General features: G+C 40.7%; 52 protein-coding genes and 1 tRNA gene (2 of these 53 only partly in view). 48 read left to right on the top strand and 5 right to left on the bottom strand.

The genetic code is table 11. The annotated features are described in order from the left end of the window. The 13 genes from bhn_RS04755 to bhn_RS04815 form a co-directional block, all read left to right on the top strand. Positions 1-754: the 3' portion of a polysaccharide deacetylase family protein gene (locus bhn_RS04755; protein ID WP_071175611.1), read on the top strand. The gene continues 209 nt to the left of window position 1, outside the view; 754 of the gene's 963 nt are visible here — the last part of the coding sequence; the start codon falls outside the window, past its left edge; the stop codon is at positions 752-754. A 29-nt stretch (positions 755-783) separates the two neighbouring features. Beyond that, positions 784-1,788, top strand: a complete 1,005-nt coding sequence (locus bhn_RS04760; protein ID WP_071175612.1) for a polymer-forming cytoskeletal protein — start codon at positions 784-786, stop codon at positions 1,786-1,788. Between the two features lie 26 nt (positions 1,789-1,814). Next, complete coding sequence (gene pyrH / locus bhn_RS04765; protein WP_071175613.1) at positions 1,815-2,510, top strand: UMP kinase; 696 nt, start codon at positions 1,815-1,817, stop codon at positions 2,508-2,510. A 27-nt stretch (positions 2,511-2,537) separates the two neighbouring features. After that, on the top strand, positions 2,538-3,089 hold the full coding sequence (frr, locus tag bhn_RS04770; protein WP_071175614.1) for a ribosome recycling factor: 552 nt from the start codon (positions 2,538-2,540) through the stop codon (positions 3,087-3,089). Between the two features lie 15 nt (positions 3,090-3,104). Next, positions 3,105-3,818: an isoprenyl transferase gene (locus bhn_RS04775; RefSeq protein WP_071177434.1), complete on the top strand. Its 714-nt coding sequence runs from the start codon at positions 3,105-3,107 to the stop codon at positions 3,816-3,818. Positions 3,819-3,842: 24 nt separating this feature from the next. Further along, entirely contained in the window at positions 3,843-4,667 is an 825-nt protein-coding gene (locus bhn_RS04780) for a phosphatidate cytidylyltransferase (protein WP_083385723.1), read from the top strand. 191 nt (positions 4,668-4,858) lie between these two features. Then, complete coding sequence (locus bhn_RS04785) at positions 4,859-6,001, top strand: 1-deoxy-D-xylulose-5-phosphate reductoisomerase (RefSeq protein WP_071175616.1); 1,143 nt, start codon at positions 4,859-4,861, stop codon at positions 5,999-6,001. A gap of 7 nt (positions 6,002-6,008) precedes the next feature. Then, positions 6,009-7,061 carry an RIP metalloprotease RseP gene (rseP, locus tag bhn_RS04790; RefSeq protein WP_083385725.1) on the top strand — a complete coding sequence of 351 codons (1,053 nt, stop codon included), beginning with the start codon at positions 6,009-6,011 and terminating at the stop codon, positions 7,059-7,061. Between the two features lie 19 nt (positions 7,062-7,080). Next, the gene (gene ispG, locus bhn_RS04795; protein WP_071175617.1) at positions 7,081-8,136 is read left to right on the top strand and encodes a flavodoxin-dependent (E)-4-hydroxy-3-methylbut-2-enyl-diphosphate synthase; all 1,056 of its coding nucleotides are present in this window, start codon (positions 7,081-7,083) and stop codon (positions 8,134-8,136) included. A gap of 35 nt (positions 8,137-8,171) precedes the next feature. After that, positions 8,172-12,701, top strand: coding sequence for a PolC-type DNA polymerase III (locus bhn_RS04800; protein ID WP_071175618.1), 4,530 nt, complete (start codon positions 8,172-8,174; stop codon positions 12,699-12,701). A 585-nt stretch (positions 12,702-13,286) separates the two neighbouring features. Further along, on the top strand, positions 13,287-13,736 hold the full coding sequence (locus bhn_RS04805; RefSeq protein WP_071175619.1) for a GNAT family N-acetyltransferase: 450 nt from the start codon (positions 13,287-13,289) through the stop codon (positions 13,734-13,736). Between the two features lie 131 nt (positions 13,737-13,867). Then, a complete protein-coding gene (locus tag bhn_RS04810; protein WP_071175620.1) occupies positions 13,868-14,872 on the top strand; it encodes a serine hydrolase domain-containing protein in 1,005 nt (334 codons plus the stop codon). 199 nt (positions 14,873-15,071) lie between these two features. Beyond that, complete coding sequence (locus bhn_RS04815) at positions 15,072-15,536, top strand: Hsp20/alpha crystallin family protein (protein WP_071175621.1); 465 nt, start codon at positions 15,072-15,074, stop codon at positions 15,534-15,536. A gap of 79 nt (positions 15,537-15,615) precedes the next feature. Here bhn_RS04815 and bhn_RS04820 read toward each other — a convergent pair whose 3' ends face one another. Genes bhn_RS04820 through bhn_RS04830 form a run of 3 tightly spaced genes read right to left on the bottom strand, consistent with a single transcriptional unit; the run spans position 15,616 to position 17,995 of the window. Continuing rightward, positions 15,616-16,488 carry a histidine kinase dimerization/phospho-acceptor domain-containing protein gene (locus bhn_RS04820; protein WP_083385729.1) on the bottom strand — a complete coding sequence of 291 codons (873 nt, stop codon included), beginning with the start codon at positions 16,486-16,488 and terminating at the stop codon, positions 15,616-15,618. After that, the gene (locus tag bhn_RS04825; protein ID WP_071175623.1) at positions 16,452-17,111 is read right to left on the bottom strand and encodes a response regulator transcription factor; all 660 of its coding nucleotides are present in this window, start codon (positions 17,109-17,111) and stop codon (positions 16,452-16,454) included. Before bhn_RS04825 ends, bhn_RS04820 begins: the two co-directional genes overlap by 37 nt. A gap of 29 nt (positions 17,112-17,140) precedes the next feature. Continuing rightward, positions 17,141-17,995, bottom strand: a complete 855-nt coding sequence (locus bhn_RS04830) for a TraX family protein (RefSeq protein WP_071175624.1) — start codon at positions 17,993-17,995, stop codon at positions 17,141-17,143. Between the two features lie 247 nt (positions 17,996-18,242). Between bhn_RS04830 and bhn_RS04835 the strand changes: the two genes are divergently transcribed. Next, entirely contained in the window at positions 18,243-18,893 is a 651-nt protein-coding gene (locus tag bhn_RS04835) for a phosphatase PAP2 family protein (RefSeq protein WP_071175625.1), read from the top strand. Here bhn_RS04835 and bhn_RS04840 read toward each other — a convergent pair. Beyond that, complete coding sequence (locus bhn_RS04840; protein WP_071175626.1) at positions 18,890-20,236, bottom strand: MATE family efflux transporter; 1,347 nt, start codon at positions 20,234-20,236, stop codon at positions 18,890-18,892. The two genes, bhn_RS04835 and bhn_RS04840, sit on opposite strands and share 4 nt — an antisense overlap. Before the next feature lie 131 nt (positions 20,237-20,367). Here bhn_RS04840 and bhn_RS04845 point away from each other — a divergent pair, with 131 nt between their 5' ends. The 3 genes from bhn_RS04845 to bhn_RS04855 all read left to right on the top strand — a co-directional run bounded on the left by bhn_RS04845 (position 20,368) and on the right by bhn_RS04855 (position 23,512). Beyond that, positions 20,368-21,282 carry a LysR family transcriptional regulator gene (locus tag bhn_RS04845; RefSeq protein ID WP_071175627.1) on the top strand — a complete coding sequence of 305 codons (915 nt, stop codon included), beginning with the start codon at positions 20,368-20,370 and terminating at the stop codon, positions 21,280-21,282. 205 nt (positions 21,283-21,487) lie between these two features. Beyond that, positions 21,488-22,423, top strand: coding sequence for a cysteine synthase A (gene cysK / locus bhn_RS04850; protein ID WP_071175628.1), 936 nt, complete (start codon positions 21,488-21,490; stop codon positions 22,421-22,423). Positions 22,424-22,609: 186 nt separating this feature from the next. Continuing rightward, positions 22,610-23,512, top strand: a complete 903-nt coding sequence (locus tag bhn_RS04855; protein ID WP_071175629.1) for a LysR family transcriptional regulator — start codon at positions 22,610-22,612, stop codon at positions 23,510-23,512. A 29-nt stretch (positions 23,513-23,541) separates the two neighbouring features. Here bhn_RS04855 and bhn_RS04860 read toward each other — a convergent pair whose 3' ends face one another. Then, a complete protein-coding gene (locus bhn_RS04860) occupies positions 23,542-24,393 on the bottom strand; it encodes an AraC family transcriptional regulator (protein WP_083385731.1) in 852 nt (283 codons plus the stop codon). Positions 24,394-24,518: 125 nt separating this feature from the next. Here bhn_RS04860 and bhn_RS04865 point away from each other — a divergent pair, with 125 nt between their 5' ends. The 31 genes from bhn_RS04865 to bhn_RS05015 all read left to right on the top strand — a co-directional run. After that, a complete protein-coding gene (locus bhn_RS04865) occupies positions 24,519-25,898 on the top strand; it encodes an MATE family efflux transporter (protein WP_236845965.1) in 1,380 nt (459 codons plus the stop codon). A gap of 91 nt (positions 25,899-25,989) precedes the next feature. Beyond that, positions 25,990-27,738, top strand: a complete 1,749-nt coding sequence (locus bhn_RS04870; RefSeq protein WP_071175632.1) for a hypothetical protein — start codon at positions 25,990-25,992, stop codon at positions 27,736-27,738. Between the two features lie 63 nt (positions 27,739-27,801). After that, complete coding sequence (locus bhn_RS04875; protein ID WP_071175633.1) at positions 27,802-28,704, top strand: hypothetical protein; 903 nt, start codon at positions 27,802-27,804, stop codon at positions 28,702-28,704. A gap of 30 nt (positions 28,705-28,734) precedes the next feature. Beyond that, on the top strand, positions 28,735-29,694 hold the full coding sequence (locus tag bhn_RS04880) for a D-2-hydroxyacid dehydrogenase (protein ID WP_083385733.1): 960 nt from the start codon (positions 28,735-28,737) through the stop codon (positions 29,692-29,694). A 256-nt stretch (positions 29,695-29,950) separates the two neighbouring features. Then, positions 29,951-30,022: transfer RNA gene (locus tag bhn_RS04885), tRNA-Glu, on the top strand. A 550-nt stretch (positions 30,023-30,572) separates the two neighbouring features. Then, complete coding sequence (locus bhn_RS04890) at positions 30,573-31,337, top strand: PDDEXK family nuclease (protein WP_071175634.1); 765 nt, start codon at positions 30,573-30,575, stop codon at positions 31,335-31,337. Between the two features lie 996 nt (positions 31,338-32,333). Continuing rightward, entirely contained in the window at positions 32,334-32,795 is a 462-nt protein-coding gene (locus bhn_RS04895) for a ribosome maturation factor RimP (RefSeq protein WP_071175635.1), read from the top strand. Between the two features lie 25 nt (positions 32,796-32,820). Beyond that, on the top strand, positions 32,821-33,978 hold the full coding sequence (gene nusA, locus bhn_RS04900) for a transcription termination factor NusA (protein ID WP_071175636.1): 1,158 nt from the start codon (positions 32,821-32,823) through the stop codon (positions 33,976-33,978). 1 nt (position 33,979) lies between these two features. Continuing rightward, positions 33,980-34,237 (top strand): RNase P modulator RnpM, encoded by a 258-nt coding sequence (gene rnpM / locus bhn_RS04905; RefSeq protein ID WP_083385735.1) that lies wholly within the window; start codon positions 33,980-33,982, stop codon positions 34,235-34,237. Between the two features lies 1 nt (position 34,238). Next, positions 34,239-34,568 carry a L7Ae/L30e/S12e/Gadd45 family ribosomal protein gene (locus bhn_RS04910; RefSeq protein WP_408608004.1) on the top strand — a complete coding sequence of 110 codons (330 nt, stop codon included), beginning with the start codon at positions 34,239-34,241 and terminating at the stop codon, positions 34,566-34,568. After that, a complete protein-coding gene (gene infB, locus bhn_RS04915) occupies positions 34,569-37,457 on the top strand; it encodes a translation initiation factor IF-2 (protein ID WP_083385738.1) in 2,889 nt (962 codons plus the stop codon). Between the two features lie 36 nt (positions 37,458-37,493). Further along, positions 37,494-37,931, top strand: coding sequence for a 30S ribosome-binding factor RbfA (gene rbfA, locus bhn_RS04920; protein WP_071175638.1), 438 nt, complete (start codon positions 37,494-37,496; stop codon positions 37,929-37,931). Next, positions 37,928-38,878, top strand: a complete 951-nt coding sequence (locus bhn_RS04925) for a DHH family phosphoesterase (RefSeq protein ID WP_071175639.1) — start codon at positions 37,928-37,930, stop codon at positions 38,876-38,878. The genes rbfA and bhn_RS04925 overlap by 4 nt, the downstream gene beginning before the upstream one ends. A gap of 69 nt (positions 38,879-38,947) precedes the next feature. Continuing rightward, entirely contained in the window at positions 38,948-39,904 is a 957-nt protein-coding gene (gene truB, locus bhn_RS04930) for a tRNA pseudouridine(55) synthase TruB (protein WP_071175640.1), read from the top strand. 10 nt (positions 39,905-39,914) lie between these two features. Continuing rightward, positions 39,915-40,823: a bifunctional riboflavin kinase/FAD synthetase gene (locus bhn_RS04935; RefSeq protein WP_071175641.1), complete on the top strand. Its 909-nt coding sequence runs from the start codon at positions 39,915-39,917 to the stop codon at positions 40,821-40,823. A gap of 18 nt (positions 40,824-40,841) precedes the next feature. Next, entirely contained in the window at positions 40,842-41,780 is a 939-nt protein-coding gene (locus bhn_RS04940) for an AEC family transporter (RefSeq protein WP_071175642.1), read from the top strand. 60 nt (positions 41,781-41,840) lie between these two features. Then, complete coding sequence (locus tag bhn_RS04945; RefSeq protein ID WP_071175643.1) at positions 41,841-43,535, top strand: phospho-sugar mutase; 1,695 nt, start codon at positions 41,841-41,843, stop codon at positions 43,533-43,535. 158 nt (positions 43,536-43,693) lie between these two features. After that, positions 43,694-43,891, top strand: a complete 198-nt coding sequence (locus tag bhn_RS04950; protein WP_071175644.1) for a PspC domain-containing protein — start codon at positions 43,694-43,696, stop codon at positions 43,889-43,891. 178 nt (positions 43,892-44,069) lie between these two features. After that, on the top strand, positions 44,070-45,137 hold the full coding sequence (locus bhn_RS04955; protein ID WP_071175645.1) for a DUF3137 domain-containing protein: 1,068 nt from the start codon (positions 44,070-44,072) through the stop codon (positions 45,135-45,137). A gap of 3 nt (positions 45,138-45,140) precedes the next feature. Continuing rightward, a complete protein-coding gene (locus bhn_RS04960) occupies positions 45,141-45,746 on the top strand; it encodes a LemA family protein (RefSeq protein WP_071175646.1) in 606 nt (201 codons plus the stop codon). A gap of 159 nt (positions 45,747-45,905) precedes the next feature. Then, a complete protein-coding gene (rpsO, locus tag bhn_RS04965; protein WP_071175647.1) occupies positions 45,906-46,172 on the top strand; it encodes a 30S ribosomal protein S15 in 267 nt (88 codons plus the stop codon). 234 nt (positions 46,173-46,406) lie between these two features. Then, a complete protein-coding gene (locus bhn_RS04970) occupies positions 46,407-48,497 on the top strand; it encodes a polyribonucleotide nucleotidyltransferase (protein WP_071175648.1) in 2,091 nt (696 codons plus the stop codon). A 274-nt stretch (positions 48,498-48,771) separates the two neighbouring features. Beyond that, complete coding sequence (locus tag bhn_RS04975) at positions 48,772-50,376, top strand: peptide chain release factor 3 (protein ID WP_071175649.1); 1,605 nt, start codon at positions 48,772-48,774, stop codon at positions 50,374-50,376. Between the two features lie 15 nt (positions 50,377-50,391). Then, a complete protein-coding gene (locus bhn_RS04980) occupies positions 50,392-51,828 on the top strand; it encodes a transglutaminase domain-containing protein (RefSeq protein ID WP_148661918.1) in 1,437 nt (478 codons plus the stop codon). Between the two features lie 83 nt (positions 51,829-51,911). Next, positions 51,912-52,265 (top strand): Asp23/Gls24 family envelope stress response protein, encoded by a 354-nt coding sequence (locus tag bhn_RS04985; protein WP_071175651.1) that lies wholly within the window; start codon positions 51,912-51,914, stop codon positions 52,263-52,265. Between the two features lie 18 nt (positions 52,266-52,283). Next, a complete protein-coding gene (nusB, locus tag bhn_RS04990; protein WP_071177439.1) occupies positions 52,284-52,685 on the top strand; it encodes a transcription antitermination factor NusB in 402 nt (133 codons plus the stop codon). Then, positions 52,675-53,901, top strand: coding sequence for an exodeoxyribonuclease VII large subunit (gene xseA / locus bhn_RS04995; protein WP_083385742.1), 1,227 nt, complete (start codon positions 52,675-52,677; stop codon positions 53,899-53,901). The genes nusB and xseA overlap by 11 nt, the downstream gene beginning before the upstream one ends. Next, entirely contained in the window at positions 53,882-54,115 is a 234-nt protein-coding gene (xseB, locus tag bhn_RS05000) for an exodeoxyribonuclease VII small subunit (RefSeq protein ID WP_071175653.1), read from the top strand. Before xseA ends, xseB begins: the two co-directional genes overlap by 20 nt. Next, the gene (locus bhn_RS05005) at positions 54,115-55,041 is read left to right on the top strand and encodes a polyprenyl synthetase family protein (protein WP_071175654.1); all 927 of its coding nucleotides are present in this window, start codon (positions 54,115-54,117) and stop codon (positions 55,039-55,041) included. Before xseB ends, bhn_RS05005 begins: the two co-directional genes overlap by 1 nt. Before the next feature lie 16 nt (positions 55,042-55,057). Next, the gene (dxs, locus tag bhn_RS05010) at positions 55,058-56,908 is read left to right on the top strand and encodes a 1-deoxy-D-xylulose-5-phosphate synthase (RefSeq protein WP_071175655.1); all 1,851 of its coding nucleotides are present in this window, start codon (positions 55,058-55,060) and stop codon (positions 56,906-56,908) included. 6 nt (positions 56,909-56,914) lie between these two features. Continuing rightward, positions 56,915-57,671: the 5' portion of a TlyA family RNA methyltransferase gene (locus tag bhn_RS05015; protein WP_071175656.1), read on the top strand. It continues 143 nt past the right edge of the window; 757 of the gene's 900 nt are visible here — the first part of the coding sequence; the start codon lies at positions 56,915-56,917; its stop codon lies beyond the right edge, outside the window.

Consider the following 57,671-nt stretch of genomic DNA (forward strand, 5'->3'; position numbering starts at 1 on the left):
TGAGAAGTCCATTTTAGCGGCTTCGGATTCGGGAGATAGTGGAGGAGATACAAGCGCTGAGTACGGCGAAATCCAGTGGGATTATGGTGTTGCCAATACCAGCGGAGCTCAGAACCCTGAAGATATTGAGGGGACGAGGTATGTCTATCTTACTTTTGATGATGGCCCTAGCTCTTCAACTGGAGAGATACTTGATATATTAGATCAGTATGGTGTCCAAGCTACCTTCTTTGTTTGTGGCAAGCCAGATTCCAAGTATACAGATTTATATAAGCGAATTGTGGATGAGGGACATACTCTTGGTATGCACTCCTATAGTCACAGTTACAAAGATATATATGCGTCACTTGATTCTTTCAAAGATGATTTCAAGAAGATCAAGATCTTTTTGTATGATACGACGGATGTTGATTCCATATTTTACAGATTCCCTGGTGGAAGTTCCAATAAGGTCATCAAGGATGATATAGCAGAGTATGAGAAATTTCTTGATGAACAAGGCGTAACATATTTTGACTGGAATGTATCTGCCAATGATGACAAGGCAGGGGCTACAAAGGAAACAGTCTACAACAACATCATAAGTAATATACCTAAGTACAAGCATTGCGTAGTGCTCATGCATGACGCGGCTGACAAGAAGTACACAGTTGAGGCATTACCTGAGATCATAGAAGCGATCCAGGCAATGGATGACACAGTGATAGTACCGATAACTGAGGATACGTTACCGGTTCAACATATCAAAAAATAATCTAGAAAGTATGAATGGAGGATGTCAGGATGGGATTTTTTTCTGAGTTAAAGAGCGATCTATCTCAGGCTGTAAATACACTCATGCCAGAAGATAAGCTTGCAGAAGCAGACAATCTTGATAAAGAAAATCAGAAAGAAGATTCTGCAAAAGAGTTAAGACCTGAGAAGGTCGATATCGACAGCATGTTGAATCGTCTTGATGATATTAAACTTGATGATATCGGATCTGCAGAGGATGAAGAGAAGGTATCAGAGGAAGTAGAAAAAGTAGAAGAGATAGTTGATGAGTCAGTTGCAGATGAACCTGAGACAGTTGAGCCAGAGGAGTCTCCGGTTGAAGAGACTGTAGAGGAACCAGCTAAGGAAGCTGAAGACGAGGTTGCAGAGATCGAAGAACTCGAGCAGAAGATCGAAGAGCAGACAGCTGTTGAGACAGCATTTGAGGAACCTAAGAGTGCAATTGAAGCTATCAATTCACAGCACATTGATGAGTACATTGCAGAGAGCAATGTATCAGATACAACAACTAATTATGGGGGGGAAGAGAATATGGAATTCGAACAGCAGACACCAACAGATGAAACAGCTAGCATTACTGAAGGAATGGTCATTAATGGTGACATTCAGACAACAGGATCACTTGATCTTGTAGGAAAGGTTACAGGTAACATCCAGTGCCTTGGAAAACTTAATGTAACAGGTGAGATCACAGGTGATTCAGAAGCAGCAGAGATTTATGCTGAGGCAGCAAGAATCACAGGTGAAGTTAAGAGTAAGGGTAGCGTAAAGGTTGGCCAGAGCACAGTTATCGTTGGTAACATCTTTGGATCAAGCGCAGTTATCGCAGGTGCTGTTAAGGGCGACATCGACGTTCACGGACCAGTTGTTCTTGATACAACAGCTATCGTAATGGGTAACATCAAGTCTCAGTCAGTACAGATCAACAATGGTGCTGTTATCGAAGGTATGTGCTCACAGGCATATGCTGATGTTAATCCATCAGAGTTCTTCGAAGGACTTAAGAATAAGTAATTTTTATCAAGTAAAATGGAGATATTATGAGAGTATTATTAAAACTCAGCGGAGAAGCGCTTGCTGGTGATAAAAAAACAGGCTTCGATGAAGAAACCGTAAGAAAGGTAGCACTTCAGGTCAAGCAGCTTACTGATAAGGGAACACAGGTAGGTATCGTTATCGGTGGCGGCAATTTCTGGAGAGGTAGAACCAGCGAGAACATTGATCGCGTTAAGGCTGATCAGATTGGCATGCTTGCTACAATCATGAATTGTATCTATGTATCAGAAATATTCAGAAGTGAAGGTATGATGACTAACATCCTTACTCCTTTTGAATGTGGATCATTTACAAAGCTCTTTTCAAAGGATCGAGCAAACAAGTATTTCGAAAAGGGTATGGTTGTATTCTTTGCAGGCGGCACAGGTCATCCATATTTCTCAACTGATACAGGAGTTGTTTTAAGGGCTATTGAGGTAGAGGCTGATTACCTCCTTCTTGCTAAGGCAATCGACGGAGTATATGACAGCGATCCAGCCAAGAACCCAAATGCTAAGAGATATGACACTATTTCAATCGATGATGTAGTTGCTCAGAATCTTCAGGTAGTAGATATGACAGCTTCTATCCTTGCAAGAGACAATAAGGTTCCTATGAGAGTATTTTCTCTTCAGGAAGAAAACAGCATTGTGAAGGCAGCAGATGGAAATTTCAATGGAACAACAGTTACTGTTGACTAATGATTGGAATTTTAAGGAGGAATAGGTATGAACGAGAAATTAAAAGAATATAGCGAAAAAATGCAGAAATCCTTCGACTTTCTTAAGGAGGATCTTGCTTCTATCCGTGCTGGAAGAGCTAATCCACACGTACTTGATAAAATCAAGGTAGATTACTATGGTACACCAACACCACTTAATCAGGTTGGTAACATTTCTGTTCCAGAGGCTAGGATCATTCAGATCGCACCTTGGGACAAGGCTCTTATTAAGGATATTGAGAAAGCACTTATGACATCAGAGCTTGGTATCACTCCAAGTAATGATGGTGCTATCATCAGACTTGTTTTCCCAGAGCTTACTGAGGAACGCAGAAAACAGCTTGCTAAGGATATCCGTAAGAAGGGTGAGGACGCTAAGGTTGCAGTTAGAAACGTAAGACGTGACGGTAACGATGCGTTAAAGAAGCTTAAGGGCTCAGATGTTTCTGAGGATGAGATCAATGATCTTAACGAGGAACTTCAGAAACTCACTGACAAGTTCATCAAGGATATTGATGCAGCTATTGAAGAAAAGAATAAAGAGATCATGACGGTATAAGCTATGGAAGAAGTTATGAATGTACCTGAGCATGTGGCTATCATCTTGGATGGTAATGGAAGGTGGGCCAAGGAAAAGGGAATGCCTCGAAATTACGGACACATGCAGGGAGCTAAAGCTGTTGAGGATATCTTGGTAGATGCCAGAGACATCGGTATCAAGTATCTTACAGTTTATGCATTTTCAACAGAAAACTGGACTCGCCCTGAGGCAGAGGTTTCTGCCCTTATGACGATCTTGCGTAATTACTTAAAGACCAGTATCAAGAAGTCAATGAAAAACAATGTGCGCTGCCGAGTTATCGGTGAGCGCAGTGCTCTTTCAGATGACATCCAGAAAGCTATTGGTGAACTTGAAGAGGCAACCGCTGGCAATACAGGTCTTACATTTACTATTGCCATTAACTACGGCAGTAGAGATGAAATTACACGTTCAGTTAGAAAGATTGCAGAGAAGGTCAAGGCAGGAGAGGTTCTCCCAGAGGATATATCTGAGAAGATGATCGCTGAGAACCTTGATACAAACTATCTTCCTGATCCAGATCTTCTTATCAGAACATGTAATGAGCAGAGAATTTCCAATTATCTGCTATGGCAGTGTGCTTATACGGAGTTTTACTTTACTCCTGTGGCATGGCCAGATTTTAATAAGGCTGAGCTGCTCAAAGCTGTAGAAGCTTACAGCAAGAGAACCCGCAAGTTTGGCGGCCTCAAGACAGATCAGATCTAAAGATAATAAGGCTAGGACTAAATATTGAAGACAAGAGTTATTAGTGGAATCGTTATTGCCCTGGTACTTGCTGGAGTGCTTATTCCTGGGGGATATCTGTTGGCAGCGGTTCTGACAATAGTTTCATTTATCAGCTATTTTGAACTCACAAGAGCAACAGGGGTTCATGAGGACAACAAGAAAGTTAATGCACTGGAAGCTTGTGGCTATGCGTCGATCATTGTTCACTACGTACAGATGATACTTGTAAAGAGTCATAAGTATTTTGTCTTTTCTATCTTGTTTGCTTTCTTTCTAATAATGGTATGCTATGTGCTTAGTTTTCCTAAGTTCAAGTCAGTTCAGGCGGTGGCAGCATTTTTCTGCTTCGTTTATGCCCCTGTCAGTATGTCTTTTGTATACCTGCTTAGAATGAGACCTTATGGGCAGTACTTTGCTTGGATTCCTTTTATTGCCTGGGTATGTGACACTTGCGCATATTTTGCAGGAAGGGCTTTCGGTAAGCATAAGCTGGCACCTGTTCTTTCCCCAAAGAAGACTATAGAAGGCTCAATTGGAGGAATTCTAGGTTCTGTGATTGTGGGAGCAATATTTGGTTATGTGCTTTATGTAAATGCAACTCATGATAAAGCAGTCATCTTTGTGCTTGTGATTATAACATTCGTAGGAAGTATCATAGCTCAGCTTGGTGATCTGCTTGCTTCAGGAATCAAGAGAGATCATGAGATCAAGGACTATGGCAAGATCATTCCTGGTCACGGCGGTATAATGGATCGTTTTGACAGTGTAATATTTGTAATTCCTTGCGTATACTTTTTAGCAGCAGTGCTATTTCCACTTATGCAATAAAAAAGAAGTGATCAGTTTTCTGATCACTTCTTTTTTTATTGCATGTAATATCACTTCAATTTAAGCTCTACAGCCTCTTCCCCACCAGCAAGCATTTAGCCTTGTGAATTGAAATAGTTCTTTGTATAGGAAAAAAAGCTCCTAAGTGGTATAGTAAGAGGTAGTTTATTTTTTTAAGGATAGGTTATTTTATGAAGAGAAAAATAGTACTTTTGGGCTCTACTGGTTCAATTGGAACCCAGACTTTAGATGTAGTTAGAAATAATAATACTGAACTTGAGGTAGTGGGACTTGCTGCCAATAGGAGTGTAGATGCTGTTGAGAAGCAGGTCAGAGAATTTAAGCCGAAGTATGTCTGCATGTTTGATGAGAATGCTGCAAAGGACATGAAAGACAGACTTGCTGACCTTGATGTAAAGGTTTACGGAGGAATGGAAGGTCTTTTGGAAATTGTTTCTGTTCCGGAAGCAGACACTGTACTTACAGCTGTTGTAGGTATGATCGGTATTAAGCCTACTATCAGAGCTATTGAGAGCGGCAAAGATATTGCTCTTGCCAATAAAGAGACACTTGTGTGCGCAGGCCATATCATCATGCCACTTGCTGCAAAGATGGGAGTTAAGATCCTTCCAGTAGATAGTGAGCATAGCGCAATTTTCCAGTCTATGAATGGTGAGCCTAAAGATAAGGTAGAGAAGATTCTTTTGACAGCCAGTGGCGGCCCATTTAGAGGTAAAAAAAGAAGTGAACTTGAGAGCATGACAGCTGCGGACGCACTTAAGCATCCAAACTGGGATATGGGACCAAAGGTTACTATTGATTCTTCATCTTTAGTTAATAAAGGACTTGAAGTAATGGAGGCAAGATGGCTCTTTGATGTATCACTTGATAATATTCAGGTTCTGATACATCCTCAGAGCATTATTCATAGTGCAGTTCAGTACTGCGATGGAGCTGTTATGGCGCAGCTTGGTGTGCCTGATATGAAGCTTCCTATCCAGTACGCACTTTTTTACCCGGACAGAAGACCTATGGCTGAAAAGAGACTTGATCTCTTTGAACTTGGAAGTCTTACTTTTGAAAAGCCTGACACTGACACCTTTAGAGGACTTAAGCTTGCCTTTGATGCTGCTTATGCCGGCGGCAGCATGCCTACAGTATTTAATGCTGCAAATGAGATGGCAGTTCGCAGATTTTTGAAGGGGGATATCAGATATCTTCAGATCTATGATATGATCGAGGAAGCTATGAGACATCACAAGAAAATAGAAAATCCTGATGTGGCAGCTATCCTTGCTGCAGAAAAAGAGACTTACGACTTCTTGGAGGCATAAATCTTATATGTTAATTAGTGTGATTATATTCTTTGTAATATTTGGAATACTGGTTACGTCCCATGAATTTGGACACTTTATCATTGCTAAATCTGGCGGTATCAGAGTCAACGAATTCTTTGTAGGAATGGGACCAACTATTTGGAAGAAAAAGAAGGGGGATACCTTATACAGTATCAAACTTCTTCCAATCGGCGGCGCTTGTGTGTTTGACGGAATGGATCCTGTAGAAGAGGAAAAAGAAGGCTATGATGAGCACTCATTTTTGAATGCTTCTGTATGGCGCAGAATCGCAACGCTTTTTGCAGGACCATTTGCAAACTTTATCATTGCTTATATCCTTGCAGTTATCTTAGTAAGCTTTTCTGCCTGGAATTTCCCTGTGATCAACGAGCTGACAGAGGATTCAGCTGCCCAGGAAGCAGGAATGCAGCCTGGTGACAAGATCATCAGTGTTGACGGTGAAAAGGTTTACATGGCAGGCGAGGTTACACTTATCTCCCAGTTCGCTGAAGGCTCTCCGATGGATATCGTATATGAGAGAGATGGACAGATCTATGAGACAACACTTACTCCAAAGTACAGTGCAGAAGCTGGAAGATACTACATGGGTGTTTATCTTGGAGAGTTTGGTGAGATCAAAGGACCACAGGCTCTTAAGTATGCCTGGTATGAAGTAAGATATTATTTTAAGACCACATACAGAAGCCTTGCTCTTTTGTTTAAGGGTAAGCTTTCAAGGGATGATGTTTCTGGACCTGTAGGAATGGTCAAGATCGTAGATGATGCTTATCAGGAGACCAAGCCTTATGGTATATCTTCAGTGATACTTACCATGCTTTCTCTTACAGTTCTTTTATCAGTTAACCTTGGAGTAATGAACCTTCTGCCACTTCCTGCGCTTGATGGAGGAAGACTGGTGTTCCAGTTCATTGAGGTTATATTTGGTAAAAAAGTACCACCAGAGAAGGAAGGATTCGTGCACATGATTGGTATGATCGCACTTCTGGGCCTGATGGTATTTGTACTGTTTAATGATATTACAAAGTTTACACGTTGATAATAGAAGAGGTTTAATGATGGCATATAGAGATAATACGAAAGTCATAAAAATTGGCGATAGAGTGATCGGTGGTGGCAATCCTATACTTATTCAGTCTATGACTAACACTAGAACTGAAGATGTACAGGCTACAGTTGCCCAGATCAAGAGACTTGAAGAGGCTGGATGTGAAATCATCAGATGCACAGTTCCTAATGAGGAGGCGGCTCTTGCTCTTAAGGAAATCAAAAAAGAGATCCATATTCCTCTTGTTGCTGATATCCACTTTGATTACAAGATGGCCATTGCTGCAATGGAAAATGGTGCTGACAAGATCAGGATCAATCCTGGTAATATTGGCTCAAAGGATAGGATCGCTGCAGTTGTAAGCTGTGCCAAGGAGAGAAATATTCCTATCAGAGTTGGCGTTAACAGCGGCTCTTTAGAAAAGAATCTAGTTGAGAAGTACGGCGGAGTAACAGCAGAAGGACTTGTAGAGAGCGCTTTGGACAAGATCGGAATTATTGAGGATCTTGGCTACGATAACATGGTTGTTAGTATCAAGTCTTCAAATGTTATGCTCTGCGTCAAGGCTCATGAGCTTCTTGCTCAGAAATGTCAGTATCCGCTTCACGTAGGAATAACAGAGGCTGGAACAGTTTATGGCGGAAATATCAAGTCATCAGTTGGGCTTGGAATTATCTTAAATGAAGGCATCGGCGATACTATCAGAGTATCTTTATCAGGTGATCCTGTAGAAGAGATCAAGACAGCCAAGACAATCCTCAGAACTCTTGATATCAGAAAGGGCGGTATCGAGGTTGTATCCTGTCCCACTTGCGGCAGGACCAAGATTGACCTTATCGGACTTGCCAATCAGGTTGAGACCATGGTTCAGAACTACGACCTTAATATCAAGGTTGCTGTTATGGGATGCGCTGTAAATGGCCCTGGAGAAGCTAAAGAAGCTGATATAGGAATTGCCGGAGGCATCGGGGAAGGACTTCTTATCAAGAACGGAGAAGTTGTGAAAAAAGTGCCTGAGGATCAGCTCCTTGCAGTCCTTAAGGATGAACTTGATCACTGGAAGTGATCGCTTAACGAGATTTTTGTTAGGGGAAGAGAAACGTGTCAAAATCTTTTTTTGAGGTATTTCCTGCTCTTAAATTAGACGCTCATACCAAAGAGATCATGGAACAGACCATGGTTGAAAAGGTGTCTACCACAAGAAAACAGGATTTTATCAGAGTATATATATCAAGTAATAAGTTAATAGAAAAAGAAGATATCTATAAAACTGAGACAGGTATCAAAAAGCAGCTTTTCGGCAATCAAGATCTTACGGTCAAGATCTATGAAAAGTTTTCTCTTTCTGCTCAGTACACTCCAGAGAATCTTATTGACATTTATAAAGACAGCATCGAGATGGAACTTAAAGACTATGACCATATGGAATATAGTCTTTTTCGTTCTGCTTCTTTTGTATATCCAAATGACAAAAGCGTTGTCATAAAGCTTGAAGACAGCGTAGTAGGCAAAAAGAAGGCTCCTGATCTTGTACGAGTACTTGATAAGATCATCAATGAAAGATGCGGACTATCTGTTGATATAACACCTGAATTTGTTGAGGTAGAAAAAGAAACCAAAGAACCTGATTATTCTTCAGAGTCAGCCAAGATGGCTAAAAAGCTTGAAGCTGCTGAGGCAGAGTCAGAGGAAAAGAAAAAGCAGAAGGAAGAAAAAGAAGCTAAGGAAGCCGCAGCAAAGGCAGAAGCTGAGAAAACGCCAGAGCCTCAAAAGAGTTCAAACGGCGCTGCAACTCCTTCCTTTACCAAGGGCAAATGGGCAGGCAAAAAGGGCGACTTCGGCGGAAGCTACAAGAAGTCAGATAATCCTGATGTTGTATTTGGACGTGACTTTGACGATGAGACCATGAAGCTTTCAGATCTTATCGGAGAGCTTGGCGAAGTAACTATACATGGTCAGGTCATAGCCTTTGATAAAAGAGATATCAGAAACGAGAAGAGTATTCTTATCTTCGATATTACTGACTTTACAGATTCCATAACAGTCAAGATGTTCGTTAAGACTGAAGATGTACCTGATATCACCAAGGACATCAAGCCTGGTGCATTTCTTAAGCTCAAAGGTATAGCAGCTGTGGATAAGTTTGACCATGAGCTGTCTATCCAGTCTGTTGTAGGAGTCAAGAAGATACCTGACTTTACAAGTAAGCGAGTAGATAGAGCTGATGTAAAGCGTGTTGAACTTCACTGCCATACCAAGATGAGTGATATGGATGGTGTTTCTGAGGTAAAAGACATTGTAAAGCAAGCCTACAAATGGGGCATGCCAGGTATCGCCATCACTGATCACGGTGTTGTTCAGTCCCTTACTATAGCCAACCACGTGTGGGAAGACCTTTTTAGTGATGAAAAGAAACGAAGAAAAGAAGCTGGAGAACCTCCTATCGAGAGACAGGATTTCTTTAAGCTTGTTCTTGGTGTAGAAGCATATCTTGTAGACGACCTCAAAGAGATTGTAGTAAATGACAAGGGACAGCCCCTTGATGACACTACTTTTGTAGTATTTGACATTGAGACAACAGGTTTTTCACCTATTAAGAATAAGATCATTGAGATTGGCGCTGTTAAGATCAGAAATGGTGAGATCATAGACAGATTCTCAGAGTTTATTAATCCACAGGTCCCAATTCCTTACAGGATTGAGAAACTCACAAGTATCACAGATGAGATGGTAATGGATGCCCCTACAAGAGAGGTCATCATTCCTCAGTTTGTGGAGTTCTGTAAAGATGCAGTACTTGTAGGACATAACGTAGGCTTTGATATCAGCTTTATCAATCAGAACTGTAAAGAACTTGGAATTGATGTGGACTACACAACAGTAGATACCCTCTGGCTTTCAAGGTATTTCTTCCCACTTCAGGCTAAGCATACTCTTGATGCAGTTGCCAAGACTCTTAACGTAGTTCTTGATCACCATCACAGAGCTGTTGATGATGCTGAGTGTACAGCCCTTATCTTTAACAAGTTTATTCCTATGTTAAAAGAGCAGAAGGCTCAGAATCTTACTGATGTAAATATTTTAGGTAAGCCAACCAAGGAGATGATAAGACATCTTCGTCCAAACCACTGCATCATCCTTGCCAAGAACACTCTTGGAAGAGTTAATCTTTATACTCTTGTCAGTGAATCACACATTGACTACTTTAGAAGATTTCCTCTTATTCCTAAGAGTGAGCTGATAAAGCATAGAGAAGGACTCATTGTTGGTAGTGCCTGCTGCGCTGGTGAACTATACGGTGCTGTGGTGGAAGGAAGGCCGCCAGAAGAGATCGCAAGACTTGTGGACTTTTATGATTACCTTGAGATCCAGCCTGTTGGCAATAACCACTTCATGGTTGATTCCGAGAGATACGAAGACATTAACAGTGATGACGATATCAGAGACATCAACAAAGAAATCGTAAGACTTGGTGAGCAGTTCAATAAGCCTGTTGTGGCTACCTGCGATGCCCATTTCTTAAATCCAGAAGATGAGATATACAGGACTATCATCATGGCCGGCAAAGGTATGAATGATGAGGAGCCGGCACCTCTTTTCCTAAGAACTACAGAGGAGATGATGGAGGAGTTCGATTATCTTGGTGGCGACAAGGCAAAAGAGATAGTAATAGACAATACCAGAAAGATTCTTGATATGTGCGATAGTATCTCGCCGGTTCGACCTGATAAGTGCGCCCCTGTCATTGAAAATTCTGATGAGATCCTGACCAAGATCTGTTACGACAAGGCTCATGAGATCTACGGTGAGAATCTTCCTGAGATAGTAAAAGAGCGACTTGAAAGAGAGCTTAACTCTATTATCAAGAACGGTTTCGCGGTTATGTATATCATTGCCCAGAAGCTGGTTTGGAAGTCCAATGAGGACGGATATCTGGTAGGTTCCAGAGGTTCTGTAGGATCTTCCTTCGTTGCGTTTACATCAGGTATTACGGAGGTTAACTCCCTTAGTCCGCACTATGTGTGCCCTAAGTGTAAATACTCTGATTTTGATTCTGAAGACGTACTTAAGTACGCCGGTAATTCAGGTTGTGATATGCCGGATAAGAGATGCCCTAAGTGCGGCGCCATGATGAACAAGGATGGCTTTGATATTCCTTTCGAGACCTTCCTTGGATTCAAGGGTGATAAAGAGCCTGATATCGACCTTAACTTCTCTGGAGAGTATCAGTCCAAGGCCCACAAGTATACGGAAGTTATCTTTGGCTATGGACAGACCTTCAGAGCTGGAACAATTGCGGCTCTTGCGGACAAGACTGCTTATGGTTTCGTCAAAAAATATTATGATGGAATCGGGGCCAGCAAGAGAAAATGTGAGATAAACAGAATAGTTCAGGGATGTACCGGTATCAGACGTGGTACAGGTCAGCACCCTGGTGGAATCATAGTACTTCCTGTTGGAGAGGATATTAACTCATTCTGTCCTGTTCAGCATCCTGCTAACGATATGACAACAGCTACTATTACAACACACTACGATTACCACTCAATTGATCATAACCTGTTAAAACTCGATATTCTCGGCCACGATGATCCTACCATGATCAGATTCCTTCAGGATTGTACAGGCCTTGATCCTAAGACCGTACCTCTTGATGACAAGAATGTAATGAGTTTGTTTATGAATACAACTGCTCTTGGAGTAACTCCTGAGCAGCTTGGCGGCACCAAGCTAGGATGTCTTGGACTTCCTGAGTTTGGTACTGACTTCGCTATGCAGATGGTTATCGATGCACATCCTACATCATTGTCCCACCTTATCCGTATTTCAGGTCTTTCACATGGTACGGACGTTTGGCTTGGCAATGCCCAGACCCTCATTCAGGAAGGCAAGGCTACTATCGATACCTGTATCTGTTGTCGAGACGATATCATGATCTACCTGATCCAGAAGGGAATGGACAAGTCACTTTCCTTCAAGACCATGGAGTCAGTTCGTAAAGGTAAGGGACTTAAGCCGGAGATGGAAGAAGCTATGATCGCAGCTGGCGTTCCTGACTGGTATATCTGGTCCTGCAAAAAGATCAAGTACATGTTCCCTAAGGCGCATGCGGCTGCGTACGTTATGATGGCCTGGAGAATTGCTTACTTTAAGGTTTACGTGCCACAGGCTTTCTATGCTGCCTGGTTTAGTATAAGAGCTAAGGCCTTCAACTACGAGCACATGTGTCAGGGTGAGAATCACCTTCATGCTATCATGCGTGAGTACAACAATAAGAAGGATGAGCTTACAAATGCTCAGCAGGCTGAGTATGGCGATATGAGACTTGTAGAGGAAATGTACGAGAGAGGAATTGAGTTCCTTCCTATCGATATATTCAAGGTTAAGTCTCGTGAGTTCCAGGTAATTGGAGACAAGATCATGCCATCCCTTACCAGTATCGATGGTATGGGTGAAAAAGCTGCAGACCAGATCGTGGAGGCAGCCAAGGACGGACCATTCCTTTCAAAGGATGATTTCAAGCAAAGAACCAAGTGCCCACAGACAGTAATGGAGAAGATGGCTGATATGGGACTTCTGGGAGACATTCCAGACTCCAACCAGATCAGTATCTTTGACTTTATGAAGTAAGGGGCTTTTTGGAATTAAAAGGTGGTTATGTTGTGGATGGGCTTTTTGGAGCTTTGTAATCATTTTGCTGACGCTCTCGCTTCGTGAAAAACGTAGCAGTACTAGGCTTATAAAGGACATAAGCCAAGTACTGACGTTTTTCAAGACAGCAAAATTGCTTACAAAGTCTCCAAAAAGCCCGTCTACTGCATGCACTTTTAACTCTAAAAAGCCTAGGTACTGCCTACATTATAGATTCTATGAAATAGGCAGTGAGATTTGGAGGAGTTTTACTGCCTATTTTTGTAATTGATGAAAAGTGGCAGTTGATTTTAGAGAAGGGATTCTGCCTAAATTGAGAAAATGAGAATATAGGCAGTTGAATTGAAGGTGGTTGTACTGCCTAAATTTTGAATATGTAAAAGAGGCAGTTTTACAGAGGTGAAATAAACTGCCTCTTTTGTTAAATGTGTAATTTAGGCAGAAGGACAAGCTAAAAAAGCACTGCCTATATCTATAGAATGGAAATAGAGGCAGAAGAAAAGAAATAATTAGTAAAATTCCAGTTTTATAGACGATGACAAATCGCAATTTGTGAGGATGTTTATGAAGGTTATGATATGCGAGAATGCGGATTGGCTACTGTCAGAAGAAGCGTTTTCAATCTATGCTTCCTGTATGTATCATCCGGCATACAAGGACTATAAAGGACAGATGGATGACCTGTTATGCGATCCGTCGACAAAAGTATTTGTATATGAAAATCAAGGCAGGAAAACAGGTATGATAATCCTGAAGTTTTCAGATGCTGCCGCGGAAATCATTGGAATAGCCGTATCTGTTGATGCTCGCCGTAAGGGAATCGGAAAACAACTGATCCGGCGTGTAATGGAATTGGATGATCTGGAATGCGTCAAAGCCCAAACTGATGATGATTCGATTGGTTTTTACCGCAAATGCGGCTTTTCGGAGGAGAAGATCGTCATTGAATACCCTGACGGGCCAGCAGTTCGATATAACTGCGTTCTGCATAAACAGACAACTTCAAATTTGTAGGGAGATTAACTTCCAGTTTTATTCGCTATATCTTTGACTACATATTTTTTAAGATTTTTCTTGAAAAAGATTTTTAATTCGATTAGCCTTTTCTTAGGACGTCCGAATCTTTCCTAAGAGGAGGCTTTTTTATGAATAAAGAACAACTTCATAGGTACATTTCCCAGAGCAGCGGTAATGAGAGTAATGTCTGCCAGATCTATGCTATCAAAGATGGCGAGGTAGCACTTGATGATTGCTGGCATGGATTCAAGACACTTGATGCGATGAATGTAAATTCTGTGACCAAAGGAGTTATGGGACTTCTTGCAGGAATTGCACTGGATAAGGGCTATCTCAAGAATTTGGATCAAAAGGTGATGGATTTTTTCCCTGATTATACCGTAAAGCGTGGTGAGAAGACCATATACGATGTTACGATCAGGCATCTCCTTACTATGACAGCTCCATATAAAGGTAAGTCAGAACCCTGGAAGAAGGTGTGTACTTCACAGGACTTTACTCTTGCGATACTTGATTATCTTGGAGGCCGCAGTGGAATCACTGGTGAGTTTAGGTATGCTACCCTTGGCATTCAGATTCTGGCAGGAATAATCGAGAGAGCTACTGGTGAGAAATGCATAGATTTTGCCAACAAAAATCTCTTTGAGCCACTTGGGCTTCCAGAGCGAATACTACACGGTGACAGTTCCAAAGAAGATCAGTTTGATTTCTTTATGAACAAGAATCCCAGGAAATACGAGTGGTACTCTGACCCTCAGGGTACAGTTACGGCTGGCTGGGGATTATGTATGTCGGCAAGAGACATGGCTGTGATCGGCGCGATGGTGCTAGGTGGTGGCTTGTATAATGGAAAAAGAATTATCTCAGAAGAATACTTGAAAGACATGCTGGCACCTCACATTAAGCTTGGTGAGCGATTCGGCTTCATGAACTATGGTTACTTATGGTACAAGCCCTTCGATGATAAAGAGGTATATGCAGCGATTGGCGACAGCGGAAACATCATCTATGTTAACAAAGAGATAAATGTATCTGTGGGAATGACAGGCACATTCAAGCCAAGGATCTTTGATCGTGTGGAATTCATAGAGAAAAAGGTCTTGCCAGCTATAAGAACTGCTTACAGATATTAATTCTGTATTGAAGAATACAATATCTTTTTATCCAAATTAGCACTCTAGGTTGACGAGTGCTAATTTTGGTGTTATACCATAAGTAGAACAAAGGAACAGAGAAGACCGTTAGGACTTAGAGGTTCCAATGATCCAAACCCTCCGTCCCAATGCTCAATAACAGTTAACAAATTGTTTTTGTGCAAAGGAGGTAAGCATTATGTTAGCACCTAGTATTTTTGAAGAGAATTTTATTGATGATCTGTTCGGATTCCCTTACATGAAGGAATTTGGCAACATGGAACATGACATGGAGCGTAAGCTCTATGGCAGAAAGGCATCAAGGATGATGAAGACTGATATCCGGGAAAAAGATGATAATTACGAGATTTCAGTAGACCTTCCTGGATTCAAGAAAGAAGACATTACAGTAGAACTTGATAATGGCTACATCACCATCAATGCTTCTAAGAATCTTGACAAGGATGAAGATAACAAAAAAGGCAAACTCCTCAGACAGGAACGTTATGCTGGATCTATGACAAGAAGCTTCTATGTTGGCGAGAATGTTGAAAAAGAAGATGTCGATGCAAATTACAGACATGGTGTTCTCAATCTGACGATTCCTAAAAAGGCGATAGAGAAAAAAATCCCGGAAAAGAATCTGATAGCCATTGAAGGCTAATACATAATATCACTCTTTCAGCCCTCCACTACTCATACAGTAGTGGAGGGCCGTTTCAATTATATATCCTCATTTGCCGCTACTTTTCAAGAATATCAAGAACGCTCAGGGCAATCTTTTCAGAATTACGAACTATGGCTTCAAGGCTTTCCTTGGACTCTTCATCGCAGTCTTTCTCCATGAGAAGATCTGCGTTTCCTCTGATGACAGTCAGAGGAGTCTTGAGGTCATGGGCTATCTGAGCCATCTGAGCCTTTGAATCCTGTTCTTTTTTCCATTTTTCTTCCATGGTGGCAACAAGCTCTTTGTGCATGCCTTCAGTTGCAATATTTATCTGATCAAGCTCGTAGATGCCTGTGTTTATGGCTGATACGCTAAGGTCTTGTCTCTTTAGGCTCTCTGTATAATCAAATACTTTTCTAAGGCTACTTTTGATCTTTTTGACCAGAACCACAGTTGGAATCAGGACTTCCAACAGGTATGCAAGGGCTAAGCCAAAAAGGAACAGGTACTCGTAAGGTGCACTTACGCAGTAGTGAATAAATGCGCTTTCGTCTGCAGCATCCATACGCAGATAAACATCCTGGCCTTTTAGCATTCTGCCATTTTCAGGACTAGATTCCTTAGCGAATTTACGAAGCGCCTTCTCCTTGGAAGGTGATACCTTTGCAAAGATTTCTTTTCCGTCAGCTGAGATCATGATAATATCTGCCCCTTCTGGGAAAAGAGCTGTGTTTATCTCGCCGCTTTCCTGACAATCATAGATCCAGGCTTCCACTGCCTTTTCTACATTATCTGCGGCATAAGAGCTTTCTCCTTTAAGGAAGAAAGAAATAAACATGATAGCAACGAGAGTAGTAAATCCAATCAACACGCAGACAATTGCAATATAAATGCCAATCATACGGCTTATAGTCATGCTTCTTTTTTCCATCTGTAACCAATTCCCCATACTGTTTCAATAACGCTTCCTGCGCCTGATAGCTTTCTTCTAAGATTCTTGATGTGTTCAGTTACTGCTGATTCATCGCCATCCTTATCAAAGCCATAGATCTTTTCATAAATCTGTTCCTTGGAAAAGACCTGTCCCTTGTTCCTTATAAGGAGCATAGCGATGTCAAATTCGCTCTTGGTAAGTGATAGTTCTTTTCCATCAACCTGGACGAGCCTGGAGTCAGGGTAAATACTGATATTTCCGTCCTTGATGCACGCACTGTGATCACGCTTATCACGCCTTATGTGGGCGGCAACCCTGGCCCTAAGCTCAGCGATGGCGAAAGGCTTTCTGATATAATCATCAGCGCCAATGGACAGACCATAGATAACGTCTTCTTCAAGAGCCTTGGCGCTTAAGAAGATGATGGGAGCATCAGTCTTGTCACGGATCCTACTTAAAAGAGAATACCCATCTTCACCAGGCATCATCACATCCGTGATCAAGAGGTCGTAGTCTGCAAGGCTTTCTGGAATCTCCTCAAAGGGTCTGTGCACTGTTGTCACTTCATAATCTGAAGAGAGAGCCTTTTTGATTAGTATCAGAATGTCTTTTTCGTCATCAATTACTAGTAATTTCATTAAATATCGTCCCCACAGGGTGTTAGTTTTTAGAATAATGCATAGGCAATAAGTGATATGCCATATAACACGTAGATGTGGGCTGGGTAAAAGAGGTAAAAGAACCTTGAATTTCCATGGCCACGCTCTCCATTATAGCAGAGCATGAATATTGCTGAAAAGACTGACATCCATTCATAGGCTTCAAATATAAGAGTGTGAACATTAAATGATCCAATAGCAAGTGACACAAGTCCAATTCCGTACAAGAGCTCAAAGATAACAAATGCGTAGATTCTTGCGTTCTTATTCTTGCAAAAACTAAACAGATATAGGATCATGCCTTCAATAAGTGTAAGAGTTCCGCCATCTTGGATCATGGTATGAAGTGGAAGAATCGTGAAGTTGATCAGGCTTGCAAGGATATTAACTGTATGGTTATCTGTATATGGTATATATACAAAGTATATAAAGAGATATGGCAGTATAACTGGGATTACTACAGCCAGGATTCCAATAAGGAATTTCTTTTGTCTGATAAGTTCAATTCCCATAAGTACTACTAGAAGTACCACAAAGCTTGTAAGCATAGCGTTTGCAGGTATGAAACCATCGCCTCTTACTGCAAAGTCAAGTACATTGTAAAAGCCGAATCGTATGAGACCCATGATTATTGAGATAGAGTAGATCTTAAGAAAATATTTCTTTTTGTCATGTGTGTGTGTGAAGCCTTCTACGAGGCAGAACAGGAATAAAGGAGCTGCCAGTCTGCCGAGCCATGAGAACCAAATAGGAATCATGCCTGTGAATTCAAAGAAGTAGTGAATGTGGTCTAACACCATAAATATAAGAGCCAGGTATTTTAGTTCAAATCCTGTGAGACCTTTTTTAAGTAAGTTTTTCATTTTGATTTCCTCCAATATAAGGCGCAGTGCCTTTGTTTTTCTGTATTTCGCTTTCTATGGTTAGAAGGATATCAGGCAATTATAAGGAATTTATAAGGATATTAAAAAAAATAGAAATTGTTACCATCCCCAAACTGTGAATGGTAACCAGAAATTAAGAAAAGTTCTTTTTTTATGTGGGGATAAAAGGTATAGTAGTAGGTGAGTCAGTACAAAGAGTCTTTGAAAGACCTTATAAGGAGAAAAAATGAAGAAAAGAAATAGTTTAGTACAGGGAATCATTTATTTAGCATTATTCGTAGTGCTGATAATACTAGTTAAGACAGTGGATGTTGCAGCAATTGGCCCAGAGAATACAGAGATTGGTCTGTCACATATCAATCAGACAGTACATGAAGTTTTTGGAATCAATATGTTTTGGTACAAGCTTACAGAGGTGTTTGGAATACTTGCACTCTTGGTTGTAGCCATATTTGCAGTGATGGGACTTGTTCAGCTTATTAAGAGAAAGAGCATCGCAAAGGTAGATAGAGAGATCCTTTGTCTTGGCGGTGTGTATGCTGTGACACTTGTTACTTATGCACTTTTTGAGAAGGTTGTTATCAACTACAGACCTATCATTGAAGAGGGGGCTGAGCATGTAGAAGCATCATTTCCTTCATCACATACAATGCTGATCGTAACAGTATTTGCAACACTTACATTTGTGATCGGGGAGTATGTTAAGGCTGACAAGCTTCAGGGACTTATCAGAATAGTGAGCCTTGTGATCGTTTGTCTTACAATAGTTGGAAGACTTGTATGCGGAGTTCACTGGTTTACAGATATCCTTGGCGGATGTCTTATCAGCCTTTGTTTTATTAACTTATTTGATCATTTTCTTAGAAAAGCAGATTAAGCTTTAGATTTCAGACCCATAACTACATAATAAGTGATCATTAGCATTATGAATGCGCCTATCCATGCGGAAACTTCGGAAAGTGCAATGCCTCTAAAGCTTGCTCGTCCAACAGTAAAGCAAACGGTTAGGCGCATTATTACTTCTAAGGCGCCAGATAGCATAGGTACGAAGGTGTTACCAAGTCCCTGAACTGAGTATCGATATACAAAGAGCCATCCAAGGGCAAAGAGGCTTATTCCAAGGATCGGAAGGAAGTCTTTGCAGTAGGAGATGATCTCAGGGTCGCTAAGGAATATCCTTGCAAGCTGCTCCGGGAAAAGAATCTGTAAAAGGGCAAGAGGGATATTTAAGACAGTAGCTAGTAACAGACCTTGTCTTACACCTTTCCTGATCCTGTCATATTTACCTGCTCCCATATTCTGGCCTACAAAGGTCATCATAGAAAGACCTGCAGACATGCCGAACTGCTCAAATAGTGAAGCAAACTTCATGCAGGCAGAATAGGCAGCCACATAGCCACTTCCCATAAGGTTTACAAAATACTGAAGAATGATTCCGCCGGCAGCAGTTATGGAGTTCATAAATGCAACGGGGATACCGATCTTAACAAGTTCAAAGGTAATATTCTTGCCATTAACTTCAGCATCTGAATAATTCTTTTTATCAAATATATCTATCATCTTGATCTTGTAGAAGCAGTAGATAAATGAAAAGAGCTGTGCAAGAACTGTAGCTATAGCTGCTCCTGCAACGCCAATTCCAAGTCCCATAACAAGGAAGATATCCATGACGATATTTGCAAGAGAAGAGATGATCATTGCTGACAGCGGAGTTTTGCTATCTCCAAGGGATTGAAGGATTGTGATCGCAAGATTATTAAGGACAGTGATCACGATTCCAATGAGGATGATCACAAAGTATATATAGGCATCTTCTATGATGTCAGCTGGAGTCTGCATGAACTTAAGCATTGATCTAAGGGCTAGAATGCATACAACTGATAATACAAGTGAAATGCCGATGCAGAGTCTTTTGGAAGCAGATATGTAGGCCCTTAGCATGGCATGATCTTCACGTCCAAAGCACTGTGCAAAGAGAATGCCAAAGCCTCTTGTCATACCGATGGCAAAGCCAAGAATAAGAAAGTTTAAAGTTCCAGATGCTCCAACTGCAGCAAGGGCCTTATCTGAGATTCCTTTACCAACTATGATGCTGTCTACAAGGCTATAAACTTGCTGAAAGAGATTCCCCCAAAGCAGAGGAATAAAAAACAGTACTATCTGTTTAAAACTGTTTCCTGAAGTCATGTTTCTGGTTGTGCTTTCAGATTGTCTTGGCATTTTAAGTTTCCCTCTTTTAATAAAATAATAATGATTAAATCATAGCAAATAATAAATAGAAATGCTCGAATTTTCTGTAGGAATAAGGCATAATAAATCTTGAAGATTTTGAACTTACAGGAGTAAAAATCATGAATATAGTACAGATCAAATATGTATTAGAGGTAGCTACCTCTTCTTCCATGAGAGAAGCTGCCAGCAAACTTTATGTATCACAGCCAGCCATTTCAGCAAGCATCAAAGAGCTTGAGGATGAGCTGGGATTTCTTATTTTTGAGAGGACAAACAAGGGAATCTCTTTAACTGACGCAGGAAGAGAATTTATTTCCTATGCCAAAAAAGCCGTTGCTCAGTACGAGATCTTAGAGGACAGATATATTTCAAAGGATAGTGACAAAGAAAGATTCTCTGTATCTACTCAGCACTATAACTTCTCTATTAAGGCTTTTACTGATGTTATCAAGAAAAGTGATCCGGAGAAGTTCGTTTTTGCTATCCATGAGACCAAGACAAGAGAAGTTTTGGAGGATGTCAGATCACTTAAGAGTGAGGTAGGAATAATCTCTTTTTCCGGAGCCAATGAGGGAATCATGAAAAAACTCTTCAAGGAATATCAGCTTGAGTTTACTCCTCTTATGAGAAGAGAAACCTATGTATATGTTTGGAAAGACCACGAGCTTGCAGGTAGAAAGAGCATATCCATAGAAGAAATGAGAGATTATCCATGTGTGTCTTTTGACCAGACTGATGATAACAGTAATTTCTATCTGACAGAGGAGGCTATGGCAGACTATGACTTTCCTAAGATGATAAAGTCTGATGACAGAGCAACTACAATGGAGATCATTGCTGAGCTTGGAGGATATTCAATTGGTTCAGGAATGCTTACAGGAGACGATGTTATCCTTGGAGGAATGGTGGCGATCAAGCTTGAGGAAGAGGATCCTCTTACAATCGGCTATATCACAAGAAGGGGAAGTGTCTTATCTTCATATGGAGAAGCTTATGTGGAGGAGCTTCTTAAGTACAAGGAAATCTGCGGGTGATAAAGGCTGTTTATCACAGACAATAAATATCCCGTAATTTGCAGATACTACGCGGCATGATATTATTCATCTCGATAGATGATAAGTAATCATTAACTCTGCCGATAAGGTTTGTTTAATTTCATTTATGAGATGGACGTGTTAGTATCATATCATCAAATAACGGATACGAAATCAAATCAAGATAAATGGAGGAAAAAAAACAATGGCAGACATCAAAGAAAGCGCATTAGAACTTATCGGGGGAACACCACTTCTTAAACTTAATGGTTATAGTAAGAATGCAGGAGTAACAAATGCAACAATTCTTGCAAAGCTTGAGTATTTAAATCCAGCAGGATCAGTTAAAGACAGAGTAGCTCTTAGCATGATCGAGGATGCTGAAAAGAGTGGTAAGTTAAAACCAGGGGCAACAATCATCGAGCCTACTTCAGGAAATACAGGAATCGGTCTTGCAGCAGTTGCAGCAGCTAAGGGATACAAAGCAATCCTTACACTGCCAGATACAATGAGTGTTGAGAGAAGAAATCTTCTCAAGGCATACGGCGCAGAGATTGTTCTTACAGAAGGTGCCAAGGGAATGAAGGGAGCAATTGCCAAGGCAGAAGAGCTCAATGGTCAGATTGAAGGATCAATCATTCTTGGTCAGTTCGTAAACCCAGCAAACCCAGCCGTACACAAAGCTACAACTGGTCCTGAGATCTGGAAGCAGACAGATGGTAAGGTAGACATCTTCGTAGCTGGTGTAGGTACAGGCGGAACAGTTACTGGCGTAGGTGAATACTTAAAAGAGCAGAATCCTAACGTTAAGGTTGTTGCTGTAGAGCCAGCAACCAGCCCAGTTCTTTCACAGGGCACAGCAGGACCTCACAAGATTCAGGGAATTGGTGCAGGATTTGTTCCTGATACACTTAACACCAAGATCTATGATGAAGTAATCGCTATCGAAAACGAAGATGCATTTGCAGAAGGCAAGAAATTTGCTATATCAGAAGGTATCCTCGTTGGTATTTCATCAGGTGCTGCACTTAAGGCTGCTACTATCCTTGCACAGAGAGAAGAGAACAAGGGTAAGAATATCGTAGTTCTTTTACCAGATTCTGGTGACAGATATCTTTCCACACCACTATTTGCCGACTAATATATATTCTTTGAACATCCATAGACTGTTCATAATCTATTGCTCCGAAGCTCATTTGCCCCGGAGCAATAATTTTATCCAGATGTTTTAGGAGACGACCATGGGAAAATATAACTCTTTACGAATAGCTGTGATGTGGTATTATTTGTAAAAATAATACTTTTTTGCGTTAAAGGGGTAATGCACATGACTATATTACAGCTTAAGTACGTTATTGCCATAGATGAGGAATGCTCTATGAGGAAGGCAGCGGATAGACTCTATGTTTCGCAGCCGGGACTTTCAAGTGCAGTCAGAGATCTTGAGAATGAGATCGGGATCCAGATCTTTGAGAGAGTACATAATGGAGTTGTGACTACTCCTGCTGGTTCCAGCTTTATTGCTTATGCCAGACATGCGGTAGAGCAGTTTGAGAAGGTTGAAGAAAAATATCTTAATTCAAGGACAGAGAAGCCTACTTTTTCTGTATCTATGCAACATTACACTGTTGCTGTTAATGCCTTTATTGATACTGTAAAAGAGTTTGATCTTGAGGAGTATCAGTACTTTATCAGAGAGACTCAGACTAGCGAAGTTATTGAGGACGTTAAGACCATGAGAAGTGAGGTTGGTGTTATTGCCCTTTCTGACTTTAACAAGAATACATTCAAAAAAGTCTTTGTGGATGCTTCTCTTGAATTTCATGAGCTCTTTACTCGTGATACCTACGTATATATGAGAAAAGATCATCCATTGGCCGGACAGGATGAGATATCCCTTGAAGAACTCAAGGACTACCCTTGCATGGTATTTGATCAGGGAGACAATAACTCTTTTTACTACAGAGAAGAAGCCCTTGCTACCTATGATTACAAGAAGGTCATCAGCACCAACGAAAGAGCTACATCTATTGAGCTTATGCTGGGACTTAATGGTTACGCAGTTGGCGCTGCTATGCTGGGGGAGAGCCTTAATGAATCTGAGCTTACAGCTATCAAGCTAAAAGAGGACGAGACTCTTACCTTTGGCTACATCACCAGAAAGGGCAGTGAACTTTCTGAAATGGGACAGGCGTTCGTAGAAAAGCTTGAAGCATACAAGGAAGACTGATAGAGATCTATAAGATGATGGTGAGATGATCACTGCTTATAGAGCTTCCTGTATTCTCTTGGCGAATAACCAGTGATGTCATGGAAGGTCTTGTTAAAAGCTGTGGTTGACTGAAAGCCTGCCTGAAACGCACATTCTGTGATTGATATGCTCTCATCAAGAAGAAGTGATGCCGCGCTCCTGACACGTATATTTGCCAGGTATGCTGGAAAAGACATGTTCATATGCTGTTTAAAGAGCTTTGAAAAATAGTAGGTGCTAAGTCCGATCTCTTTTGCTACCTCTGACTGAGTTATGTTATCAGAGGAGTTTTCCATGATATAGTTGCAGGCAGCATGAATATATTTCCAGCTTCTCTTGCGGGAAACAAGATCATCAGATGTTTCTTTCTTGGCTTCGGCAAGGACATGGTTACCAATCTTTAATAAAATATCATAGATACACAGCTTACACTGAGTCTCGGAAAGAGGATCAGAAAGTTCGTGTATCTTTTTTATTTCCAGAATTTCTTGGGTTATGTATTTTGCAAGTTCAGGTTCCTTTGAGGCTGAAATGTAATGGCAGTCGTATAGGAATCTGGAAATTGAGACAAGATCCAGGCTGTTCTCAATAATTGCAGATGAGAACTGGACAAAAAGAGCTGCATTATCAGGAATAGACACTGTCTCATGGATCTGATGAGGCCAGATCAAAAGCACATCCCCTTTTTTTAATTCATAGAAGGTATCACTTACACGATACCTGCAGCCGTCTTTGAGTATGATAGTAAACTCGGCAGCGTTATGCCAGTGAGGTGGATATGTCACGGGGCATCCGTTTTTGACTACATATATATTTGAAGGTGTATTAAATTGTATTTTTTCTTTTCTTGCGTTTCCCATGGAATAATAATAACAAAAAATGGGCAAAAATTGGCAAAAAATATATATCAATTTAAAAAGATGCGGGACTAGAATGATACTACAAATGTAGGTAGTTTCAGCATTTTATGTGGAGTGGGATTATTATGAAAAGAAAAGAGATCGATTTTACACAGGGAAGTCCATTAAAGCTTATACTTTCCTTCTACTGGCCACTGCTTCTTACCAGTATGCTTCAGCAGTTTTACAACTTTGCAGATACCTGGATAGTTGGCAAAGGCCTTGGAGACAATGCCCTTGCTGCTGTAGGTAACATGGGATCATTGTTTTTTCTGATAGTTGGTTTTTCCTTTGGACTTGCCAATGGATTTGCAGTACTTGTAGCTCAGAGCTATGGAGCCAAAGATATTGAGACTTTAAAACACAGATTTGCAGGAGTAATAGAACTTGGCGTTGTTTTGGCAGTGATCTTGTCTGTAAGTAGTGTCGCATTTTTGCCCTATGCATTAAGACTTTTAAGGACAGATGAGCTTATCATTGCTGATAGCTTAAAGTATGGATATATCGTCTTTGGCGGGCTTTCGGCCGGTATATGCTACAATATTTCTGGGGCTATATTAAGGGCTTTGGGAGACAGCAGAACACCTCTTAAGGCTATTATCATTTCTTCAATCTTAAATCTTTCCCTGGATAGCCTGTTTATCTTTAAGCTTCACATGGGCGTTGAGGGAGCAGCCATTGCAACACTGTGCTCTCAGGTTATTTCATCCATCATATGTATTAATAGCCTTAGAAAGATGGAAGTTCTTAAATTACAAAAAGAGTATTTCATAAATGAAAAGAGAATTTTTTTGGACCTGCTTAAAAATGGTCTTCCTATGGCACTTATGAACTCCATCACAGCTATAGGCTGTATGGTAGTACAGTACTTTGTAAATGGATTCGGAGTTGTATACACAGCGGCTTATGCAGCTTGCAGCAAGTATCTGAATCTTTTCATGAATCCTGCAACAACAGCAGGAAATGCCATGAGTGCCTATACCAGCCAGAACTATGGTGCCGGCAGATATGACAGGATAAAACAGGGCTTTAAGGTATGCCTTGGAATCGCACTTACAGCCTACGTGCTCCTTGGCTCTGTTATGGTATTTATTCCAGATAAGCTTGCTGCGATCCTTTTATCAGGTGAAGAGCAGATAGGACTTGTGTGCCTGTTCCTTCCAAGATGCGGCATTATGATGATCTTTTTAAATATATTATTTGTAGTCAGAAGTGCCGTTCAAGGTATGGGTAAGCCAATGCTTCCTATGCTTTCAGGTATTTTAGAGATGATCCTTAGGACCTTTGTTATTTCTTTCTTCATAGGAAGGATAGGATTCAAGGCTACAGCTTATACAGAGATAAGCGCTTGGCTCGGGGCACTTTTTGTGAATGGGTATGCACTTTACATCTCACTTATGCCACTTCTTAGACAGAGCAAAGAAGAAAGAAAAAATGAGAGGGTTATATTAAATAGTCATGCATAACATAGTAGCAAATTAAAGAGGATTGCTCCACAGATGCAGTTCTGTGACAAAGTAATAGATTCAATAGAAAAAGCTAAGAAAGAGGTATGAAATGGGACATTTTAATAATTTTAAGACTACAGTGTATTGCGTAGCTCAGATCTTAGAGAGAATGGATCTTGAAACGCTTAAAAAGCAGTATGACTTCATTGAGAAGTATGTTGGTCTTGATAAGGTCTATCTTGAGCCATACAGAGAAGGGCACTGGGTAGACAAGGACAAGATGAAGAGCTTTATCGAGTTCTTTAAAGAGAGAAATGTTGAGGTTGCGGGCGGATTTACAACAGTTGTGCCTGACCTTGATAAGGAAGATGAAAAGAGACAGAGACTTTTTGGTACCTTCTGTTACACAAATCCAAAGATGAGGGAGTACATTCAGAAGGTTTCTGAGTACTGTGCAGAGCAGTTTGATGAAGTTATTCTTGATGACTTCTATTTTACAAACTGTACCTGTGAGGATTGCCTCAAGGCTAAGGGAGATAAGTCCTGGGTAGAGTTTAGAAAAGAACTTATGAAGGATGTTTCTGAGAATCTTGTAGTAGGACCAGCTAAAAAGGTTAATCCTAATGTCAAGATGATCATCAAGTTCCCTAACTGGCGTGAATCTTACCATGCAACGGGCTATAGACCTGACGTTGAAAAAGACATTTTTGACATGGTCTACACAGGAACTGAGACAAGAGCCAGTGCCTACCAGGATCAGCACCTTCCAACATATCTTAGTTACAGCCTGGTTAGATGGATGGATGATGCCAGCGGCGGCAGAAATCATGGCACTTGGTTTGACACTTATCAGTGCTGGCCAGTTGATGACTATCTTGAGCAGGGCTATCTTTCAGCCTTTTCCAAGCCTGAAGAGATAACTCTTTTCCAGTGGACAGATCTTTTTGAAAATAAGCTTGTAACACCTCTGGGACTACAGTTTAAGAGAATCGACAAGATGCTTGATAGAACTGGCAAACCAGTGGGAATTCCAGCTTACATTCCATATGCATCACAGGGTGAAAATCACGTTGAAGACTTCCTTGGAATGCAGGGCTTTGCTCTTTATCCAACACCTCTTTTCCCTGAGAGTGGAAGTGTTCTTGTAACAGAGAGTTCCCTTTGTGATGAAAAGATATTTGAAAAGCTTAAAGATTTCCTTATTAAGGGTGGCAAGGCCTTTGTAACACCAGGCTTTATGGCAAAGGCCCCAGAAAAGGAGTGGAAGGATCTTAGTAGTGCATATCTTACAGGTAGAAAGCTGTCTGTTACCAGATACTATAAAACTGATGATCCTGCAGGATATCTTGAAAATGTAGAGCCGGTTCTTTTCGCTGATATCCAGCATTCAAACAATATGTCATGGTCACTTTTAAATGGAGGAGCAGGGGAGTATCACACATCTCTTTTCCTTAAGGATGGCTATGGCAAGGGACAGATGTATCTTGTTAATATTCCTGAGAATCCATCAGAACTGTCTAGAGTGCCAGTGTGGGCGTTTGATGCCATTAAGCCAGTGTTTAACTATGGCGGTGTATATGTATCAGCACCAAATGTGTCTGTTTTCCACTATGATAATGATATGGTTATCCTCTATGCTCATGTTACAGGACAGGCTCATCCAGTCCATGCTACGATCCATGTACAGAGTGAGAATGCCAAGATTACTCAGTATTTTGATGGTTGGTATCCATTTAAAGAAAAAGAGCTTGAGCTTCAAAAGAGAGAATTTGGCTATGATTTACAGAAAAACACTGAGCTTGTGGCTGATGTTATTCTTAACCCAGGTGAATTCTACGAATTTAAAATACAAAAATAATTAACAATTAAGCTCTCCTATGTGTGTATAATGTAAAACATATATACAGAGGAGAGCATTATTATGAATAAAAAGACTATCTTACCTATCATGCTGGCAGCAGCTCTTTTAACAGGATGTGCTACTAAGGCAGAGCCTGTTGATAAGGAGTTTACAAATGCGGACAGCAGCACAGAAGCTTCTACTGAGGCGGCTTTAGCAGTAGCAACTGCTGATTCAAGTGACCCAATAGATATCACTTGTCAGGAAGATATAAATAAGTACATTGAAGTTGAGACTATAGCACCTATATATGAGACTAGAAAGAGTACAGAGACTGCTACAAACTTCGAAGGACAGTGGAAGCAGACAAACAATCACTCATCAATTGGCGGAGATATCACTATCAGTGATCAGGACAAGGAGAAGTTTAGTTTTACTGGTGAATTCTGGTATTTTTCTCATACAGGAGATGCAGAGGGAGTAGCGTACTTTGTTTCTGACAATACAGCTATCTTTAAGGATGAAGAATATGACGGATATATCTTTTTCCATATGAATGATGGCGAATTGTTTGTTGGATGCGCCGGAACAGCTGGTATGATGGGAATGGCTGTATCACCAAATGGTGAATACACAACTGGCGAAGTGGTACATACCAATGAAGGGATCATGGAAGAGACATATACAGATAATGAGCTTAAGCTTATTAAGGAACTTATTTCTGAGGATGAGTACAAAGATGTCTTTGAATTTAGCACAGATGAAGGCGTTGTAAGTCTCTATGATGACAAAGCCCTTGGAGATGGAGCCAAGTGCAAATATGTAGATTCCTTTGTGCCAACCATGGGCGGACTTGGATATGAGCTTGTCCTTGTAGAAGATGGACGCGCATATATTCTTTTGCACAATTATTCAGAGGATATTTTTTATACTAATGATACAAACTGGACAAGTCAGGAACTTCCTGAAGTAAGTCTTGAATAAAAATGTTTTATATTAATGAAGGAGCGGATCATGAAAATAGTAGTAGCAGATACCGATAGCGTAGGATCAGATATGGACTACACCCTCTTTGATGAACTGGGTGAGTGCACATATTATGGCGACAAGATAACAGATGACAATGCAGCTGAGAGACTTAAGGGTGCCAAGGTTCTTATGATCAATAAAAGTGCCATTACCGACAAGATTCTTGATGATGCGCCTGACCTTGAGCTTATTTGCGAGTTCGCAACAGGCTTCGACAATGCAAATATAGAAGCCTGCAATAGACATGGTGTTAAGGTTGCAAATGTAGTCAACTATTCAACTATGTCAGTAGCACAGCATACTTTCGCACTTCTTTTTTACCTTATGGAGAACTGCAAATATTATGATGAGTTTGTAAAGAGCGGAAAATACGCTAACCAGCCACATTTCTGCTGCCTTGATATTCCATTTAATGAGCTAGATGGCAAGACCTATGGAATTGTTGGAATGGGTAATATAGGTAGAAAGGTTGCAGAGATTGCGACTGCTTTTGGGGCAAAGGTTATTTTCTATTCTGCTTCAGGAAAGAGTACCTGCACAGATTACGAGAGAGTAGAGTTTGACGAGCTTCTTAGTCGTTCTGATGTGGTATCTCTTCACTGCCCACTTAGTGACAGAACTAGAAACCTCTTTAATAAAGATGCATTTGACAAGATGAAGAAGAATGCAATCCTTATTAATGTAGCAAGAGGAGCTGTAGTCAGCGAGCAGGATCTCTATGATGCACTTGTAGAAGGAAAGATCGCGGCAGCAGGCCTTGATGTACTTAATCCAGAGCCTATGGCTAAGGATTCACCACTTCTTAAGATTCAGGATAGTGGCAAGCTCTTTGTAACACCTCACATGGCCTGGGCCAGCACAGAAGCTAGAAAAAGATGCCTCGAAGAAGTAAAAAAGAATGTACAGGCGTGGCAGAAGGGCGAACCAAGGAATATAGTAAATTGATATGTTATTTGGCGACTTGGAAAACTAAGTCGCCGATTTTTTTATGATATGCTTTGATAAATGAATGATCTATGGATTGTCAGTGTTTTCTTGAATCTAAGGCGTGTGCCTTGACGTTATCTTGGAAATTATGGGAACGCCTTGAAGTTAACATAAAATTTTTTTAAAAAAAATTGAAAAAAGTACTTGCATTATTTTTGTCTTTGAGATAATATAAACAAGTCGCCGCGATACGGCGGTCGACAAAAGCTAGTAAGCCTCGTTGGTCAAGCGGTTAAGACGCTGCCCTCTCACGGCAGAATCAGCGGTTCGATTCCGCTACGAGGTACTGACTTGAGCAGAGCACTTGGTGAGGTTCTTTCAAACCTAGTGCGAGCCATGGGGATGCACTTGACGAGGTTTTCTCGAGTCTAGTGCAGTATCCCAGTGAGAACAGCCCAACCCGAGATCTCAACTATCTGATAGTTGAGATTATTTTTTTATCAAATATAAATATCTTTGAAATTTCTGTTGATGAAAAGATTCAGATTTTCTATCGAATAAGAAGTAATTCAAATTTTTTTGTTGAACAAAAGCGCTTCCATAAGGATGCGCATGCGTGCAATAAGAATGTGTTGTAAAAATGCAATTTGGTTGGTGTGAACATGTCGCGAAAAGTGCAATTTGGTTGGTGCGAACATGTCGCGACTGACATGCTTTTTATTTAATGTTCTATTTTTTTATTTTCTAAGTATTCGGCACGGACAGTGCGTCTTTAGATTATTTGTGGATATTCATCCAAAAGAATCCTCATTTATTTTTTTATGCAGTGAAAGAGGTGAGAGAAGACTTGCATCTTTGCTGTTAGATTGCAAAAAGGAGAGTGTGCATACAGAAATATGAGTATTGATTATTATCTTGCGAAAAAATATGAGATAAAAAAGAGAATTGAATTATTAAAAGAGGAGATATCGCATGCCCCGGCTGGTTCAATAGTTCCCTTGAAGAAAAATGGCCATTATAGATGGTACCATCAAAAGAAGAATAAGAATGGCGGCTATGAACGAAAGTACCTTAATAAGAAAGATGTCGAGCTTGCAAGGAAGCTGGCTAAGAAGGCTTATTCCAAAGCTCTTTTACGAGATAAAGAAAATGAGCTTAGCTGTATTGAGGCATATATTAAAAGGCGAAAATGCACTGATTATGCCTCTTTGATCGAAGAAAATTCACCGTACCGCTCACTCATATTGGGTGATGGCTGGGGTGATGAGGCATATGAACGCAGCGGTTTTCATCCAGAAAACCTTATAGTAAAGGCTCCGAAAGGACAATACGTGAGGTCCAAGTCGGAAGCACTAATAGCTAACGAACTTTTTGAACAAGGTATTTCTTATAGATATGAATGTCTTCTAGACATTGACGGAATCGCGTTTTATCCGGACTTTACTATCAGGAACGATGTTACTGGCGGAATTATTATTTGGGAACATTTTGGACTAGCTGATGATGCGGCTTATTTTGACAATATGATGCGCAAGATATCTCTTTATATGAAAAATGGGTATATTCCGGGCGTGAACCTTATCATGACTTTTGAAACAAAGCGGCATCCTTTGACAATTGATGATGTTAGGAAGGTGATAGCGCTATATCTGAAAGAATAGGTTATTTTGTATTGCTGTGGGATTGCTGAAGTATTCTGCGGTATTGCTGAAGTATTACTGCGGTATTGCTGAAGTATTACTGCGGTATTGCTGAAGTCCTTTGAGATGGTATCAAAATAGCTAGAATAAGTGCAATGGTATTACGAGAGCTCTGCGGAGTGATACTAAAAATGCAAGATAAACCTTAATGGTATTACAAGAGCTATACGTAGTAATACTAAAAAGGCAAGAAAAGAGTGAATGGTATCCCTTGAATCCGTGCAAGTGATACCAAAATAGCTAGATAAAGCATAATGGTATTATAGGCGTTTTGTGGAGTGATACTAAAAATGCAAGATAAACCTTAATGGTATTACAAGAACTATATGTAGTAATACTAAAAAGGCAAGAAAAGAGTGAATGGTATCCCTTGAATCCGTGCAAGTGATACCAAAATAGCTAGATAAAGCATAATGGTATCATAGGCGTTTTGCGGAGTGATACTAAAAATGTAAGATAAACCTTAATGGTATTACAAGAGCTATACGTAGTAATACTAAAAAAGGCAAGAAAAGAGTGAATAGTATCCCTTGAATCCGTGCAAGTGATACCAAAAGAACTAGCTAAAGCATAATGGTATTACAAGAAATTAATACAATGATACTAAGCAAGTAGAAAAAAGAAAAATGGTATTACTGAAGTTTGCAGCAGTGGTACTAAAATAGGAATATATAAGAATATGGTATCACTTGCTTTTGCATCAAGCATACCAAAACATGCAAAAAACAAGCTAATAGTATTACCCGAGAAAAAATACAGTGATGACAAATGAATCTCAAGGTGATAAAATAGTAGCCCTTGACGAAAATGCGTTATTGTGGTATTGTCGATATGGTAAATGTTAAGTGGGCTTGAAGAAAGCCCACTTTCTTTATGTATTTAGATAAGATTTATGTATTCATATGTAAATCATGTTTCAGATTATGAATATATGAATCGAAGGATGAGGTTTAATTCATGAAGAAAAATGAAATCGAGAAGAAAACCGAGGAACTTTTAGTTCCTATAGCCGAGGCTAACGGCGTCACGATCTATGACGTTGAATATGTCAAAGAGGCTGGTGAATGGTATCTTCGTGCCTACATTGACAGAGAAGGCGGAGTGGATATCAACAAGTGCGTTGATGTAAGTCATGCTTTATCTGATGCATTAGACGCAGATGACTTTATTGAAGATGCTTATACTCTTGAGGTTTCAAGTCCAGGACTTGGAAGACAGCTCAAGAAGGACAGACATTTTGCAAACAGTATCGGACAGAATGTAGAGTTCAAGCTCTTCAAGGCCAGAGATGGGGTTAAGGAGTTTGCTGGTACGCTTAAGAGTTTTGACAGCGATAGCGTAACCGTAACTATAAATGACAAAGATGAAAACTTTTTAAGAAAAGAGATATCAGTGATTAAGCTTGCTTTGGATTTTTGATCCAAGCGTAAAAAAGGAGATTACGATGAGTAAAGAATTAATGGATGCCCTTGATCTTTTAGAAAAGGAGAAGAACATCAGCAAGGATTCTCTGTTTGATGCAATCGAGAATTCACTTATCACAGCTTGCAAGAACAACTTTGGCAGAGCTGAAAATATCAGAGTAGAAGTTGACAGAAACAACTGTGACTTTAAGTGCTATGCAGACAAGACTGTAGTTGAGACTGCTGATGATGTTATGGATCCTCAGATTGAGATCTCACTTGATGATGCCAAGAAGATCACCAAGAAGGCAAAGGTGGATGACGTTGTAGCAGTTCCTCTTAATTCTAAGGAGTTCGGACGTATCGCTACACAGAATGCCAAGAACGTTATCCTTCAGAAGATCCGTGAGGAAGAGCGTGGTGCTATCTACAATGAGTATTTTGAGAAAGAGCATGACATCGTTACTGGTGTTGTTCAGAGATTCATTGGCAAGAATGTTAGCATTAACCTTGGAAGAGCAGATGCTATCCTCAATGAGAATGAGCAGGTAAAGGGAGAGGTTTACAGACCTACATCTCGTATCAGAGTATATGTCCTTGAAGTTAAGAATGGTTCAAAGGGACCAAGAATTCTTGTTTCAAGAACTCACCCAGATCTTGTAAAGAGACTCTTTGAGCAGGAAGTTGCTGAGATCCAGGACGGAACAGTTGAGATTAAATCAATCGCTAGAGAGGCTGGAAGCCGTACTAAGATTGCAGTTTATTCTAACAACCCTAACGTAGATGCAGTTGGTGCATGCGTAGGTGTTAACGGAGCAAGAGTAAATCTTATCGTTGATGAACTCGGCGGTGAGAAGATCGATGTTATCAACTGGGATGAGAACCCTGGTAACCTTATTCAGAATGCTCTTTCACCTGCCAAGATCGTTGCAGTATTTGCTGATCCTGACGAGAAGAGCGCTAAGGTAGTAGTTCCTGACTATCAGCTTTCACTTGCTATCGGTAAGGAAGGTCAGAATGCTAGACTTGCTGCTAGACTTACAGGTTACAAGATCGATATAAAGAGTGAGACACAGGCTAAGGATGCTCCAGGATTCCGTATGGAAGACTATCTTGATGACGAAGATTACGATGAGTACGAAGAGGGCGAGTATGAAGAAGGCGATGTAGAGTCTTCTGATGCTGAAGTTGAGGAATAATATGCAAAAAAAGATTCCGATGAGAAAATGCGTCGGCTGCGGTGAAATGAAAGAGAAAAAAGAGATGATCAGAGTCATCAAGACTCCTGAGGACGAGATTGTTCTTGATACCACAGGTAGAGCTAATGGCAGGGGAGCATATATCTGTAGCTCCAAGGAATGTCTTTTGAAAGCAGTCAAGAACAAAGGACTTGAGAGATCTCTTAAGGCTCAGATACCAGCAGACGTGCTTGAGCGAATGGAAAAGGAGCTTGGCTAAGATATTGGATTCTAACAAGATATATTCTATGCTGGGGCTATGTATGAGAGCTGGCAAGCTAAAGAGCGGCGAATTTGCCTGCCTTGAAGCTATCAGGAAAAAGACAGCAGTGCTGGTGATCGTAAGTGAAGATGCTTCAGATAATACTAAAAAGCAGTTTAGAGATAAATGTAGTTATTATAACGTTCCAATCTACTTCTTTGGCAACAAAGATGACTTGGGACATGCAATTGGTAAGGACGTTCGAACGAGTCTGGCTGTAACAGACCAAGGTTTGGCTAAGACCCTCATAAAGGACTTACTTCTAGAAAAAAGTACGGAGGAAATGTGAATGGCAAAAATTAAAATATCCGAACTTGCAAGCGAGCTTGGATGCGACGCAAAGGAGCTGATAAGCGTTCTGCAGGAGAAAGGCATAGAGGCAAAACGTTCGAATAGTTCTATCGAGGAAGCTGATGCAGAGATAGCAAGAAAGCACTTCAAGGGTGGGGCTACCAAGGTGGCAAAGGCACCTGCAGAGAGCAAGGGCGCTCCAAAGGAAGCTAAGAAAGAAGCTCCAAAGGAAGAGCCTAAGCAGGCAGCTGGCGATGAGCCAAAGAAAAAGAAGAGCAAGATCATCATGGTTACCAATGCTGGTAATTCCAAGATGGGTGGATACAATAACGGCCAGAACGGCGGAAATAATAACAATAACAACCAGCGCCGTGATAATGGTGGCAATAGAAATGGTGGAAACAATAACGGCAGAAGAGGAACTTTTGCTCAGTCACAGAATGTTTACCATCCAATCAAGCCTTTAACAGCTCCATCACAGCTTGATAGCTATGATAACGTTGTATCAAAGACACCAGCTCCTAAGCCAGCACCAAAGAAGGAAGCTCCAGTTCAGACTCAGGCAGCTCCAGAGGTTAAAGAGCAGGTACAGGAGAATGTACAGCCTAAGGCTCCAGCAAGAGAGCAGAATACAGCTCCTGCGCAGAATGATAGAAATAGAGATAACAGAAACTTCCGTCAGAATGGGGACAGAAACAATGGACCTAGAAATGACAGAGGCGATAGAAATAATTTCCAGAATAGAAACAATGGAAATGGTGGAAACGGTGGATTCCGCAGAGATGGTCAGAACAATTCCTTTGGCGGACCAAGAGGCGGCCGTGATAATCAGGGCGCTCAACAGGGCGGCGGTAAGTTCGGCGGCAGAAACGATAGAAATGATAGAAACGACAACAGATTTGGCGGAAACAAGTTTGATAAGGGTTCATCCAGAAACAACAGCTTTGCTGATGCACCTGTAAAAGAGGGTGGAAGCCACAGAGACGAAGAGAGACGTCGTATCGGACAGGAAAAGGATAAGAGAAACAAGAAGGATCTTGCTTACGAGCAGGAAGAGATGATGCCAAGAAGTAAGAGAGTCGGCAGATTCATTAAGCCTGAGGTTAAGAAGGTAGAAGAGCCTGAAGAGCAGATCAAGGTTATCTCAATCCCAGAGAAGGTTTCCATTAAGGAACTTGCTGAGAAGATGAAGATGCAGCCATCAGTTATCATCAAGAAACTGTTTATGGCTGGTCAGGTTTCAACAGTTAATACAGAGCTTACATATGAGGAAGCTGAGAATATAGCTATCGATTACGATATCATCTGCGAGAAGGAGATTCCTGTTGATGTTATCGAAGAGCTTCTTAAGGAGGATGAGGATGCACCAGAGACTCTCAAGAAGAGACCTCCTGTTGTCTGCGTAATGGGTCACGTTGACCATGGTAAGACATCACTTCTTGATGCAATCCGTAAGACAAGTGTTACTGATAGAGAGGCCGGTGGTATCACACAGAGAATCGGTGCTTACATGGTATCAGTAAATGATCAGAAGATCACATTCCTTGATACTCCTGGTCACGAAGCTTTCACAGCTATGCGTATGCGTGGTGCTAATTCTACAGATATCGCTGTACTTGTAGTTGCAGCTGATGACGGAGTTATGCCACAGACAATAGAAGCTATCAACCATGCTAAGGCTGCAGAAGTAGAGATCATTGTAGCTGTTAACAAGATTGATAAGCCAAATGCGAATATTGACAGAGTTAAGCAGGAAATGACTGAATACGGTCTTATTTCTACTGATTGGGGCGGAACAACAGAGTTCGTACCTGTTTCAGCTAAGTCAGGTGAAGGTATTGAAGACCTTCTTGAGACTATCATTCTTACTGCTGATATCCTTGAGCTCAAGGCTAACCCTGACAGAGAGGCAAGAGGTCTTGTACTTGAAGCTAGACTTGATAAGGGCCGTGGCCCTGTTGCAAACGTTCTTGTTCAGAAGGGTACACTTCATGTAGGTGACTTCATTTCTGCGGGAGCAAGCTCAGGTAAGGTTAGAGCCATGGTTGATGATAAGGGTAACAAGCTCAAAGAAGCTCGTCCTTCACAGCCAGTTGAGATCCTTGGTCTTTCAGATGTTCCTAATGCCGGTGAGGTATTCCTTGGACATGAGACTGACAAGCAGGCTAAGCAGTATGCTAATACATACCTTCAGCAGCACAAGAAGGATCTTATTGAAGAGACAAAGGCAAAAATGTCTCTTGATGATCTCTACTCCAAGATTGAAGAGGGTAGACTTCAGGAACTTAACATCATCATCAAGGCTGACGTTCAGGGTAGCGTAGAGGCCCTCAAGCAGAGTCTTCTTAAGCTTTCAAATGATGAAGTTGTTGTTAAGGTTATCCATGGTGGTGTTGGTGCGATCAATGAGTCTGATGTAACTCTTGCAGCAGCATCAAACGCTATCATCATCGGATTTGATGTTCGTCCTGATGCAACAGCTAAGAGTATGGCTGAACATGAAGGCGTTGAGATCAAGCTTTACAAGGTTATCTACCAGGCTATCGAAGAAATCGAGTATGCTATGAAGGGTATGCTTGCTCCTATCTATGAGGAGAGAGTTACTGGTCATGCAGAAGTTAGACAGATCTTCAAGGCTTCTAAGGTTGGTAACATCGCTGGTTCCTTCGTTAAGGACGGTATCATCAAGAAGGATTGCAAGGTTCGTATCTCTAGAGACGGCGAGCAGATCTTCGAAGGTGATCTTGCTTCTCTTAAGAGATTCAAGGATGACGTCAAGGAAGTTAAAGAAGGCTTTGAGTGTGGTCTTGTATTTGATGGCTTCGATCAGCTTCACGAAGGCGATATGGTAGAAGCTTACGAGATGGTAGAGGTTCCAAGAACTTGATGCGAGAGCAGAACTTCCGTATGTAAGAGGAATTTTATGAGAAAAAACAGTAATAAAAATAAAAGAATAAACGGTGAAGTTCAGAAGGTTATTTCTGAAGCAATCCGTTATAGTAAAGACCCAAGGATCAGTCCCTTTACATCTGTTATGGATGTAGAGGTTGCCCCTGACCTTAAGACATGCAAGGTTTGGGTGACTGTTATGGGTAATGACGAGGATAGACTTAGAACTGCAGAAGGTCTTAAGAGTGCAGCAGGTTATATCCGTAGCACAGTAGCCAAGCAGCTCAATATGAGATATACTCCAGAGCTTAGATTTATCATGGATGATTCTATTGAGTATGCTATCAATATGTCAAAGATAATCGATGAAGTAACTGCTAAGGACAATGAGGCTAGAGCAGCTCGTGGAGAGGATATTGAAACTGAGTCAGATGACTTTGTTGATGAGGACTCTTTTGAGGAGGAAGAATGAAGATCGATCAGCTAATGGAAGGTGTAAAGACTGTTGGTATCAGCGGTCATATAAGACCAGATGGTGATTGCGTCGGTTCTTGTATGGGCATGTATCAGTATCTGTCCAAATGCTATCCAGATGCCAAGATTGACGTTTTTCTTGAGAGTATACCAGCAGAACTTACTTTTATCAAAGATGTTGAAAAGGTAAACCATGAGTTCATAACTGATGTAGACAGCTACGATCTTTTTATTGTTCTTGATTGTGGCAAAGACAGAACTGGTAAGGCAGAAGCCTTTGTGGACAGTGCAAAGAAGGTTGTTAACATCGACCATCATATCAGCAATCAGGGAACTGGTCATGAGAACTATATTGTTCCTACAGCTAGTTCAGCCTGTGAGCTTGTTTATGATGTGATCGATAATAGCAAACTTGATATTGATATAGCCAAGACTCTTTATACCGGAATGGTCACAGACACTGGTGTTTTCAAGTATAACAATACATCTCCAAAAACTATGCAGGTTGCGGCAGATCTTATTTCTTACGGCTTTGATTTTGGAAGCCTAATAGATCATGTTTTCTATGAAAAGACCTATATGCAGAATCAGATTCTTGGAAGAGCTCTTTTGGAAAGTATCATGCTCATGAACGGCAGATGTATAGTATCTGTTGTTTCCAAGCAGACAATGGAGTTCTATGGAGCTGTCAGCAGTGACCTTGATGGTATAGTCAATCAGATGCTCCTTACTATTGGAGTTGATTGTTCTGTGTTTATGTATGAGATCGAGCCTTTGGTCTACAAGGTGAGTCTTCGCAGTAATGGAGCAGTTGATGTTTCCAAGATTGCCCAGCTCTTCGGAGGTGGCGGCCATCAGAGAGCAGCAGGCTGCACAGTGAATGGAACACAGCACGACGTTATCAATAACATTACTAAATATATACACCAGCAGCTGTTTGAATGATCACATGAATAATAGCCACAAGATATATTATGTCTTGTGGCTTGTTTTATCACATTGGATAGGAAAAATATGAACCAGTATAACGGATTAATAAACATATATAAGGAGCCGGGCTTTACATCTAATGATGTTGTGGCTAAACTTAGGGGCATCCTTCATCAGAGAAAGATTGGCCACACAGGAACTCTTGATCCAGACGCTGTGGGAGTTTTGGTAGTGTGCCTCGGTACAGGGACCAAGCTTGTTGAGATGCTTACAGATCATGACAAGGAGTATATAGCTGTATGCAGACTGGGAGTTATTACTGATACTCAGGATATGTCTGGCAATGTACTTGAATCATCAGAGGTTCATGTGACCAAAGAGGAGCTCCACGAGGCGGTTAAGGCCTTTGTTGGAGACTATGACCAGATTCCTCCTATGTTTTCAGCTATCAAACAGGATGGCAAAAAACTCTACGAACTTGCAAGAGAAGGAATCGAAGTAGAAAGAAAACCAAGAAAGATCCATATAGATGCCATCACGATCCTTGATGATTCACATTTAGAGGATGAGCATATGTTTACTATGGAAGTAAAGTGCTCCAAGGGAACATATATCAGAACATTGTGTCATGACATCGGCCTTCGTCTCGGATGCGGCGCAGCAATGCAGCATCTTACAAGGACAAGAGTGGGCGCCTTTAATCTTGAGACAGCCTTTACTTTGTCACAGATTGAGCAGATGAGAGATGATGGAACTTTGATGGACAATATCCAATCCCCAGAGTTTATCTTTAGAGATCTTGATAAGGTTCACGTCAAGGATTCAGCAAGAGTTCTTTTGGAAAATGGTAATAGCTTCAGGAAGGACAACATTATAAATGAAGATCCTGAGGGAGTTAACGATACAGAGTATCTTGAAGAAATGCTTGAAGATGGCAATATGATCAGAGTATACGCTGAAGATGAGACATTCTTTGGAATATATAAATATGATGCAAGAACCAAGATGTTCAAGGTGGACAAGTTCTTTTTTGAGAAATGAGATATAAAAGATGCAGATAATCACAAGACTTGATGAACTGAATATAAATGAAAAAACAGCCATAGCAATGGGAAAATTTGATGGCATACATCTAGGCCACAAGAAGCTCCTTGATATGATTCTTGAGCAAAAGAAAAACGGTCTCAAAGCTACAGTGTTTACCTTTGAACCATCTCCTGAGGAGTTTTTTGTTGGACATACAGTTAGACAGCTCTTTACCAGAAATGAAAAGAGAAGAGCCTTTGAGAAGATGGGAATAGATATTCTTGTAGAGTTCCCGCTTACCGAGGCTACAGCAGCAACACCACCGGAGGATTTTGTAAGAAACATTCTTGTAGATGACTTAAATGCCAGGTACATAGCTGCGGGCACCGATGTTTCTTTTGGTGATAAAGGAAGTGGTAATCAGTTCCTTCTTAAGAATTTAAGTAAGGAACTGGGATTTGACCTATGGCTTATTGATAAGGTCATGATGGATGGCGAAGAAGTAAGTTCCACAAGAGTAAGAAACGTTGTTTCAGACGGAGATATGGATATGGTCAGAAGGCTTCTTGGCTATGACTATAGTATCAGTGGGATCGTTGAGCATGGAAGACATATTGGTCACACAATAGGCGTTCCAACAGTAAATATCTTTCCTCAAGATAATAAGCTCCTTCCTCCATTTGGCGTATATAGTAGCATTGTCGTGATAGATGGCTGCGAGTATAGGGGTATGACCAATATCGGCAGGAAACCTACTATTTCAGAGCATGAGAAGGTAGGCGTTGAGACTTATATCTATGACTTTGACGAAGACGTTTATGGTAAGGCAATAGAAGTAAAGCTCAAAGATTTTTTGAGACCGGAAATGAAATTTGACAGTATAGATCAGCTTAAGACTCAGATAGAAAATGATCTTAAGCTTGCAGCAAAATAATTAAGGCCTGGGACAGCAATGGAAAATCTGATAATCGCTACAAATGCAGTAATACCCTTTATTGTTTACATATTTCTTGGAGTTATCTCAAGGAGAATAGGACTTGTACAGGAAAAGTTTTTAAAAGAGCTAAATGGAGTAGTATTTAACGTCTTTTTTCCATTTATAATGTTCAACAATCTCTATGATGTGGACTTTACTGAGCTTAAAGGTGCGGGTTATGTGGGCTTTGCCTTTGCAGCCACCCTCGTGGTCATATTTGCCGTATTTTTTCTTGTTCCATTATTTGAAAAAGAAAATTCAAGACGCGGCGTTATAATGCAGGCAATCTTTAGGAGTAACTCAGTTCTTTTTGCGATTCCTCTGACAGAGAGTGTATTTGGAAAAGAAGGAGTGGTAATGGCTAGTATCATGGTAGCCTTTATCGTGCCTCTTTATAACATCACATCTGTGGCAATCCTTGAGTACTTCAGAGGTGGATCGGTATCACCAAATGTACTGGTAAAAAATATCCTTAAGAATCCTCTTATCATAGGAGCCATCGCAGGTATCTTATTTAATCTGATGCCTCTTAAGATGCCGGGATGCCTTACTGGACCTATATCCCAGCTTTGCAATATGGCAACTCCTTTATCTCTTTTTGTATTAGGAGGAACCCTTAAGGCTTCTGATATGAAGAAAAATGCAAAACCAATTGCTATAGGAACAGGGCTAAAGCTTCTTGTGATACCTAGTATCATAGTGACTATCATGTCTATGATCGGCTTTAGAGGTGCTGAACTTTTTGTTGTATTCTGCATGTTTGCAACCCCTGTTGCAGCGGCATCATATCCAATGGCACAGAGTATGGATGGAGACGCAGATCTGGCTGGAGAATACGTGGTAGTTTCCACTATTCTTAGTATTTTTACAATATTTGTGTGGATACTTGTATTAAAAGGATCATCACTCATATAAAAAATGTTTATATGTTAAAATAGTATTTGAATCGAATAATTCATTAAGGAGGTTTAATAAATGAATTACAAAGAAAGATATAATGAATGGCTTACAAACCTTTCTGATAGCGATCCGTTAAAGGCAGAGCTTCTTCAGATCAAGGATGATGACAAAGATATTGAAGAGCGCTTTTACCAGGATCTTGCATTTGGTACAGCAGGACTTCGTGGTAAGGTAGGCGCTGGAACTAATAGAATGAACTTTTTGACTGTCGGCAAGGCTTCACAGGGTATTGCTGATTATATTGTGGCTTCTGGCAAAGAAAATATGGAAAAGGGCGTTATCATTGCCCATGATCCTAGACATTTTTCAAAAGAGTTCTCTAAGCTTGCAGCAGGTATTTTTGCAACAAATGGTATCAAGGTTTACACATTCCCTGATCTTAGACCTACACCAGAGCTTGCATTTATGATCAGACGTCTTGGAACAGTATCAGGAATCAACATTACTGCTTCACACAACCCTAGAGAATACAACGGATACAAGGCATATTGGGATGATGGATGCCAGGTTTCATCTGAGATCGCAGATGGCATGACAGAGAAGATCAATGCAGTTGATATCTGGAATGGCATCAAGACTGGTGATTTTGATGCTCTTGTAAAAGAAGGCAAGATTACGATCCTTGGTGAAGAATACGACAGAGAATATCTTGATAAGATTGAGAAGATGGCTATTCATGAGGGAGATGAGCTTGATCTTTCTATTCCTCTTGTTTATACGCCACTTAACGGATGCGGTTCTATTCCATTTAGACAGATGCTTACAGATAGAGGGTTCAATAACTGGAAGATCGTTCCTGAGCAAGAAAATCCTGATCCTGATTTTACTACAGTTGGATATCCTAACCCAGAAGATCCTAAGGCATTCAAGCTTAGCGAGAAGTATGGTAAGGAATTTGGCGCTGAGCTCTTAATGGCTACAGATCCAGACTCAGACAGATTTGCTATTGAGATCAGAGATGCTGAGGGCAATTATATTCCTCTTAACGGTAACCAGACTGGATACCTTCTTGTTAACTATGTATTAGAGGGTAGAAAAGACGCTGGAACACTTCCTCAAAAGGGTGCTATGGTCAAGTCTATTGTTACATCAACACTTTCTACTATCATGGCTAAGGCTTATGGCGTAGAGATGTTTGAGACACTTACAGGATTTAAGAATATCTGCGGTAAGATCCCATATCTTCACGAGAATGGTTATACATACCTCTTTGGATATGAGGAGTCTGTTGGATACGCAGTTTGTGAGGATATCAGAGATAAAGATGGTATCTCAGCAGGTATGCTTGTTGCAGAAGCAGCAGCTTATTATAGAAAGCAGGGCAAGACACTCTGGGATGTCCTTCAGGAAATCTATGCTAAATATGGATTCTTTGCCGAGGACGAACCTAATATCGTACTTGAGGGTATTCCTGGAGCGCAGCGCATCCAGCGAATGATGAAGTACTTCAGAGAAAATCTTCCTACCTCTGTTGCAGGTGCCAAGGTTGATAAGGTTATCGACTATATCAACGGATATGAGGATATTCCAGCTCAGAATGCGATCAGGTTATTCCTTGATAACGGTTCATGGTTTGCTATCAGACCTTCAGGAACAGAGCCAAAGATCAAGTTCTATTTCTACTCAAATCAGGATTCAAGAGAGAATGCTCTTTTAGTTAATCAGAAGATAAAAGAGGAAATCTTTGCCCTGATCAACAGTGTAGAGTAAAATGGCATCTAATTTGCCAAAAAAGAAAAATAAGGTATCTTCTTTTACTGAAGTAGATATTTTAAAGAAAAGCAGCTAATAATATAATACGTAGTAACACAAGCAAAGTGGCTTTAGTGTTTTAGTTTTTATACAACTATTTTTTATGGAGGGTAGACATGGACGGAAAGAAATTATATAAAAGCAATGATAGAAAGATCTGTGGAGTTTGCGGAGGTATTGCCGAATATTTTGGAATTGATCCAACAATCGTAAGACTTGTATGGGCACTCACAACATTCGGTGGAGGAGTTGGCATCGGGGCTTATATCATCGCAGCGATTGTTATGAGTGATGCTCCTGATTACACAGAATAATTTCACTAACCTTATATAGAGCTAAGCGTATTAACTTAGCTCTATTTTTATGCGAATTTGTAATAAACTAAGTGCTCAAAAAAGCCTTGATTTATGAGTGTTTAGTATATATAATAAGAAACTGTTACTGCTTGTTACAAAAATAGTAACAATAATGGGAGTAAATAAAGGAGGAGAAATGGCGCAGGAGAAAAATGTTGGGGAAGAAAGATGCCTCTATACAGCAGATGAAATCTTAGAGCCACGTGAAAAGGAAAAGTGGAATTTACTTGCTATATTTCTGATCACTGCGGCAGTCATTTTGGGAGATATTTTTGCTCCGATTCCATGGTGGGTCAAAGTACTAGCTACATTATTTGCAATTGGAGTAAACTTGCATTTTGTTGATGAAATACGTTTTGGAATCAGTATGGCAAAAGACCTGTCAGCAGCAGATTGCATTTTCAGAGCATTTGAACCAGACCTTGGTGTAAAAAATGTTTCCTATTCAAGAGAGTATAGTAAATATCATTGTCTTGATAGAATAAGGAAAGATGTTACAGACCCTGATGGAATAGCGAAAGAGGTTCCAGGTCGCAAAACTGTATTTAATATTGCATCTCTTGGATTTGGCTTTGAAGATCATGCACGAACATCATTCTTTGATGGTGGAACCAAGACAATTATGCCTCGTTTACAGATCAGTGGAAGTTACAAAGGGCTTGATTACAACCTTGTTCAGTACAAGAAATATGCAGACACAGGAAGTGAAAAGTCTTCTAACCTTTTTGGGGTAGATGATCGCTGGTCTAATGCTATGAATTTTATAGAGATCAAGCTTCCAGATGATTTCCTTGGTTATGTTGAAGTTGGCGAGAGCGAGTTCATTCCTAAGAAAAAAGACGGAGCGATTGCTATCGAAACTGATGACATTATTTTTAATAAACAGTTTAAGGTAATTACAAACGAAGAACTTGGAGCATTTATGCTTCTTAATCCAAGACATATCATGAAGATCAGAGATTTTTATGATTCACTTAGATCCAAGAAATGGGCAAATAAATTCATGCTCTTATTCATGAATGGATACTTATATACTCAGAATGATTCAAGTACATGGGTTGATATAAATGCACCAGCCCACAAGAAAGAGAATATCAAAAGAGCAATCAAAAAGTGTAAGGGTATTGATGATTTCATCAGAACTTATGTTGATGGGCTTGAACTTGATAAAGAAGATTTTACAACAAGAAAAAAAGGAGCTTAAAAAATGGACGTACAGCAGACAGCACAGACAGTTAATAACGCAGCTTATTTAGTTAAGACAATAGTAGGAGTAGGAGCATTTTTACTTATTCTTATCGGTTGGTATGTTAGAACAAACAACAAACTTATTGTTTTAAAGAACAAAGTAGATGAGGCACTTAGTAATATTGATGTAGCTTGCCAGAAGAGAGCACAGTCAGTTAAGTCTTGTTACGCAGCAGCAGCAACAGTACTTAGCACAGAGCAGAAGATTCTTCTTGAGAGCTGCAAATACCGTTCAGGTATGAATTCTAAAGAAATCGCTCAGCTTGATTCAAATCTTACAAAGTCTATGGGCGTTATCAATGCAGTAGCTGAGAACTATCCTCAGATCCAGTCATCTGAGCAGTTCCTTAACCTTCAGAAGGTTATCACTGAGACAGAAGAGACACTCTTTGCTCAGAGAAGAATCTACAACAGCAATGTTACAGTATTTAACAGCGCTATCAAGATGATCCCTATGAATATCGTAGCTGGTATGCAGCACTGCGAACCATATGAATTCCTTAAGGCAGAGGAAGAGGAAAAGAAGCCTTTCGAAATCCCAATGCCTAATATTGACTTAGGTTAAGTTTGACTTTACATAAAGACAAATTTATGCTAACATACTATAGTTGCTGACAAAATATCAGTAATAAATAGTAACAGAAACTACCAGTACTCGGATTAAGGATACTCCAACCTTTATCTGTGTATATGGCGGATTTCCAGAAAAAAGGAGAATGTAACAATGATTACAAAGGAAAAGAAAACAGAAGTTATCAACAAGTTTGCTAGAACAGCTGGCGACACAGGTTCACCAGAGGTACAGGTAGCTATCCTTACAGAGAGAATCAAGGAGCTCAATGATCACCTTTCAAAGAACCCTAAGGATCACCACTCAAGAAGAGGTCTTCTTAAGATGGTTGGTCAGAGACGTAGCCTTCTTGGATATCTTAAGAAGAAGGACATCGAAGCTTATCGTAAGCTTATCGCTGACCTTGGTCTTAGAAAATAATTCTGTGAACTATAAAGACGGGATATGGCTGAGTCACATCGGCTTATTCCGTCTTTTCAATTTTTACTAAAGTGCACTAGGTATATGGGTTCAAAGTTATAATAAAGATTATGCCTTCGTGATTTTTATTATGACCTTGAAAACCATATATCATAATAAATGTTTAAACTGCACACGCACCTGAAGCGCTTTTGCGGATGATGGACTGCGGATGGGCAGTAGAAGGAGAAAATAATGGTAAAGACTTATTCAATGGAACTTGCTGGTCGTACCCTTAAGGTAGAGATCGGTAAAGTAGGTAAACAGGCAAACGGATGCGCATTCATGCAGTACGGTGACACAACAGTTCTTTGTACAGCAACAGCATCAGCTAAGCCAAGAGATGGAATCGATTTCTTCCCACTCTCAGTAGAGTATGGTGAGAAGTTTTATGCAGTAGGTAAATTCCCAGGTGGATACAACAAGAGAGAGGGCAAGCCTTCAGAGAACGCTATTCTTACAAGCCGCGTTATCGACAGACCTATGAGACCTCTTTTCCCTAAGGATTACAGAAATGATGTAACAATCGAGACTATGGTTATGGCAGTAGATCCTCAGTGCAGACCTGAGCTTCTTGCTATGCTTGGTGCATCAATTTCAGTTTCAATTTCAGATATTCCTTTCGATGGCCCATGTGCTATGACACAGATTGGTATGATCGATGGTGAGCTTATCGTAAACCCAACTCAGGAACAGTGGAACACAGGTGACCTCAAGCTTACAGTTGCATCTGTAGGACAGAAGGTTATCATGATCGAGGCTGGTGCTAATGAGATCCCAGAAGAGAAGATGAAGGAAGCTATTTACAAGGCTCATGATGTTAACCTTCAGATCATCGAGTTCTTTAAGGGTATCGTAGCAGAGGTTGGTAAGCCAAAGCACGAGTACACAAGTTGTGCAGTTCCTGAAGAGCTTTTTGCAGCTATCAAGGAAGTTGTTCCTCCAGAAGAGATGGAGAAGGCTGTATTTACAGACGACAAGCAGACAAGAGAGAACAATATCGCAGAGATCACAGATAGACTTACAGAGAAGTTTGCTGATAACGAAGAGTGGCTTGCTATCCTTGGTGAAGCAATCTACCAGTATGAGAAGAAGACAGTTCGTAAGATGATCTTAAAGGATCACAAGAGACCAGACGGACGTGACATCAAGCAGATCAGACCTCTTTCAGCTGAGGTTGATCTTATTCCTAGAGTACACGGAAGTGCTATGTTCACTCGTGGACAGACACAGATCTGTGACGTAGTAACACTTGCTCCTCTTTCAGAGGCTCAGAAGGTTGAAGGCCTTGATACATTTGCTGCAGACAAGAGATATGTACACCAGTACAACTTCCCTGCTTACTCAGTAGGTGAGACAAAGGTTTCAAGAGGACCAGGACGTAGAGAGATCGGACACGGAGCTCTTGCTGAGAGAGCACTTCTTCCAGTTCTTCCTAGCGTTGAAGAGTTCCCATATGCAATCCGTGCAGTATCAGAGACATTTGAGTCTAACGGATCAACATCAATGGCTTCTACATGTGCATCATGTATGTCACTTATGGCTGCTGGTGTTCCTATCAAGAAGATGGTCGCTGGTATTTCATGCGGACTTGTAACAGGCGATACAGATGACGATTTCATCGTTCTTACAGATATTCAGGGACTTGAGGATTTCTTCGGAGATATGGACTTCAAGGTAACTGGTACAAAAGATGGTATCACAGCTATTCAGATGGATATCAAGATTCACGGTCTTACAAAGCCTATCGTTGAGACAGCTATTGCACAGTGCCGTGAAGCTAGACTCTTCATTATGGATGAGTGCATGAGCAAGGCTATTGCTGAGCCTCGTAAGGAAGTATCTAAGTACGCTCCTAAGATTGTTTCTCTCCAGATCGATCCAGACAAGATTGGTGATGTAGTTGGACAGAGAGGTAAGACAATCAACGAGATCATCGCTCGTACAGGCGTTAAGATCGACATCACAGATGACGGTAAGGTTTCAGTTTGCGGAGAAGATCAGGACAAGATCGCAGAGGCAGTTAACATGATCAATGTTATCGTTACTGACTTTGAGAAGGATCAGATCTTTACAGGTAAGGTTGTAAGCATCAAAGAGTTTGGTGCATTCGTAGAGTTTGCTCCTGGTAAGGAAGGCATGGTTCACATCAGTAAGATCTCTAAGGAGAGAATCGACCATGTAGAGGATGTTCTTACACTTGGCGATACAGTAAAAGTAATCTGCCTTGGCAAGGACAAGATGGGACGTATCAGCTTCTCAATTAAAGATTGCCCTAAGGACTGAATTAGCGGAACTTAACGCAAGGAATATTCTTGCCCATTTGACTGACGTTCTCACTCTATAGAAAACGTAGTGGTACTAAGGCGTCAAAAGACGACGCCTAAGTACCAACGTTTTCTAAAGCAGCCAAATTGTGCAAGTATATTGCCTTGCGTTTTATTTTCGTAACAGTTAACTAGGTTAATATTTGAGTTGATTTAATAAATATTAAGTGATGAGCTGATCTAAGAAATATAAGATTTAAGTTTGTTTAGGAATTTGTTTAAGGGATTAGAAGATGAGTAATACAAAAGAAACTATTAGTGAGATTAATAAGCGTCGTACCTTTGCTATCATTTCACACCCTGATGCTGGTAAGACTACACTTACTGAGAAGTTCCTTCTCTATGGTGGAGCGATCAATCAGGCTGGATCTGTTAAGGGTAAGGCTACAGCCAAACATGCAGTATCTGACTGGATGGAGATTGAGAAGCAGAGAGGTATTTCAGTTACTTCCTCAGTTCTTCAGTTTAATTATGAGGATTGCTGCATCAATATCCTTGATACACCTGGACACCAGGATTTCTCAGAGGATACATATAGAACACTTATGGCAGCTGACTCAGCAGTCATGGTAATCGATGCCAGTAAGGGTGTAGAGGCTCAGACCAGAAAGCTTTTCAAAGTCTGTGCAATGAGTCATATTCCTATTTTTACATTTATCAACAAGCTTGATAGGGACGCTATGGATACCTTCGATCTTCTCGATGATATCGAGAATAACCTTGGTATCGCGACATGCCCAATGAACTGGCCAATCGGTTCAGGTAAGAACTTTAAGGGTATTTATGACAGAAGAGAAGGCCATATCGTTACTTTCTCAGAGACTCAGAAGGGTACCAAGGAAGGTAAGGAGACATTTATCTCTTTAGACGACAAGGCTGGAATTGACAGCATGGTAGGTCAGGATGCATTTGAAAAGCTCCAGAGCGAGATTGAGCTTTTAGATGGAGCTGGTGCAGAGTATGACCTTGAGAAGGTAAGAGCAGGTGAACTTACACCAGTATTCTTTGGTTCAGCTCTTCAGAACTTTGGTGTTGAGCTTTTCCTTCACCACTTCCTTAAGATGGCTACACCACCAACAGGACGCACTTCTTCTGATGGAGAAGTTATTGATCCTATGGAGAGAGATTTCTCAGCATTCGTATTCAAGATTCAGGCCAACATGAACAAGGCTCACAGAGACAGAGTAGCCTTCATGAGGATCTGTTCTGGCAGATATGATGCCAATAACGAAGTTAAGCATGTTCAGAGTGGCAAGGTAATGCGTCTTTCACAGCCACAGCAGCTTATGGCTGATGAGAGAAAGATCCTGAGCGAAGCTTATGCGGGAGATATCATGGGTGTATTTGATCCAGGTATCTTCTCAATCGGTGATACAGTATGTATGCCAAAAGATAATATCGTTTACGAGGGAATTCCTACATTCGCTCCTGAACATTTTGCAAGAGTACGTCAGGTTGATACCATGAAGAGAAAGCAGTTTGTTAAGGGTATCACTCAGATTGCTCAGGAAGGTGCAATTCAGATTTTCCAGGAGTACAATACAGGTCTCGAAGAGATCATTGTAGGTGTTGTAGGTGTACTTCAGTTCGACGTATTGAAGTTTAGACTTCAAAGTGAGTACAATGTAGATATAATCCTTGAGAATCTCCCATATGAGTATATTAGATGGGTTGATAATGAGGATATTGATATGTCTTCACTTGTTGGAACATCTGACATGAAAAAGATCAAGGATATGCATGACAGACCACTTCTTCTTTTCATTAATGAGTGGAGTGTAGGCATGACTATGGAGAGAAATAAAGGGCTTGTTTTATCTGAGTTCAAAAAGAACTAAGTCTGGAGGAGAGCATTGATAAGTCGGGATAAGTTTTTGGGGAAATTTATCGCTTTAGCTGTTGCCTGTGGGTTATCTTGCGGGCTTTTGTCTGGATGTCAGTTTTCTAGTATAGATGAGTATCTTGAGACCCTCGGAATGAAGGATACTTCAGAAAAAACTAATGAGGCATCTTCTGAAGGAACTTACTATGTCTCTGAAGATGTTGCTGTTAATAGTAGTGCTACTATCAGCTCATCTGCAGAAGCAAGCGCGGGAGCTACTTTAAACTCAGAAGACGAAGCCAATAGCAAACCGGAAAAGTCCACTAAGACAGAAAGCAGTAGCAAAAATGTTTCTGGAACAGTATCTGAGAAAGAAATGAAAGCTGCGAGAGAGGCCATAGGACTTACTGATTCTAACTTAGAGGCTATCAAAAAGAAGCAGGAAGGTCTCTATGCTTTCGAACGCCTTACCAATGAAGGCAAGACCCTTTATGCTGAGATCCTGACAATACTCGAAAACCAGGCTTCCGATATATTGGTGTCAACAACCAGTGATGAAGCAGTAGAACTGATCTTTGACTATGTATTGATCGATCATCCGGAGATCTTTTATGTGGATGGATATCAGTATACCAACCACACAAGGGGCGATGTCATTGAGATGATCACCTTTACTGGTAACTATACTTACACACCAGAGCAGGTTGCAGACAAAAAAGCTAAGATAAACGAGGCAGTAAACAAGTGTCTTGCCAATGCTCCTTCTTCTGAAGATGAGTATTATGCCATTAAATATATTTATGAGTATCTGATCACTAATACTGATTATGATCTTGAAGCTGAAGATAACCAGAATATATGCTCAGTATTTATAAATGGAAAGAGCGTATGCAATGGTTATGCCAAGGCAGCGCAGTACCTTCTTAATAAGATCGGTGTCAAGTGCACACTTGTTACTGGTACAGTTGATACAAAGAGTTCAAAGGGCGTAAGACATGCCTGGAATCTGGTTCAGTGTAACGGAACATATTATTATGTGGATGTTACCTGGGGCGATTCCTCTTATCAGACCAGTAACGGTGAGACTGCTGATGCAACCAAGCTTCCAGCAGTAAATTACGATTATCTGTGCGTTACAAGTGATGATATCGGCAAAACACATCATATTTCAGACATTATAGACATGCCTGTTTGCAGTAGCATGACAGACAACTACTATGTAAGAGAAGATGAGTATTTTAAGTCGGCGGAGATGTCTCTTATCAAGGACCTCTTTGATAGAAGATACAAAGATGGCAGTGATAACGTGACAATGAAGTGCGCGACAAAAGAAGTATACGACAGTATCTTCGAACAGCTTATTACTAATAAAGGCGTCTTCGATGTACTTCAGGGTGATACCAGCAGCGTGTCATATACCACATTTGCTGAGACCAGGACCATAATATTCTGGATTGATGCGAATTGAGGCGTTAGCTTAGCCTAGCTGAGAGAATTATGATATACTGTATAATGAATTAGATTATTAATGTGTTTATTGAGGTGACAATTATGGGAAAAGAAATTGCAGAGGTTGGATCAGTTAAGATCGCAGATGACGTAGTTGCTAGGATCGCAGCTCTTGCAGCCCTTGAGGTTGAAGGCGTATCTGCTATGGCTGGTAATTATACAAGTGATGTTCTTGAAAAGGTTAGCCGCAAGAATCTTGCAAAGGGTGCTAAGGTTGTTGTTGGTCAGTCAGAAGTAAAGGTTGATCTTGCACTTATGATGGCTTATGGATTTAATATTCCAGCTACATGTCAGCAGGCTCAGACTCGTGTTAAGGCTTCAATCGAGAACATGACAGGACTTGAAGTTACTGATGTTAATATTAGGATCGCCGGAATTACAATGCCAAAGGCATAAGATAGGAATAAAAGTATGATGAATAGAACAGAACTGAGAGAGCAGGTATTCAAGCTGCTCTTTCGTGTTGAATTTAATTCAAAAGAAGATATGGCAGAGCAGGAGGAACTCTTCACAGAGACAAGTGATCATGAGTTTTCCAAGGCTGATGCCGATTACGTTAGAGACAAATACGAGAAGATAGCAGAAAAGCTTCCAGAAATCGATGAAGCTATCAACAAGGAAACTTCTGGCTGGGATACAGGCAGAATGGCTAAAGTTGAGCTCACTATCATCCGCCTTGCTATCTATGAGATCAAGTATGATGATACAGTACCTACGGGTGTTGCTATAAACGAGGCAGTTGAACTTGCCAAGAAGTTTGGTCAGGATGGCTCATCCGCTTTTGTAAATGGAGTGTTAGCAAAATTTGCGCAGTGAATATACAGTCACACAGGTTAATTCTTACATAAAGAATATGTTTACTCAGGACTTCCTCCTTAAGTCACTTACTATTAAGGGAGAGGTCAGTAATTTAAAGTACCACTCATCTGGACATATTTATTTTACGTTGAAAGATGCAGGTGGTGCTATTTCTTGTGTGATGTTCCGCGGAGATAGAGACAGGGGCGGCCTTAAATTTCAGATGAAGGAAGGTCAGCAGGTCAAGGCCAGCGGAACAGTTGATGTATATGAAAGAGATGGCAAATATCAGCTCTATGCAAGGCAGATTGAACTTGATGGAGCTGGAGCTCTTTATGAGAAATTTGAAGAGTTAAAACAAAAGCTACTGGAACAGGGCATGTTTGCTGAAGAGTACAAACAGCCTATTCCATCATATATCAGGACTCTTGGCATAGTTACAGCTCCGACTGGTGCAGCTGTGCGGGACATTATAAATGTAGCGACACGCAGAAATCCGCATATTCAGATAATTCTTTATCCTGCCATAGTTCAAGGTGAGAAGGCTTCCGAGAGTATTGTCAGAGGAATTGAGACTTTATCCAGGAAACAGGTTGATGTTATCATTGTTGGCCGTGGCGGAGGTTCTATAGAAGATCTTTGGGCATTCAATGAGGAAACAGTCGCCCAGGCAATCTTTGATTGTCCGATTCCTATTATATCTGCAGTTGGTCATGAGACAGATACTACGATAGCAGATTATGTTTCAGATAGAAGGGCACCTACGCCTTCTGCTGCTGCAGAAATTGCAGTATTCGAATATAACAGATTCGTGCAGGATATAGAGGATTACTCTTTTACCCTTCACAGGAGCATGGAAAATAAACTAAACAGCAAGAAGCTTCTGATGGATAGATATAGAGAGTCCTTGAGACTATTAAGCCCGCAGGGCAAGATAAGAGACAAACTCCTTAGACTAGACGGTTTTGCAGATACTTTGCAGACCCTTATGGACAGGAAACTTACAGACTACAGACACAGACTCAATATCGATATAGAGAGGCTAAAAGGTCTGTCGCCACTTGATAGGTTAAAGGGCGGATATTCCTATGTGGCTGGTGAAGATGGTAATAACATAAGGAGTATCAGGGATATCCACAAGGATGACAAACTATCAATTTATGTAACTGATGGAACTATAAAGGCTAAGGTTATAGAAACTGAGGATAATGCGTATGGCAGCCAAGAAGACTGAAGATAAAAAAGAAAAGCTCTCTGTGGAAGAGGCTTTCAGTAAAATTGAAGAAAAGATCCATGCTCTTGAAAAGGATGACATCTCTTTAGAAGACTCTTTTAAGGAGTATCAGGAAGGCATGAAACTACTTAAGAATTGCCATGAGGCTATAGAAGAGGTTGAACTCAAGGTTCAGAAGATAGCAAAAAATGGCAGTCTGGAGGATTTTGAGTAATGAAGAGCGAAGACTTTGAAAGTCGCCTCAAAGAGCGCGTATCAGAAGTTGAGAATATATTAAAAAAGTATCTTCCAAAAGAGGAAGGTTATGCAAAGACTGTTATTGAGGCTATGAATTACAGCCTTTTAGCAGGAGGCAAGAGACTTAGACCTATCATGATGATGGAGTCCTATCGTCTTTTTGCTGGAGAAGATGCTGATCTTAAGACCATCGAGCCATTTATGGCAGCAATGGAGATGATCCACACCTATTCACTGGTGCACGATGATCTTCCAGCTATGGATAACGATGAGTACAGAAGAGGTAGAAAGACTACTCATGCAGTATATGGCGCTGGTATGGCGACCCTTGCTGGTGATGGCCTATTAAACCTTGCCTTTGAGACAGCAATTGCAGGCTCAGTTTCAGATTCTTTTGACGGGCAAAAGAGATATCTTAAAGCTCTTAAAGTCCTTGCTACCAAAGCCGGTATCTATGGCATGGTAGGTGGTCAGTGCGCTGACATTGTAGCAGAGAACAGAACGGATATCCCTGACGAAGAGATGAAGGATACCTTAAGTTATATAGATGAGAACAAGACAGGAGCTCTCATTGAGAGCAGTCTTATGATAGGAGCAATCCTTGGCGGAGCGGATGATAACGCTGTACAGGCCATTGAAAAAGCTGGTAGCAACGTTGGAGTTGCATTCCAGATTCAGGATGATATCCTTGATATAGTTGGAAACCAGGAAGAACTTGGTAAACCTATCGGCTCAGATGAAAAGAATGGAAAGAGTACCTATGTGAGCCTTTATGGCATGGAGGGAGCTTCTTCCAAGGTAAAAGAGCTCTCTGATGAGGCATCTGAGATTCTTTGCAATCACGGATTTAAAAATACTTTTTTGGACGAACTCTTTCAGTATTTGATCTATAGAAAGAAATGATGGATGGTAGACGAACATGCTGCTTGATCAGATAAATAAAACTGGAGATATAAAGAATATCCCTGCAAATAAATATCCTGAACTTGCTCAGGAAATCAGAGAGTTTTTGATAGACAACCTTTCAATCACAGGTGGACACTTAGCTTCAAACCTTGGAACGGTTGAACTTACAATGGCTCTCCATGCAGCTTTAGATCTTCCAGAAGACAAGATAATATGGGATGTAGGACACCAGTCATATACTCACAAGATCCTTACTGGCAGAAAAGATAAGTTCAACACTCTTCGTCAGTATGGCGGGATCAGTGGTTTTCCAAAGAGATGTGAGAGCGATACAGACTGTTTTGATACAGGCCACAGCTCAACATCTATTTCTGCAGGCCTTGGAATGGTCAAGGCAAGAGATCTTCAGCAGGATGATTACACAGTAGTATCTGTTATTGGTGACGGATCTCTTACTGGTGGACTTGCTTATGAAGCTCTTAATAACGCAGCCAAATTGGAGACTAACTTTATCATCATCTTAAATGATAACGAGATGTCTATTTCTGAGAGCGTAGGAGGTATGAACAAGTACCTTAACGGCGTTCGTACTGCAGAAGGGTACCTAAACCTCAAAGAGGACGTGTATGCTCAGCTTCGCAAGAATAAAAAAGCAGTTACTGGAATCAGAAGAGCCAAGAACAGCTTTAAGCAGCTCTTTGTCCCTGGAATGGTATTTGAAAACCTTGGAATAACATACCTTGGACCAGTTAATGGACATGATACAGCAGGCCTTATCAGAACCATCAAAGAGGCTAAGAAGGTCAAAAAGGCAGTTATGATCCATGTCATGACCAAAAAAGGTAAGGGCTATGAGCCGGCAGAGAGACATCCTGCAAGATTCCATGGTACGGAGCCTTTCCTTATTGAGAATGGACTTCCTAGAAATCCTAGGACTACTGCTAACTATCAGGATATCTTCAGTACAGTCATGTGTAAGCTCGGAGACAGGAACAGCAAGGTGGTAGCTATTACGGCGGCTATGGCTGATGGTACAGGTCTTAAGAGATTCAGAAATATGTACAAGGATAGATTTGTGGATGCAGGTATTGCTGAAGAGCATGCTGTTACTTTCGCAGCTGGTATGGCTGCAGGTGGATACAGACCAGTATTTGCAGTTTATTCATCCTTCCTTCAGAGAGCATATGACCAGATCATGGAGGATGTATGTCTTCAGAATCTTCCTGTAGTCTTTGCTGTAGACAGGGCAGGACTTGTAGGAAGTGACGGCGAGACACATCAGGGTATATTTGATATATCATATCTTTCAACTATGCCAAATATGCACATCATGGCTCCAAAGAATAAATGGGAACTCTCAGATATGCTGAAGTTTGCAATTGAGTTTAACGGACCAACTGCCATCAGATATCCTAGAGGAAACGCCTATGATGGACTCAAGGAGTTCAGAGCACCGATAGAGATGGGCAAGTGCGAACCAATCTATGAGGAAAAAGACATCTGTCTTCTTGCTCTTGGCAGCATGGTCAAGATTGCCGAAGAAGTCAGAAATATCCTCAAAGAAAACGGACTTAAGTGTAGCCTTGTAAATGCAAGATTTGCTAAGCCTATAGATACTGATTACATTCACATGGCAGCCAAGGACCACAAGCTCTTTGTAACAATGGAAGAGAACGTTGCCTGCGGTGGTTATGGCGAGAAAGTAAGAGCATATCTTGATGAGAACAAGATCGATGCTGATATGCTTCAGATAGCTATTCCTGATCAGTTTGTAACTCATGGAAATGTAGACAAGCTCAGACAGGAACTTGGAATAGATGCTAAGTCTATTGCAGATAGGATATTAAAAGAAATACACAGGTAATTTATTATGGCAAAAGAAAAAGAGAGACTTGATGTTCTTCTCGTAAACAGAGGTCTTGCTACTTCAAGAGAAAAAGCAAAGGCCCTTATAATGTCTGGCGATGTCTTTGTAAATGGACAAAGAGAAGATAAGCCGGGAACTACTTTTGAAGAAGCTAAGATCACATCACTGGAAGTAAAGGGAGATACTCTTCCATACGTTAGCAGAGGTGGCCTTAAGCTTGAAAAGGCAGTTAACAACTTTGGATTTTCACTTGATTCAAAGGTGTGTATGGATATAGGTGCTTCAACTGGCGGATTTACAGATTGTATGCTTCAAAATGGAGCTACAAAGGTATATTCAGTTGATGTAGGTCATGGACAGCTTGACTGGAAACTTAGAAGCGATGACAGAGTTGTCTGCATGGAAAAAACCAACTTTAGATATATGGTAAGAGCAGACATACAGGATGACCTGGATTTTGCATCCTGCGATGTTTCTTTTATCTCACTTACCAAGATCCTGCTTCCTGCAAGAAATCTTCTTAAGGACGGCGGAGAAATGGTATGCCTTATCAAGCCTCAGTTTGAAGCAGGAAGAGATAAGGTTGGTAAAAAAGGAGTAGTAAGAGATCCAAAGGTTCATGAAGAAGTTGTACACAGGATCATGGATTTCGTTGATATAGCTGGCTTTGAGGTGCTTAACCTTGATTATTCACCTATCAAGGGACCAGAAGGAAACATAGAGTATCTGATCCACATCAGAAAGAATCCTGAGCTTAATG

The organism is Butyrivibrio hungatei (genome assembly GCF_001858005.1).
In the GTDB taxonomy this organism is placed as follows: domain Bacteria; phylum Bacillota; class Clostridia; order Lachnospirales; family Lachnospiraceae; genus Butyrivibrio; species Butyrivibrio hungatei.

Excerpts from the sequence above, each read along its gene's own strand:
- bhn_RS04760 (WP_071175612.1), top strand. The coding sequence starts at position 784 with ATGGGATTTTTTTCTGAGTTAAAGAGCGATCTATCTCAGGCTGTAAAT.
- pyrH (WP_071175613.1), top strand. The coding sequence starts at position 1,815 with ATGAGAGTATTATTAAAACTCAGCGGAGAAGCGCTTGCTGGTGATAAA.
- frr (WP_071175614.1), top strand. The coding sequence starts at position 2,538 with ATGAACGAGAAATTAAAAGAATATAGCGAAAAAATGCAGAAATCCTTC.
- bhn_RS04775 (WP_071177434.1), top strand. The coding sequence starts at position 3,105 with ATGAATGTACCTGAGCATGTGGCTATCATCTTGGATGGTAATGGAAGG.
- bhn_RS04785 (WP_071175616.1), top strand. The coding sequence starts at position 4,859 with ATGAAGAGAAAAATAGTACTTTTGGGCTCTACTGGTTCAATTGGAACC.
- rseP (WP_083385725.1), top strand. The coding sequence starts at position 6,009 with ATGTTAATTAGTGTGATTATATTCTTTGTAATATTTGGAATACTGGTT.
- ispG (WP_071175617.1), top strand. The coding sequence starts at position 7,081 with ATGGCATATAGAGATAATACGAAAGTCATAAAAATTGGCGATAGAGTG.
- bhn_RS04805 (WP_071175619.1), top strand. The coding sequence starts at position 13,287 with ATGAAGGTTATGATATGCGAGAATGCGGATTGGCTACTGTCAGAAGAA.
- bhn_RS04810 (WP_071175620.1), top strand. The coding sequence starts at position 13,868 with ATGAATAAAGAACAACTTCATAGGTACATTTCCCAGAGCAGCGGTAAT.
- bhn_RS04815 (WP_071175621.1), top strand. The coding sequence starts at position 15,072 with ATGTTAGCACCTAGTATTTTTGAAGAGAATTTTATTGATGATCTGTTC.
- bhn_RS04820 (WP_083385729.1), bottom strand. The coding sequence starts at position 16,488 with ATGGGGAATTGGTTACAGATGGAAAAAAGAAGCATGACTATAAGCCGT.
- bhn_RS04825 (WP_071175623.1), bottom strand. The coding sequence starts at position 17,111 with ATGAAATTACTAGTAATTGATGACGAAAAAGACATTCTGATACTAATC.
- bhn_RS04830 (WP_071175624.1), bottom strand. The coding sequence starts at position 17,995 with ATGAAAAACTTACTTAAAAAAGGTCTCACAGGATTTGAACTAAAATAC.
- bhn_RS04835 (WP_071175625.1), top strand. The coding sequence starts at position 18,243 with ATGAAGAAAAGAAATAGTTTAGTACAGGGAATCATTTATTTAGCATTA.
- bhn_RS04840 (WP_071175626.1), bottom strand. The coding sequence starts at position 20,236 with ATGCCAAGACAATCTGAAAGCACAACCAGAAACATGACTTCAGGAAAC.
- bhn_RS04845 (WP_071175627.1), top strand. The coding sequence starts at position 20,368 with ATGAATATAGTACAGATCAAATATGTATTAGAGGTAGCTACCTCTTCT.
- cysK (WP_071175628.1), top strand. The coding sequence starts at position 21,488 with ATGGCAGACATCAAAGAAAGCGCATTAGAACTTATCGGGGGAACACCA.
- bhn_RS04855 (WP_071175629.1), top strand. The coding sequence starts at position 22,610 with ATGACTATATTACAGCTTAAGTACGTTATTGCCATAGATGAGGAATGC.
- bhn_RS04860 (WP_083385731.1), bottom strand. The coding sequence starts at position 24,393 with ATGGGAAACGCAAGAAAAGAAAAAATACAATTTAATACACCTTCAAAT.
- bhn_RS04865 (WP_236845965.1), top strand. The coding sequence starts at position 24,519 with ATGAAAAGAAAAGAGATCGATTTTACACAGGGAAGTCCATTAAAGCTT.
- bhn_RS04870 (WP_071175632.1), top strand. The coding sequence starts at position 25,990 with ATGGGACATTTTAATAATTTTAAGACTACAGTGTATTGCGTAGCTCAG.
- bhn_RS04875 (WP_071175633.1), top strand. The coding sequence starts at position 27,802 with ATGAATAAAAAGACTATCTTACCTATCATGCTGGCAGCAGCTCTTTTA.
- bhn_RS04880 (WP_083385733.1), top strand. The coding sequence starts at position 28,735 with ATGAAAATAGTAGTAGCAGATACCGATAGCGTAGGATCAGATATGGAC.
- bhn_RS04890 (WP_071175634.1), top strand. The coding sequence starts at position 30,573 with ATGAGTATTGATTATTATCTTGCGAAAAAATATGAGATAAAAAAGAGA.
- bhn_RS04895 (WP_071175635.1), top strand. The coding sequence starts at position 32,334 with ATGAAGAAAAATGAAATCGAGAAGAAAACCGAGGAACTTTTAGTTCCT.
- nusA (WP_071175636.1), top strand. The coding sequence starts at position 32,821 with ATGAGTAAAGAATTAATGGATGCCCTTGATCTTTTAGAAAAGGAGAAG.
- rnpM (WP_083385735.1), top strand. The coding sequence starts at position 33,980 with ATGCAAAAAAAGATTCCGATGAGAAAATGCGTCGGCTGCGGTGAAATG.
- infB (WP_083385738.1), top strand. The coding sequence starts at position 34,569 with ATGGCAAAAATTAAAATATCCGAACTTGCAAGCGAGCTTGGATGCGAC.
- rbfA (WP_071175638.1), top strand. The coding sequence starts at position 37,494 with ATGAGAAAAAACAGTAATAAAAATAAAAGAATAAACGGTGAAGTTCAG.
- bhn_RS04925 (WP_071175639.1), top strand. The coding sequence starts at position 37,928 with ATGAAGATCGATCAGCTAATGGAAGGTGTAAAGACTGTTGGTATCAGC.
- truB (WP_071175640.1), top strand. The coding sequence starts at position 38,948 with ATGAACCAGTATAACGGATTAATAAACATATATAAGGAGCCGGGCTTT.
- bhn_RS04935 (WP_071175641.1), top strand. The coding sequence starts at position 39,915 with ATGCAGATAATCACAAGACTTGATGAACTGAATATAAATGAAAAAACA.
- bhn_RS04940 (WP_071175642.1), top strand. The coding sequence starts at position 40,842 with ATGGAAAATCTGATAATCGCTACAAATGCAGTAATACCCTTTATTGTT.
- bhn_RS04945 (WP_071175643.1), top strand. The coding sequence starts at position 41,841 with ATGAATTACAAAGAAAGATATAATGAATGGCTTACAAACCTTTCTGAT.
- bhn_RS04950 (WP_071175644.1), top strand. The coding sequence starts at position 43,694 with ATGGACGGAAAGAAATTATATAAAAGCAATGATAGAAAGATCTGTGGA.
- bhn_RS04955 (WP_071175645.1), top strand. The coding sequence starts at position 44,070 with ATGGCGCAGGAGAAAAATGTTGGGGAAGAAAGATGCCTCTATACAGCA.
- bhn_RS04960 (WP_071175646.1), top strand. The coding sequence starts at position 45,141 with ATGGACGTACAGCAGACAGCACAGACAGTTAATAACGCAGCTTATTTA.
- rpsO (WP_071175647.1), top strand. The coding sequence starts at position 45,906 with ATGATTACAAAGGAAAAGAAAACAGAAGTTATCAACAAGTTTGCTAGA.
- bhn_RS04970 (WP_071175648.1), top strand. The coding sequence starts at position 46,407 with ATGGTAAAGACTTATTCAATGGAACTTGCTGGTCGTACCCTTAAGGTA.
- bhn_RS04975 (WP_071175649.1), top strand. The coding sequence starts at position 48,772 with ATGAGTAATACAAAAGAAACTATTAGTGAGATTAATAAGCGTCGTACC.
- bhn_RS04985 (WP_071175651.1), top strand. The coding sequence starts at position 51,912 with ATGGGAAAAGAAATTGCAGAGGTTGGATCAGTTAAGATCGCAGATGAC.
- nusB (WP_071177439.1), top strand. The coding sequence starts at position 52,284 with ATGAATAGAACAGAACTGAGAGAGCAGGTATTCAAGCTGCTCTTTCGT.
- xseB (WP_071175653.1), top strand. The coding sequence starts at position 53,882 with ATGGCAGCCAAGAAGACTGAAGATAAAAAAGAAAAGCTCTCTGTGGAA.
- bhn_RS05005 (WP_071175654.1), top strand. The coding sequence starts at position 54,115 with ATGAAGAGCGAAGACTTTGAAAGTCGCCTCAAAGAGCGCGTATCAGAA.
- dxs (WP_071175655.1), top strand. The coding sequence starts at position 55,058 with ATGCTGCTTGATCAGATAAATAAAACTGGAGATATAAAGAATATCCCT.